Origin of the sequence: Sphingorhabdus sp., assembly GCF_041737645.1 — a bacterium.
GTDB lineage: Bacteria > Pseudomonadota > Alphaproteobacteria > Sphingomonadales > Sphingomonadaceae > Sphingorhabdus_B.
Map to the genome: position 1 here is coordinate 1 of NZ_JBGSRI010000064.1, position 56,253 is coordinate 56,253.

The window sequence follows — 56,253 nt, forward strand, 5'->3', positions numbered from 1 at the left end:
GCGCGTGAAAAACATTCTTTGCGATATCAAGACCAATGGTAGTAAGTTGTGACACGGACGCCTCCTTTAGATGGTGTTCAACACCTCCATCATGGCACATAAATGCCGCCGGGGGGCGTCCACCCCATCACAACATTCCGGACGTTCCCGAAAACTGCTCGGCTTACCAAAAGCGGCCGTTTGTTCAGCCGCCTCCTTTTTCCCTTTTTCCCCTTCTTTCTTCTAACGAAAAAACGGGCACAACCTATCCACCATGCGCACGGCAATTTTGGAAATCAGGGAAACAGCCCCTTATCTTCATGCCTTCACGTCTTCGTGCGAACCAATATTCCTACCCGACCCACGCGCTGATCTGTCCGGCCACATCGTTGGCGGCGGCGTTGAGGGCGCGGCCGGCTTCGCGGGCGTTGATGACGGTGACCGGTTTTCGCGATTCAAAGCGTTTCTTTTCAACCGTCTGCCCACGGTTGATCTTGACCGCATCATAGACCACCACGGCTTCGGAGGATGCTTCATCAAGGCCGAACTCCAGCAAGCTTCCAGACAGATAAAGCTGTGCCCTTCCACCGGCATCGGTTTCGTTGAGCACCAGCCGGTTGCTCTTGGCCGCGATATTTTCCATCAAAAGCATCTGCATCAGACGCGAAGGTTTGTCGGCCCAGACCGCATCCTTTATATAGGCGATATTGCTGTCGTCGACTTGCACCGGAACGCGGTTCGAGTCGAGTTTGCGTGGGGTTTCGGGCAACAGGACGATCAACGCTTCGCCCGACGCACCACTTTTGCTCGTTCCGCCCGCAACGCTGCTATCCGAGGTCAGCACCAACATCGAAGGCGGGGCCTTGCCGCCGAAACTGACGCAGGCGGACAAGGCAAAAGCGGCGGTGGCGATACAAAGGGTGTTTCGCAAAATCTTGGTCATGGTCATCTCAATTCCGTTTCCGGCTGTCTGGCTTATAGTCCGGCAGGGCGGGCGCGCTGACGACGCCGCCAAGGCCGTTCTGGTCAACCCGCTCGGTCACGGATTTCAGCGAGACCGACAGTTCGCGCAAGTCACGGGCGAGTTGCGTGACCTCCGGCAAGGTTTGTGTATTCAGCGTTTCTATCGCTGGATTGGCGTTGTTCAGCGTTGTTTCCAAAGCAGCAAGGCTGCCATTGGCGGCGCGCAATGTCTTGCGTAATTCCGCCATTATCGGCTTGCCATCGCCGTCGAGCAACTGGTTGGCAGAACCTGCCACCTTGGCCAATTCGTCCGCCGCCAGGCCGGCCTTTTGCAAGGTCAAGCGTGATTCCTGCACCGCCGCGCGCAAGTCAGGTGCCTGCGTTGCCAGCGATCCCGACAGGCTTTCGACATTGTCGAGAATTTGTTCAATCGACTGCTGGTTCTTGTCCGACAGGATATTGGTCAGCCGTTCGGTCAATGTCGACAACCGCTCCAACAAAAGCGGTGCATTGTTGAGCAATTCACCCAGCGCACCCGGCTTCGTTGGGATCACAGGTACACCAGTTGGACAGGCGGATTTTGGGTTTTCTTTGGGACATAAAAGGGCAGGTGCGCCTTTGACGGCTCCATCAAGTTGTATTTCAGAAACCCCGGTAAAACCGACGCCATTGATGGTCGCGACCGTGCCCAGTAAAATCGGCACTTCATCCCTAATCGTTATGCGAACCCGGACGAATTCGGGGTCGGGTTCCCAAAGCTCGATGCTTTCGATTTCACCTACAGGAACGCCGGAAAAGGACACACCCGATCCCTTGGCCAAGCCATTGACGGATTGCTGGAAGAAAATGTCATATTCTTTCTTGCTACCTTCGCCCGCACGCGAAAGCCATACGGTGAACCCGGCGAGCAGCGCGAGCAGCAGCAAAGTGACTGCACCGACAATTACATAATTGGATTTTGTTTCCATCGCCCCGTCTTATGGCCTTCCTAGCAACCGATTGTCCACGACCTATTTGTCGACCCGCTTTGCATGTCCCCTTCGTGCAGCACGCCCGCGTGGGCCGCTGAAATATTCCTTGATCCATGGATGATCGGTCGCCAGCAAATCCTCGATTGGGCCGATCCCGATCACTTTGTGGTCGGCCAGGACCGCAACGCGGTCGCATATTGCATACAGCGTATCAAGATCATGGGTAATCAGGAACACCGTTAGGCCAAGCGTCTCTTTGAGGCTGCGCGTCAGATTGTCAAAATTGGCCGCGCCGATCGGGTCAAGACCAGCCGTTGGTTCATCAAGAAAAAGTAATTCTGGGTCCATCGCCAATGCACGGGCCAATCCCGCCCGCTTCCGCATCCCGCCCGATAGCTCGGATGGATATTTATGTGCCGATTCCGGCGGCAAGCCGCTCAAGTGAATTTTGTAACGGGCTATCTCTTCCAATAGATCGGCACTGAAATCAGGATAAAATTCGCGCAGCGGCACCTGCACATTTTCGGCCACCGTCAACGTCGAAAACAGCGCGCCGCCTTGAAACAATACGCCCCAGCGTCGGCGGACGTCGGTCGCTTCATCCTCTTCCTTGCCGATCATCTCTTCGCCGAACACATGGATATCGCCTGCGGTCGGCTCCTGCAGCCCGATGATCGCGCGCATCAGCACAGACTTGCCGGTGCCCGATCCTCCGACCACGCCCAAAATTTCGCCCTGCCGGACATCAAGGTCGAGGTCCTTATGGATGATCTGGTCGCCAAAGCTGTTGCAGAGCCCTTGCACCGAAATGATGTTGCCGTCCGCCATCGCTTAGTCCCAGCCGATTTCGCTGAAGAACACCGCGAAGAAAGCGTCGAGCACAATGACGAGGAAAATGGCCTGCACCACAGCGGCGGTGGTTTTCAAGCCGACCTGTTCGCTGTTGCCTTCCACCTGCATCCCCTGGAAACAGCCAGCCATTGCGATGATCGCCCCGAACACTGGCGCCTTGATCATGCCGATCCAGAAATCGGTCATCGGCGTCACTTCGCGCAACCGGATGATGAAGGTGGCAGGCGGTATTTCCAGAACAATCCAGCACAGCAGCCCGCCGCCGATGATCGCCATCAGCGACGCATAAATGCCCAGCAACGGCATCATGATTACCGCCGCGATAACGCGCGGCACTACCAGCGCTTCGGCCGGAACGACGCCGATGGTTCGCATCGCGTCAATCTCTTCGGTGATTTTCATCGTCCCGATCTGCGCCGCAAAGGCAGATCCGGAACGGCCGGCGACCATGATCGCGGTCATCAATATACCGAGCTCGCGGAAAGTCAGCCGTCCGATCAGGTTAATCGTAAACACTTCGGCCCCGAACTGCCGCAACTGTACCGCGCCTTGTTGCGCGATGACGATTCCGATCAGGAAGCTCATCAACCCGATAATGCCGAGCGCGCGCACCCCGACCATGTCGAAATGCTGCACAACCGAATGCCAACGGAAACGGCCCGGATGTAGTATCAGGATCGCGGAGGCTTTGACGACCTGTCCCACAAAGCCGAGAAAATGCAAAAGGGTTGAAAAGGCGACGACCACGCCCTCACCAATTTCGCCGAGAAAATGCGCGAGCGTTGATCTGCGCGCTGGCGTAACAGGTTCTGACTGGTCAACGCCACTGACCGCCTCGATCAGACGGGCCGCATCCTTATGCGCGTTGACAATTTGTGCCCCGCTTTGTTTTGCGGTGCGGTATACCAGCCATGCGCCAACGGTATCGATATGAATGACATCGCCCATATCAATCTGTCTGACAGAATCGGAAAGGGCATGCAGACGACTATCCAGATCGCCAATCGATGCGATAGCGAGATTTCCCGAAAAGCGGATGATCGCGCCGCCATCGGGTAGAGTTTCCTGTATAAAGTCTCCAGCGTCAGCCATGCCCCCTTAACTGGCGCATAATCCGAACTATCACAAGCCTGTAGACATTTGCCTGCGGATTGTGCCTGTAGGCGCGGCATGACGACTCCTGCCAAAACCCTGCTCGCCATTTATGACATGGATAAAACGGTCACTCGCCGTGCGACCTATAATGGCTTCCTTTTGCATATGGCATTGAACAAGTCGCCATGGCGATTGGTCCTCGCCCCGCTGCTTCCTCTCGGCCTGGCACTCTATGCGCTGAAGATCTGGAATCGCGCACGGTTGAAGCAGTTCGCGCAGATGTTGTTGATCGGACACCGCGTGCCGGTGGAAAAATTCGCCCGCTATCTGGAAAGCCATGCCGATCTGGTGGTCGGCAGGAATGTCTATCCGCAATTGCGCGAACGCGTCGCGGCGGAAAAGGCGGCCGGATACCGCCATATCATGGCGACCGCATCCTACCGGCTTTATGTCGACGCGATCGCCCATAGGCTAGGCTTTGACGATGTGATCGCCACCAACCTTGCCACCAACAGCAGCGGCCATGTGCTCGCGCGGATCGACGGGCATAATTGCTACGACGCGGCGAAGCTCGACCGCGTCAAGGCGTGGATGCAGACGCAGGGCATAAAGCGCGAAGACTGTCATATCCGCGCCTATTCCGACCATGTCTCCGACGCGCCGCTGCTCAGCTTCGCCGACGAACCTTTCGCCACCAACCCGCACGGCCCGCTTACCAAGATGGCCGAGGCCAACGGGTGGACGATATTGGACTGGCGTTAAACCAGCGCCAGCGCCTGATCGAAATCGGCGATCAAATCATCGGGGTCTTCAATCCCGATCGAAATCCGCACCAGATTGTCGGTGATGCCTAGCGCGTCCTTGCGCTCCTGCGGTACGGACAGATGCGTCATTGCTGCCGGATGGCTGGCGAGCGTCTCGGTACCGCCCAAGCTGACCGCAAGCTTCGCGATTTTCAGCGCGTCCAAGAAGCGGAAGCTCTCCGTCTCACCACCACGGATGAACAGAGAGAAGGTGGAGCCTGCACCGCTGCAATGTCGGTTGTAGATATCCTGCTGCCGCGGATCGTCGATCATGCCGAGATAGCCCAGCCCTTCGACCTTCGGGTGCGCCTTCAGAAAGGCGCAGACCTTCGCGGCATTCTCGCCCGCGCGGGTCATCCGCAATTCCAACGTTTCCAGACTTCGCAACAACATCCATGCGGTGTTGGGGTCACATATAGTGCCGATAACATTTCGCATCGGACGTAGGATGTTGATTAGTGCCTGATTGCCCGAAACACCGCCAGCTACCAGATCGGAATGCCCGCCCGCATATTTCGTCAGGCTATAGACAACCAGCTCGGCGCCCTGCTTGATCGGTTGCTGCCACAAAGGGCCCAAAAAGGTGTTGTCGATGGCAATGGCGGGTTTCTGGTCGCCCGGAAAAGCCGCGTCACGCGACGCACGCACCGCCTCGACATCGACCAGCGCATTAGTCGGGTTGGCGGGGCTTTCCAGATAGACGAGTGCCACCTTGCCGCCCTTTTCCGCTGCCAATGCCTTGGCCCGGTCCATCATGACATCGATCGCCTCACGGGTCGCGCCTGCGGGAAAGTCGAGGAACGACACGCCAAAGCGCGAAAGGATGCGGGCAATCAGCGTTTCGGTCGCCGCATAGAGAGGACCTGAATGGACGATCACGTCATTTTGCCCGACCAGCGCCAACAGCATCGTCGCGATAGCGGACATGCCGCTGGAGAAAACCAGACTGTCGTCCGCCTCGTCCCAGACCGCTAGCCGGTCTTCCAATATTTCCTGATTGGGGCCATTGAAGCGGGAATAAACGAGGCCTTCAGCAGGGCCTTCGCGCTTGCCGGTGATATGCTCAAAAAACCTCTTTCCCGCCGCCGCGCTTTCAAAGGCGAAGGTGGAAGTGAGGAAAATCGGCGGCTTTAGCGAACCTTCCGATAAAGTAGGATCATATCCATGACCCATCATTAATGTCGCAGGCTTTAGCTTGCGCCCACCTATGGTCTCGATATCTGCCTTTGGCTTGCGGCGCGAGGCCGGGGCGGCGATGGGGGGTGAATTGCTGTCTGTCACGTGAATCTCCTGTCACCCTTGTAATAACATTATTCGTTACAATTGAAACTAAATTACGTGAACTTCCGGTCGCTAGTTTCGGCAATTGCGCTTTTGGCCGGTGGTGGATGATCTTGCATAAAGTGGCGCCGTAGAGTGCTGGTTTTTCAAAAGCCTGATTGCGCCGCAAGGCCGGTCGCGCTAGCAATAATGTTCAGGTCGAGTTCCAATAAGGACTGACCTGCATAGTCCAAGGAGAGAATTGTGGCTGCCGAGCAATTTGATGATTTTGACAGCTTCCCCAATCTGGTGTCGATGTTTCTGGCGCGCGCGCGTTTTCGTGGCGACGCACCTTTTCTTTGGAGCAAAAAGGACGGTGCCTGGGAATCGTTAAGCTGGAAGCAAACCGCTCAGCAAGTCGCCGCCTTCGCCAAATCCCTAAGACAAATGGGTTTACAAAAGGGTGATCGGGTCATGCTGGTTTCGGAAAACCGGCCGGAATGGTGCATCGCCGATTTGGGTATCATGGCGGCCGGGTGCATTACAGTTCCCACATATATCACCAATACCGAACGCGATCATCAACATATATTGGACAATAGCGCGTCAAGGGCCGTTATTGTCTCCACGGCCAAGCTTGCAAAAACACTGATGCCGGCCGCGACAAGATCATCCGTAGCGGAATTCATAATTGCGATGGAGCCTTTGCCATCAACCCAGCAAGGTCAATTGTCGATCCACAATTGGGCTGACATGGTAAAGGGCACAGATGCCGACGTCCGCACCACTGAAGCGGCGATGGCCTCTGTTACGCGCGACGATCTAGCCTGCATTATTTATACCAGTGGTACCGGAGGTGCACCGCGCGGCGTGATGCAACAGCATGGCGCTATATTGCACAACGCAGATGGCGCAGCGGCAGTATTGCGCGAAGATTTCGGGTTGGACGAAGAAGAAGTGTTTCTCTCATTCCTTCCGCTAAGCCACGCATATGAACATTCCGGCGGACAGTTTCTACCGATAGGCGTGGGCGCGCAGATTTATTACGCCGAAGGCCTGGAAAAGCTGGCCTCTAATATCGAAGAAACGCGCCCGACGCTCATGGTCGTTGTTCCCCGGCTATTTGAAGTTCTGCGCCAGCGGATGATTAAGGCGGTCGAAAAGCAGGGCAAGTTCCCTAACTATCTTCTCGACAAGGCGCTGACCATTGGGGAGCGCGATTATAAGGGCAAGAAGCGGCTGCGCGATGCGCCCATGCGCGTGCTGTTGTCGCGGACGATCAAGCCCAAAATCAAGGCCCGCTTTGGTGGCCGGATGAAGGCGATGGTATCTGGCGGCGCACCGCTGAACCCCGATATCGGGGTGTTCTTCCAGTCGTTGGGCATCACCTTGCTGCAGGGATATGGCCAGACCGAATCGGGTCCGGTCATTAGCTGCAACCGGCCCAAGGTAGGTTTGAAAATGGATACCGTCGGGCCGCCACTGAAGAATACCGAAGTCAAAATTGCCGAAGATGGCGAAATCCTCGTGCGCGGCCCTCTGGTCATGCGCGGATACTGGCGGAACAAGACCGAGACGGATCGCGTCATTATCGACGGCTGGCTGCACACGGGAGATATCGGTCATATTGATGAGAAGGGCCGGATTGCGATTACCGACCGCAAGAAAGACCTGATCGTCAACGACAAGGGCGATAATATCGCGCCGCAAAAGGTCGAAGGGATGTTGACGCTGCAACCCGAAATCCTGCAGGCGATGGTTTCAGGGGACAAGCGGCCTTATATCGTCGGCCTTATCGTTCCCGATCCCGAATGGACGCTCGAATATTGCCGGGATCAGGACATCAAATGCGATTTTGCCGAACTGAACGACAGCCCACAATTTCGCACCGCGATGCGCGCGGCCGTTGACCGCGTAAATGCGGATTTGTCAGTCACCGAAAAAGTGCGCCAATTCGAATTCACCGATGAACCATTTTCTATCGAAAATGGCGAAATGACGCCGAGCATGAAAATCCGGCGCCATGTCATTCGGGAACGCTATGCCGCGCGGATTAAGGGCATGTATAAGGACTGAACTCGGGGCGCTGAGTTATCCACCTCCTCTCTCCTTTAGGGGAGAGGTACGCAGTCTTTCGGCTTTAGCCGTTAGACGAAGTGGAGAGGGGGAGTTGGCACACACACCTCGCCGTCGAGCCCCTCTCCAACTGCGCCTAGGCCTGTCGGCCAAGGCTTCGTATCCTCTCCCCTGAAGGGGAGAGGTATGGTTTCACGCAAAGACGAAAAGATAAAGGGACTGTCCCCAAATATTCAATCACTGCCCGGCTTTTTGGTCCAGCCATGCCGAAGTTTCGTTCCGGATCCGTGGTTGCGACTTGATGCGTGTCTGGATCGCTGCGATCGCCTGGTCGACAGGTTTGCGTGAATCAGCGGACAGAAATGCCTTGGCGTAGCCATCCAACTTATCAATCATCGCCGGATCGTTTGACCCATAACCGAGCCCTGGAATAAACTCCGACTTTGATGACGTATCGACCAAAGCTTCAACCGCTTCACGATTGGCGAGTGCAAAATCGACGGCGAGGTCCGGATGGTCACCTGAAACGCCGTTAATGATGCTTGCACTCAAGGTTGGGCCGGGTTCCTTTGTCAAAGCAAGGGCAAGCGCCTGTTTCGCCAAGGCCGGGTCGCGGGCAGCACCTAACAGGCGGTACATGGTCGATTTGACCAATTGGCTTTCGGCACTCTGACCAAGTTTGCGTAGTTTATCCCAAGCCTGCTGGTCGGCATTTTGCGCGATAACGCCCAACCATGTGGTGCGAAGCGGACCGTCCAATGCCGCGGGATTTGTATCCAGTTCGTCAAAAAGCCGCTTCGCTTCTGCTACCACGACCGGATCACCCATATAACCCAGCGTGCTGATAAGCGAACTACGCAAATTGGAATCCAGCATCGCGTCCGAAGGAATCGTTTTCATACCGAGCTTGGCAAGTGCGGGACCGAAAAGAGCGCTGGAGAGTTTCGACAACTGGGCCTGACGCGGCGCATCCTTTTCGAAAAGACCATAAAGAAAGCCATAAGTGGACACATTGTCCTCAATGATCCGCTGGCTTGCACTCGCTGGTACCGCATCCACCAGATTCAGCGCCGTCCGCACCGGCTGATATTCGTTAAAGGCAAGACTTTGGCCGTCGTTCAGCAAACCCAGCTGATCGATTGCTGGCAGCTTGGCGAAATCTGTCTGTAGCGCCGCCATCATATCGGGTTGATACAATACGCGGTAATAGCCGCTTTGTCCGGCGTTGACGATTACTGTACCACAGCCTTCAACGACCAACGAACCGGCGCCGTTTGACACGACGGTCTTACCAGGCTTTTGACCGATAACTTGTGCAATAACCGGAACATTCCAGCGCTGGGGCTTGGCCGATGTTTCCGCTTTGCGATCACGCGAAAATTCGCTTTGCGATAACGTCAATTGCGTCGAGCCATTTACGCATTTTGCAGACGCGACCTCGATCAACGGAACGCCGGGTTGCTTGGTGAAGTCGTGCGCGATTTGTACCAGACCCTTTGCGCCTGCCGCTTCGACCGCGTTCCACAAATCATCGGTGCGGGTGTTCGCATAAGCGTGCTTCTTCATGTACGCCCGCAATCCATCGCGCCAGACGTTTTCGCCGGCGAAAGCTTCCAGCATGGTGATGACAGCCTCACCCTTTTGGTAGGCGATCGCATCGAATGCCTGGCTTGTCTGTTCGACCGTTGAGATTTTCTGGATGACGGGATGGGTTGTCACATAAGCATCGAGGCCCATCGCCCCTTCGCGGCCGTTTACGCGGCCCAGTTCGCTCTGCCAGTCAGGATTGAAATGTGCCGTCGCCTTGCTCTCCATCCAGCTGGCGAAACCTTCATTTAGCCAAAGATCATCCCACCATTCCATCGTGACAAGATTGCCGAACCATTGGTGGGCAATTTCATGCGCGTCGGTGGAGAAAATCCCCTGCCGTGTGCGGGCGCTGGTAATTTTGGGGTCATTCAACAACACCCGTTCAAAAGTGAAAATCGCGCCCCAATTTTCCATCGCGCTGAAAAACTGGCTTTGTCCAGGTCCGGCGACATTGTCCAATTTGGGAAGCGGATAGGGGGTGTCGAAATAATCGTTATAATAGGCCACCAGCTTTGCCGATGCGTCGAGGGCGTATTCGCCTTTGGGGCCGTTTCCTTTACCAACAATAACGCCGACTTCGGTTGGCCCGACCTGTTTTGTGATACGGTCAAATTCGCCAAGCCCGAAAAACAACAGATAGGTGGACATTTTTGGTGACGTGCCGAAGCGGACTTCGGCTAGCCCGTTACCAAGATCGCGACGTGCGGCGACCGGCATATTGCTAACCGCCATTTGCTCGGCAGGGACGGTCGCGGTCAAATCAAAGGTTGCTTTGTAATTTGGTTCATCCCAGCTGGGCACGAAACGGCGGGCGTCTGGTGCTTCGAACTGGGTGAAAAGCGCGCGCTTTTCGATTCCTTCAGGGTTTTTGTAATCCAGTGCGAACAGGCCGTTCGCCTGTTGCAGGATTTTTCCGGAATAATCGATATTTAGCGAATAGCGACCTGCAGCCAGCTTGCGACCAAAGCCAATAGTGGCGGTCTGTGCTGCGGCATCGATGGACGAAGTGGCCACCATCGCAGCAGCGCGGCCCTTGGCGACAGTTACCTTGCGGATTGCGATATCGGCGGCGTTTAGCGTTATGCTGTCGCTGTCTTCGTTCAAGACAAATTCGATCAGCACATTTCCATCGAAGCTAAGCTTTTCTGCGTTCGGTGTAACGGTGATGCTGTAATGCAAAGGGGCTGCGTTGCGCGGCAGTTGCGACGGCACCTCGGACTTTACCATTTTTGCCGGGGCTGCGATACTTTGGCTGACCGGTGCCAAGGCTAGTAAAGCAACGGATGCTGCGAATGCGCGACGTTTTTTCATTTCATGCTCCCCGGAAAATTACAGGCGTCAGCACTTCTGCGCCCAGATTAGAAATTCGACATTGCCTTGCGGCCCTGTGATCGGGCTGGTGGTCAGGCCACAAATAGTCCAGTTTTTTTCGACCAACCACGCTTTCACTTCGTCACAAACGCGGTGATGAACGGCTTCGTCGCGCACGACGCCACCTTTCCCAACTTCGCCGCGTCCCGCTTCGAACTGGGGTTTGATTAAAGCGACCAATTGCGCGCCTGTTCGGGCAAAGCGTAAAGGCGTTTCGAGAACTTTGGCCAGACTGATAAAACTTGCGTCGCACACGATGATATCGATAGCTTCAGGAATATGGGTTTCGGTCAAAATCCGCGCACTGGTCTGTTCATGCACAATGACGCGCTCGTCCTGACGCAGTTTCCAGGCCAGTTGGTTGGTTCCGCTGTCAACCGCATATACCCTGGCCGCGCCGTTGGCCAAAAGAACATCTGTAAATCCGCCAGTAGAGGATCCGACATCCATCGCCACGGCATCCGCCACGGAAATGGAAAATTCATCAAGGGCGTGCGCCAATTTGATGCCGCCACGCGATACCCAGGGGTGATCGCTCCCCTTGACGGTCAATTCCGTGTTTTCGGCGACTTGCTGTCCGGGCTTTTGCACTTTCATGTCGCCAATAAAAACATGCCCAGCCATGACGAGTGCCTGTGCACGCGTCTTGCTCTCCGCCAGATTGCGGTCCACGATAAGCTGGTCCAAGCGTATTTTTTTAATCGCCATGCCTCAGGGCGCTAGCGGAATGGAGTGGTTTTGGCCATAAGCTGTGGCCATGAAGTTGCATTACGCCCTATTTGCTGGTCTGCTCGCATTGTCCGCTTGTGCGCCACCCCCGCCACCTGCTGCCCCAGCACCCGCGCCGGTGTCGCTGCCTAAGCCAGTTGTTCCTGCTGCACAGCCGACTCGCCCCGCGGGCGACTGGCCCGATTGGCCGCTTGCTGCGGGGGATTGGGTCTATCGGCGCGATGACCGCGGATCGCTGGCGCTGTTCGGGCCTGCGGGGCAGAATGCGACAGTTACCCTGCGCTGTGATACTACCCGACGCCGGATCTTTCTGGCGCGTGCTGGCGCGGGTCCTGCTGGTCGCATCGTCGTTCGCTCGAGTTCAACCATGAAAGAATTCGCAGGCAGCCCGACCGGCGCAACACCGCCTTATCTGGCGACTGAAATACTGCCAACAGATCCAATATTGGATGCCATGGCGTTCAGCCGTGGCCGCATTGCACTTGAGGTCGATGGGCAGCCATCCATAGCCATACCATCATGGGCTGAAATAACACGAATTGTCGAGGATTGCCGCGGTTGATCGTTTTTGAGCGGAACCCCGATATTTGCCGGAAAAAAAATAAAATACAAGTCTTGTTTCCAAACTTTGTTTGATTCACTTATCGAGTCGCGGAGGGCAGAAAAATGTTTGATGCAAGCAATTTCCATTCAACGAAAGGAGGTGATCCGATGTCTCATGGTTCAGTTAAGAGGTCGGGCATTCCGTTCGGGAGATCGGCCGCTGATTAAATCAGCGATGCCGGTCACGGCATGAAAGCAACTTCCGGCAGCGGCACATCCGACCGCTGACCCATGTTTAAGGGCCGCTGGAGTTTCTCCGGCGGCCCTTTTCTGTAAATCCGTAGCTGTTGGTCGAATGAGCGCTTTAAATTGTAAGCTTAACGCCTACATGCGTGGAGTATATCAAAGGGTAATTTATGACTTTTTTGCGGATCAGCTGGAAATTGATTGTAGGCCTCAAGGACCTGCTGGTTTTAATGTTATTATTGCTGTTTTTCGCAGCGCTGTTCGCGGTACTGAGCGCCAGCCCGAACCCTGCTATGGTAAGGGAAGGGGCGCTTTGGTTGAAGTTCGACGGAGTAGTATCTGAACAACCGGCCGAAATTGATCCGCTAACTGCGCTTACGTCAACATCTGTTCCCGTGGGAGAAATCAGGCAGCGCGATATCATCCGGTCACTAAAAATCGCCGAAACGGACAAGCGTATCAAGGCAGTTGTGCTTGATATGGACCGTTTCCTGGGCGGCGGGCAGGCAAGCCTTTCGGCCATCGGTGACAGTCTGGAGCGCGTCAAAAAAGCAGGCAAGCCGGTTTATGCGTTTGCAACGGCTTATTCGGATGACAGCTATCTATTGGCGGCGCACGCAACGCAAATCTGGATGGATCCATTGGGGGGAGCAATGCTGACCGGCCCCGGCGGGACGCAACCTTATTATAAGGGCTTGCTCGACCAATTGGGCATCAAGGCCAATATCTACCGCGTGGGAACATATAAAAGCGCGGTTGAGCCTTACATGCGGTCCGACCAATCACCGGAATCGAAGGTCGCGATTAAAGCGGTCTATGATGAAATCTGGGGCCAATGGAAAACCGACGTGGCCAAGGCGCGACCGCAGGCCCAATTTGCCGGAATGCTAGCCGATCCGGCGGGTTCAGTGGAAAATGCCAAAGGCAACATGTCGCAATTGGCGATAGCTAACAAGCTGGTCGACAAATTGGGAGATCGCGTTGCCTTTGGCAAATTTATCGCGACGAAGGTCGGCGCCGATGACAATAAATCCACTGGGGGATTTGCGGCAACACCAATGGATGCCTTGTTGGCAAGTTATGGCCCGCCTAGTGCGGGAGAAGCTATCGGCGTCGTAACCATAGCTGGAACCATCGTCGACGGAGAAGCCGGGCCAGGAACCGCTGCCGGCGACACGATTAGCGGCCTGATTTACGATGCGCTGGACAACAAAGATTTGAAAGCGTTGGTCGTCCGGGTGGATTCGCCGGGCGGATCTGTGACAGCATCCGAGAAAATCCGGCTTGCGATAGAAGCGGTCAAGGCGAAGAAAATACCCATAATTGTGTCGATGGCCAATTTGGCCGCAAGCGGCGGTTATTGGGTTTCGCTGCCAGCCGATGTGATCTTTGCCGAACCGTCTACGATTACAGGTTCGATTGGCATTTTTGGCGTTATTCCCAGTGCTAAAGCGGGTCTTGCGAAAATTGGGGTGACTGCTGACGGTGTAAAAACCACGGCATTATCGGGTGAACCCGACGTGCTGGGCGGATTCAGCTCAGAATTTGACCGCGTTGCACAAAGCGCGATTGAAAACGGCTATCGTGATTTTATAAGCCGCGTTGCAACGGCGCGTAAAAAAACCCCGGAACAGGTCGACGCCATTGGCCAAGGCCGTGTTTGGGCAGGCGGAACGGCGCGGCAGCTTGGCTTGGTGGATCGCTTTGGTGGAATGGATGAGGCACTGGCAGAAGCGGCGAAAAAAGCAGGGCTGGAAACCGGTGGATGGCATGCCTTATATATCGAACCGCAAACCAGCTTTGCCGGGGCATTGTTGGGCGGATTAATGCCGAAACGGGCCGGTGTGTCCGCACCTGTCGACATATTCGCACACGCCGCATGGCAGCAACACATGTTCTTGCAGCGGGTCGCGGCTGATCTTGAAATGCTGGTGGGTGTAAAGGGTGTGCAGGCCCATTGTCTGGAATGCGCTGATTTCGCGCCGCCGCGTGCAGCCAAAGCGGATGCAGGGTGGCTGGCGAGCCTGGCCAGACTTTTTAGCTAGGTCCTGACCCTAAGCTTTAACGGCACAAATTAAACCGGACGAGCTGACGACGCCCAAAATTTCAGGGTCCTGCAACGAACGCGTCCGTTTAAGAAATTCGTCCACCGATAGCTTGCGAACATCCTTATCGCGCAATTTCTTCAAGCCCGATAGCTTGTTAAGCTGAATAAGCGAGAGCCGGTCCACCATTCTATCGGCCATGCAGGATGCAATTGGCTTTGATAGCCCTGCGTCCATCAATGCTGTCCGAACACGCGTTTCAGGCGTGGCACACGCAGACAGCATCATGACCACCAAAATCGGACCGGCCCATCGCATCATTTTTTATTGTCCTGTTCGCGTTGGATAGCTTCCAGCAGAACACGGCGCGCTTCATCTGCGTCGCCCCATTTACCGACACGGACCCATTTTTCAGGTTCGAGATCCTTGTAATGCGTGAAGAAATGCTCGATCTGTTGCATCACGATTTCAGGCAGATCATCGCTTTCGGTAATGTTGCGATAATATGGGAATGTCGCATCAATCGGAACGCACAGCAATTTTTCATCACCGCCATGTTCATCTTCCAGATTCAAAACAGCGATGGGACGGCAGCGCACAACACAACCCGGCATAAACGGCGATCGGGCGATGACTAGGGCATCCAACGCGTCGCCATCAGGTGAAAGGGTATGCGGTATGAAACCATAATTTGCAGGATAGCGCATAGGTGTATGCAGGATGCGGTCGACAAACAAAGCACCGGAAGCCTTGTCGAATTCATACTTCACCGGCTCACCGCCGATTGGAACTTCGATGACAACGTTGATATTTTCGGGCGGGTTTTCGCCGGTAGGGATCATATCGATACGCATGGGAGAATGCTTTCCTAGATTATTTATTGGTCCTCCGCGGAGCCAGCAAACGATCTATCGCCGTTTCACCTTTGCCCACAGATTCGAGGTGCGGATAGCGTAAACCGCCGGAATAGGCGATGTCTATTTGCTCAAATCTTTTGCTGCGCTCAACGATGAGCCTGATTGGCGTCTTTCCGTCCTTCGCCAAGGTGACCGCTTCGGTCAGGCGATCTTTCGAAAAAGCGAGTCCACCCACGGACAGGATTTTTGCGCCATTTACAATGTCCGCCTTAAACGCCGGCCCATTCCACATGACAAAATTTACCTTGCCTTCTTTATCAATTGTCAGGCCGAGCGAGTGTGTCAAATCGGTGCCGCCGCCCTCTTTCATCCGCTCTTTGTCAAAAATATTTGGCTCTTCTTTCCAGACAAGCCGATATCCGCCCTTTTCAAAGCCGGTAAGCGGCGCAGGCTGACCGGCTTTACGAATTTTTGAATCGAGAAACGCTGCCCAGTCGTAAGGCTGAACCGCATTTAGCGTGCGGACGACTTCGTCAAAGTCATATGTCAGAACGCCCCAATCCGCATCGCGCACGCCAAAAAAGGCTTTGGCAAAATCATCGAGCGACTTGGTATTTTTGGAGAGCTCCCGGATAGTCATGTCAGCGGCCAGCCAGACCAAGGAGCCTTCATTATAATAATCCTCGCCGCGTGCCTGACTGGAAAATGGCTTGGATTTACGGGCACCAAATATGGGATCATGCGTTGTATCTTCGACTGAACGCCAGTCGCGACCGGGTTGCTCGGCATAGAATCCAGCATATTTCGCCCATTCGGCAAGTACCATTTCCTTGGACTGCAATCCCGATCGAGCCGCAAGAACAAGGTCCCAATAGCTCGTCTGGCCTTCATATACCCAGAGCAGATTGTCGCGCATCGGGGTGGAATAATTGGGTGTCCACATTTCGGCCGGACGGCGGAATTTACCGTTCCAGCTATGGGTCAGTTCATGCGGCAACAAACCGCGTTCGGAACCATTGTCGGCCCAGCCCTCAAAATAATCGGTCTCGCGGCTGTTTTCCGAACTGCGATGATGCTCCAGCCCGATACCGCCCAATTCCTCGGTCAGCGCCAGAAGAAATTCGTAGCGGTCGAAATGCTTGGAGCCGAACAGAATGAGCGCCTCATCCACCATCGCCTTATGTGCTGCAATATGCTCGGGCTTGGCGTCCAGGAATTTGGCTTCATCAGCCCACACATTCAAAGTCACCTTATTGCCCAAATCCCATTTGCGATAATGGGGTCCGGCGAACATCGGGCTGTCGACCAGGGTTTCATAGCTTGTCGTGGCATAATCGATGCGGTTGCCCGTCACCTTGCCGCCGTCCAATGCCGCAACGCCGGTCCAGCCGGACGGAAGGGTGATCGACGGTTTTACCTCGATCGCCCGCGTAAAGTGACCGGCGGGGTAGAGCGAAACCTGTTCCCATTGCACATTCATCATAGCGGGCGTCACCACGATGCGCCCTTCGCTCTCGCGCACGGGCGAGGTGAATTGGAATTCGACCTCGACCGACTTTGTTCCTGTGGGCGTGTCGACATGGAATGCGTAAACCTCGACGGGATCACGCGTCCAGTTGAGGAGCTTTCCACCGGCGCGGACCTTCAGGCCCGTCATTTCGGCCAAAGCACCTCGCGGACCATGCTTGCCCGGCAACCATTGGGGATAAAGCAGGATGAGCGGCTTGCCCGATTCCAACGGAATGGTCTGCTTTACCCTGAAAATGGCCCGCGCGACATCGGTCGCATCCACTTCCAACACCATGGGGGCGGGCAGGGGACGGTCTTCGGGTTCAGGGACCCGGTCAATAATTGGTACGGGCTGCGGCGCGCTTTTCTGGGCAAAGGCCGCAGAAACAAAACTTGAGGAAAGGGCGAGTGCGGCAAGTGCGCGCGTCAATGTGCGTGAATTCATGGACGGGTTTTGGCGGATGTGATTGCGCGCGTCCAGTGGAATGTGAGAAGGATTATGACGATGCTGTTGGGTATAAGCCGCTTCTAGCGTCCGAAATGTAGCTTTGGGGAATACAGCGCTTCTTCTCGAAAATTTAGGCAGCGGAATAAAAAAATTTGGCCCGTCCGTCAAAAAACAACTGGGGAGCTGCGACGGACGGGCCTTGGGACCGTCATTGGCAATAACCAAATGGGAAGTTCTGCTGTGACGATACCAATCTGAAAATTTTTCTTCATGCTCCTTTGGCGATGAATTCTGCGGCGCGTGATGCAATCATTGCGATTGCGGCATTGGGGTGACCGCGAACAAGTTGCGGCATTACCGAAGCATCTGCGATCCATAAGCGATCCAGACCATGCACTTTTAGTCGTGGCGAAACGACGCCGTCACCAGCGCTGCCGATGCGGCAAGTTCCAGCCGGATGATAGACGGTCTGAAGGTTCCGGCAGATTTCGGCAAACAGCGCGTCATAATCTTTGATGTCGATGCCCGGTGACTGTTCCACAGACACATGATCGCTGAACGAAGATTGTGCGGCAATTTTCCGCGCAAGCAAGACCGCGGCGATCATAGCCTTGCGATCCAGCCCGTCTTTGTCGGAAAAGAACCCAAAATCGATTTTTGGCGGCACTTGAATATGCCGCGTGGTCAGTGAAACTGAGCCGCGCGAATGCGGTGCGACAATCGCCGCGCCGATGGAAAAGCCGTGAATTGCGGGTGGCTGCAATGCTTGTTCGCGCCATTCAAATGGTGCGAAAATCAATTCAATATCAGGCGCTGACAATTTGTCAGAAGAACGCGCAAAGGCAATTGCTTCGGCCGCATTGGAGGCCAGTGGGCCTGATTTTTTGAAAATATATCGCAGCAGATTGGCGGGCGATTCTGCCGATTTATAGGTATCGGAATGCGTCGTCTGGAAAACCGTGACCATCATCGGATGATCTTGCAAATGCTGCCCCACATGCGGCGAGTCGCGATATGTCTCGATACCCAATGCCTGCAGGCTTGCCGCGCCACCAATACCGGACCGAAAGAGCAAAGCTGGGGTTTCAATTGCACCCGCCGCTAACACCACGCCAGCCTTGGCGCGCGCAGCGTTTCGTCCTTGAGGCCCGTCCATCATCACACCGACGGCTGACCCGTTTTCGGTAATCAAATTGCTTACGGTCATGCCAGTCAATGTAACCAGATTACGTCGCCGCATCGCGGGTTTCAGATGGCTGTCGTAGACGCTGTATCTTTTGCCGTTCCGCACATTGCAATGCGATATCCACGCGCCTTCGTATCCGCCGCCATTATAGGAATCGCCCGAATTCCCGATGACCGACCTGGCGGCGTCGACGAAATCGCGCGCAGCGGCATGGGCATGACTGTTAGGTGCACACTCCATCCTTTCGTCCATTTTTGCGAAAATGGGGGATACGCTGTCCCATCCCCAGCCGGTTGCTCCGGATGCGGCCCATGCGGCGAAATCATCGGGATGACCCCATTGATGGATCATCGCATTCATATTCGCGCTGCCGCCGAGCATTTTACCCCGTGGGATGTAAATTTGACGCTTTGATGGCCCACACCCGGGCGCGCTCTCATAATTCCAGTCACAACCGCTTTTGAAAAGCTTAGCAAAACCTGCGGGGATTTTGATGAAAGGACTACGCGGCTTGCTACCTGCTTCCACAAGTAGAACCTGATTCCTGCCATTGGCAGACAGCTTGTCCGCCAGCACACAGCCAGCGGTCCCTGCACCGACAATGATATAGTCAACAATCACCAACAAGCTCCGGCTGGATGAAAAATTGCGAATGCTGCAACAACAACTCGCCGCAGATCTAACGCTCACCCAGGAGCGCGTATTACATAGTAATACTATCTTTGTAAATATGATTCACTGGGACTTGGGCTTAATGGAGGGCAATCCATTGTTCCAAAATTGCTTTGACTGTATCTATAATATCATCTTCGACAACAAATGGGTCCTTGCGGGCCAGTGCGAAGCAGGATTCATTCAGCAATCCAAGCAACGTGAGGGCCGTTGCCCGTAAACGGGATTGTGACACCGGAGTGTTGCCGACCAGTAACTGCAACGCAGGTTCAATTGATTGGATAGCAATACCTGTATCGATTTCCTTCCATTGCAAATGCCCCAATATGCCAGGAGCGTCGATCAGGACGATTCGTAAGTATTCCGGTTGCTGCGATAGTCGAAGCGACGCCCGTGCGCCGGCTAGGAAGCGCTGCATTCCATCAGTTTCGACAATAGCAGTTTTGAAGACTTCGCTGTCGAATTCAATTTGTAGTTGCTGCACCACCTCGGCAAACAGTTCCTGCTTGCCTTTGAAATGATGAAAAAATGCCCCCTCGGTAACACTTGCATAGCGCGCAATTTCGTTCGTTGTAGAATGCGCGTAGCCTTTTTCTGCGAAAAGCACGCGTGCCGCCCTGACAATATTCCCCCGAGTGATGGCTGCATCAGCGGCGCTTCGCTTCATAGCCAACCTCCTCCTCTCTCCAAGGATAACATTTTCATAGTAATGCTATGTAGTCAATCAAAGTTTTTGCCAAAATGGAGTGAATTCTTCAAGTATAATAATAATGAATTTTGACGTTGGCTGCGTATCGCTTCCCCTAGAATCCCAACATTTTTCGGTGTTTCCGGGGTCTGGTCATGTAAAATGGTCCGCTGCGCTCATAAGAAAGGGCCAAGTTACACTTGACCGCAATGCAACACTATTATTAAAGGCAGTCATGGGGAAGAAAAGCGCTGCGGAAGCTGCAAAAACTAGAAAATTGATTGTATCTACAGCGCGGGCATTGTTTGCCGAGCTTGGATTCGCCGGGGCGACAACAAGTCGAATCGCGAAAACAGCAGGGTTGACCGAAGGCGCGTTTTTTCATCACTTCAAAGATAAAAAGGCGTTGTTCGCCGAAGTGGTAAAAAACCTGCAGCGTGAGTTCGCGTATGAAGTCGTCTTGCGCGGTAGAGAGGGAACTAACGCCCTTGAAAGATTCATGATTGGCACCCGCGCATCCATCGAGCTTTCGCAAAAGCCCGAATATTTGCGACTCGTATTGATCGAGGCACCAACTGTCCTGGGCGGGAGTAACTGGCGCGAGATTGATGCCATCACCTCACTTTCGGTCATCGAACCCGCGCTTGCCGCCATCGCCGGGCGTGAGGATATCGAAATCCGTCAAATCCGGCCGATGGCGCTGCTGACATTGGGGCTGCTCACCGAAACCGCCTTTGCCCTCGTCCGAAGCGATGGCACCATTACGGTCGATGACGTGATTGAGGTATTGGAAATGTCAATTAGCAACTGGCTGAAACGCGTACAGCCGAAATCAGAAGCCAAATAAAACAGCGCGCAAGTCTATCCATTGCGAATGAAAGCATAGTTCGCAAAATAATTGGAATAAATTAACGTTCCTGACGGTCGGCTATTACAAGAATACTGCAAAGCGAGCGCGAGCTCGATTTTGTCTGAACGCCTTTTTTTAAGATCTATCGATATTTGCATTACGCTTTCGGTAAGGATAGGAAATCACTACCCAAAAATTTCTGGTAAGGAATAATTTCGGATATTGTTGCAGTCAGGCTTTCATAACCTCAACGTACCTAAGCGTGTTTTATTACTTGGCGCGACCGGCACAATTGGCCTTGCCACAGCTAATGCCTTAGCAAACCGGGGTCATGAAGTTATTTGCCTGGTCCGTAACCAGTCCGGCAATAAATTGCCTCATAGTTCGCTCCGGCAACTTTCAAAGTTGGACGGCATTCAGATCAGATTTGGAGATGTAACCGACCTGAAATCTATAACTGAAAATGGATTTTGCGGTGAAAAATTTGATGCTGTTGTTTCATGTCTGGCTTCCAGAACCGGCGCGGCGAAAGATGCGTGGGCAATTGATTATCAGGCACATTCCAACATTTTAGCGACTGCAAAGGCCACCGGTGTGCAGCAATTTATTTTGCTGTCGGCTTTATGTGTACAAAATCCGAAATTGGCGTTTCAATTTGCCAAGTTAGCCTTTGAAAAGGAACTGATGGAATCGGGTATCACTTATTCGATAATCCGGCCGACCGCCTTTTTCAAATCTCTATCAGGGCAGGTGGAGAGGTTAAAAAAAGGGAAGCCATTTTTGCTATTTGGCGATGGCACAATGACGGCTTGCAAACCGATAAGTGATCACGATCTCGCGGCGTATCTTGTCGATTGCATAAGTGGTGAACATTGCCACAATCGTATCCTGCCGATCGGTGGCCCCGGTGCTCCAATAACGCCCAGACAGCAGGCGGAAGTTCTATTTGAACTGCTTGGCAAACCCTTGCGCGTCCAAAGCGTTCCTATCCGGTTGCTTGATGTGCTTGTTGTTGGCTTTGAAATGCTAGGACGCGGCATTCCATATTTTAGGCAAAAGGCCGAACTTGCAAGAATTGGCCGTTATTATGCCACTGAGTCCATGTTGGTTTTAAATCCGGAAACCAATTCTTATGACGCACAATTGACGCCTTCGACCGGACGCGAGAGCTTGCGGGAGCATTACCAACGAATAATAAATGGCGAGGCGTCTATCGATCTTGGCGAGCATTCAGTTTTTTAGGCAATTCTTGTCCTGACCCTAGACTTTAGGCTCGTTATATCGGATAGTTTTGTATGTCCTTTACAGAACATCCCTTGCGCCGATGGGCAGTTGACGAAATGCGTTTACGGCGCTTTGCGCCGGTCAGCCAACATTGCGACATTTATCAAGTGGTCCGCCTGATCAACCAAGGCGAACGGCCCGACGAAGATGGATGGTTGATTACAAACAGGCCTGAATTTGACGAATGGACTTTGGCATCCCGGCACGGTTCAGGTCATACAAATTCGGGCATACATTTTCTTTGGGAACGGCACACCGAAGCCAGTACGTTGACACTTATCCTGCCCGTCGATTGCCCTAATGATTTACGAATGCGTTATATCCAATGGCTTGAACAGTGGCCAGGCGGTGTCATTCGGGCGACGCAGATATTGGTTATTCCCGACACCAGCCAGATTGAAGCCGATCTTGAACGCATCGGCATTTCCACACTTGAAATGGTATGTTGCGACATCAATTCAGGTCTACGTATCTGGTCGGATTTCAGCATACATAGCGATGGCTACGGGCGGCTTCTCGTTTCCGCAGGTGACGTAGAAGATGGCGAGCGCGGCCGGATTATTCAGCGCGTCCAAGAGCTTGGTAATTACCGGAACCTTGCGCTGCTCGGCTTTCCTATTGTCCAGGAGCATGGCCCGCAGTTGGATCTTCTCGAACAGAAATTGTCTGAACACGCCAAGCGGGTCGCAGTCGCGGATCAGGATGATGAAGCTCTGCTCGATCAACTTGCCGCAATTTCTTCCGAGCTGGAGGTTATTCGTTCAGCCACCAGTTTCAGGTTGAGCGCTACAGCAGCTTATGCGGAGGTTGCCGCTGATCGACTGGCCGCTCTTAATGTCCAGTCGGTGGCAAATTATCAAAGCTTGACCGATTTTACCGAACGTCGGCTTGTTCCGGCATCGCGGACGTGCTCGGTATTCCGGCAGAGACTGAGTCATATCGCCGAACGTATTTCCGGCGTGATGCACACACTGGATGTGCGTATTGATAGCCGAATCAAAGCCCAGAATCTTAGCCTGATGCAATCAATGGAGCGATCAACGCAACTACAGTTCCGCTTGCAAACCTTGGTTGAAGGACTGTCAGTGATTGCAGCGGCTTATTATTTGGTGGGATTGATTGCTTATGTCGCCAAGGGCGTCGCAGCGTTTCCCAACGGACCATCTTACGAGCTGTTCGTTGGGGCGATAACATTTCCCGTTGTCCTTATAATATATGCTTTTGTGCAATATTTGCGAAATAAAGTTCTGAAAGAGACGGGGAAGTGAAATGCCCGTATTTTGGTGCAATGAAGCGCCAAACATATTGTCTTTTCAACGCGCTTTATGTGGGATAAGTGTTGTTATGGGTTGGATACGTAAATATTGACTATACTGTCAATTGACACGGGATAGGAGAGAATATGGTCAAGAAACATACATTAGCTGCGGTCGTCGCATTGTCAGCGTTTGTCGCAGCTTGTTCTGGTGGTTCGGAATCGAGCGAAACGGAAAAAACTGCTGAAGCACCCGCCCCTGCGGCTGCACCCGCTGCAGCGCCAGCTGCACCGGCAGCCGCACCCGCCGTAGCGGCTGGAACGCCCGCTATTGATGATGTGTCGACGTTGGACGGTACCACTTTAGCAAGCTTTACAGGTGACGCAGCCGCCGGAAAATTGGTCTTCGCGCAATGCCGTACCTGTCATGTGACCGATGCTGGTGTTAACAAAACCGGTCCTTCACTTGCCGGCATTATTGGCCGCAAGTCAGGCAGCGTTGCTGGCTTCAATTATTCGCCAGCCAACGCAGCTAGTGGTGTAACCTGGACCAAAGAAAAATTGTTCCAATATTTGGAGAAGCCACAGCGGGTGATTCCAAAGACCAAGATGATTTTCGCCGGATTGCCGGACGCGCAAAAGCGGGCCAACGTGATCGCTTATCTCGAAAACCCAAGCTAAATTCTGCGTATATGAATATGAAAAAGGCCGGGTCATCGCCCGGCCTTTTTTTTCGTTACAACGGAACTTTGTTAAGCGGCCAGTGCGCGTCTGGCCAGCGCACATTGCGACCAGATTTCGCTCAATGCACATAGCAGCTTTTCGATATCATCGTCGCTATGGACAGGCGACGGAGTGATTCTAAGCCGTTCAGTTCCGCGCGGGACCGTTGGATAGTTTATTGGCTGAACATAGATGCCGTGATTGTCCATCAGCCAGTCGCTGATGAATTTGCATTTATGGGGATCGCCGACCATCACCGGGATGATATGGCTTGGGTTCGGAATATGCGGAATACCCATGCGGTCAAGCGCGCTGCGTACTTTGGCTACGCGCGCCTGATGTTGTTCGCGCTCGGTTGTGCTTTGTTTCAAATGCTTGATACTGGCACAGGCGCCCGCCGCGACCGCTGGCGGGATAGCCGTTGAAAATATGAACCCACTCGCAAAAGTCCGGACAAAATCGCACAAGTCCCGAGAAGCGGCAATGTATCCGCCCATGACGCCGAATGCCTTGCCCAATGTGCCTTCGATAACTGTGATGCGATCCATCAAACCTTCTTGTTCGGCAACGCCACCACCGCGAGGTCCATACAGGCCGACGGCATGGACTTCGTCAATATAACTCATTGCGTTATGCTGTTCGCAAACATCGAGAATCTCGGCAATAGGGGAGATATCCCCATCCATCGAATAGACGCTTTCAAAGGCAACCAATTTGGGACGCTGCGGGTCCAGATCGGCCAGCTTGCGGTTCAGATCTTCGGGCGAATTATGTTCAAATACCCGTCGCTCTGCACGGCTGTGCCTTATTCCTTCGATCATCGATGCGTGGTTCAACGCATCCGACAAAACAATGCAATCAGGGATTTTCGCTGCCAGAGTCCCAAGTGCGGCCCAGTTCGAAACATAACCCGATGTGAATAGCAAGGCATCTTCCTTGTGATGCAAATCAGCCAGTTCGGCCTCAAGTAAGACATGGTGGTGATTGGTGCCGGAAATGTTGCGTGTGCCGCCTGCGCCTGCGCCGCATTCGTCAATCACACGATGCATGGCATCGAGAACTTTGGGATGCTGGCCCATGCCTAGATAGTCGTTGGAACACCAAACCGTGACATCCGTGGTGCCGCCGTCAACATAGCGTTTTGCATAAGGGAAAGAGCCTGCTTTTCTCTCTATTTCGGCGAAAACGCGATAGCGCCCTTCTTCGCGGACGGCGGCAAGTTCATCGCTAAAAAATGCCTCGTAATTCATGGTTGTACTCCCTCTCCCAAATTTGTTTTTTCTTTTGCTGCCAATGCCCAACGCCACAATTCAGAATCGCGGAATGGAATGGCGAGAAACAGATGCTCAAGTGCACCGAGCAGGCACAAGCAGCACAACAGCCCGGCCTGAACTGCCATATCTGATTGGCTCGTGGTAATTGCGCCGAACAGAAACCAGATTGCAAGCGCCAAAATTAATGCTGTCGAAAGCACCAACCCCGGGTGCAATTGCTTCGGACCAAAATAGCTTTTCAAATAGCCAAGATGTGCAGGCAACAATTCGTCGCTCATACTGGGAACGCCTTGGTAAATATTCAACTTTGACGAAAGTCGGAACAACAAAAGCAGCGCAAATGTGTAAGCACCCGTTGTGTTCGACGTTACCGAAGCCAATGACAGCAACAACGCTGCCGTCATTGCAAGTGCGATTTCGTGATGGATCAACGCCATTGTTGCAAGACTGAACCGCTGCCATCCGCGGGCTTCGGGTGGACATGGATCACGATGCGAGCCCGAAACGGCGCCCGTCAAAAAGCTGATTTCATGCCAACTCCAGACCAACAAACCGCCTACAAATGACATGTAAATTGCCCATTCTGAAGTAGAATGCGTAGATAGCAAAATTAGTCCAAGACCCGACATTGCACACATAGTTGCGATAGCCAGCGCACGCCCAGACGTTGTTCGTAACCTGTGATTTAACATCGCGACAAGGCCGGTGCTGACGAACCAAAGCACGACCACGACCGCAAAAGGCGCAATGAACTTCAAGGATTCTACCATGCGGGTTGCAATCTGGTCCGGCTCGGCAATTCATTCACCTGCGGCTTCATAAAATACATCCGGGCGAATGCGAGACCGGCCTTTAGCGTAAAGCGAACCTGATTTAACTTGCCGCTCAGACCGCCACTCGCCTTTGCATTTTCGATACCGATAGATGCTTGAAGAAGGTCATCCATTGATGCGCGAAAGCGGGGGGCGTTTGTATCGAGTTCTACGGGGAAAACTTGCCGGCTGATCGCGGTGCAAATGGAGAAAACTTCATAGCCATAATCGGCTGGATCCACGCCCAAAGCCTTATGGAAGACAGGGCGGTTGTGATCCCTTACATACATTGTTGCGTAAACCGATAGCAGGAAAAAACGGATCCAGTATTTGTTCAGGCCCGTCAGCAATTGCGGGTCAGCCCGCATAAGCAAAGCAAATGCCTCGCCATGACGGAACTCGTCGTTGCACCAATCTTCGAACCAGTCGAATATCGGATGAAACCGGTTCTCTGGATTACGCTGCAAGTGCCGGAAAATCGTTATGTAACGGGCATAGCCAATCTTTTCAGATAGATAGACGGCATAGAAAATAAACTTTGGTTTGAAATAAGTGTATTTTTTGGACTTGGTCAGAAAAGAAAGATCGATGCCAATGCCCGATCCCTTCAACGTTTCATTTATGAAACCGGCATGACGGCTTTCATCGCGGGCAAGCAGTTTGAACAGCCGCTTCATATCCGGATTTTTGGTTTGCTTCGCGATTTCTGCATAGAGAATACAGCCCGAAAATTCCGAAGTAAGCGAACTGGCCAGGAAGTCGATAAATTCAGCTTGAAGTTCAGGTTCCAACCCTTCGATAACGCCGTCGAAAGCTGCCGTCTTGCGAAAGTGCCGCTTGTTGCGGTCGTCTTCCATCTCGGTCATCAATTCTTCCCATTCGGCCCGGACAGGGTCGACATTCAGGCCATCCATCGCCTTGAAATCCGTGGTGTAAAAGCGGGGCGTCAGGACAGTGTCTTGTCGTGCAATCGCCAATGTGTCGTGCTTTGCAGACAGTGGTTTCGCGAATTTCGTGTGCGCGTTCATCATAACCTCCCGGGAGTGAAGCTGACCTCATACAATTCGGTCAGTTCGAATTGGCCGGCGAATTTTGTCCATGCCTGACGCAAAATTCCGGCACGGTGAATTGTTGCATTGCGATGCAGAATGACATTTTCACCAAAGGCCACGACGATGGGCGCGCCATGTACGTGAACCCTGTCGCCTGGATGAATTTCCAAATCGCCGTCCAGATCTACGTGCGCGTGAAAATGATCTGCATTTTGCTGCACTTCGATACGACAAGAGGTGTCAAATTTTTCAGATGAAAAGAGCCGTGTCATGCAGCCGGATCCTTCAGCATATCGGCGAAAATCTTGCTATGGTCTGAGCCAAATCCGTGAATCTCTACTTCGCGACCCGTTTCAGGGTCCTTTAATGAAAGAGCGCCATTTTCCCAAAGGGTCAGCTCAAAAGCAGGTTCAGCACCAATGTTCGATGCTTTGCGTGTCTTGGCTAGGCGGCGCATGGTGGCGCGCAAAAAGCCACCCTGGCCAAATTCGATGACTTTGACGACATCGCCACTAGCCGCGTCGCTAACCACCACCGCGCCATCCGCACGATCAACAAAGCGAAGCATACGGGTTTGTTCCGGCTTTACATTGGCTGCTACGCGGGATGCTGTTGGGTCGGCTGATTGAGGAATGAAGCCCAAGCTGACTGCGCCGGTAACTGCCATTGTAAATAGCAGCACCGTTGCTGCCCCAATCAAGGCACCGCGCGGTACAGTCGGATCATGGTGCACGGTTTGGTTCATGCGGGCACTCCCTGAAACGGAACGTCTTGGCTATTAGAGCGGCGCGCTTCAACCGGCGCTACTGCCTGTACTTTTTGTGTTGTTTTGAACAAAAGTTGCGCGAATGCGCGCGCGTCGGGAACAGCGCGCAGCATGGGCTGCGGGCTGATAAAACGAAGCGATCGCGCGTGCGGCCACAGCATGAAATAGCCAAGGCGCGGGGCACCCTTTAGCGAAAGAACGATGCTTCCGTGGTCGCCAGCCAGCATTTTCAAATTTGCAGATTCGATTTCGGATAGCGGTAAGTTGATGCATTTGTTCAATGCAACGCCAACGCGCAAAATGATCCGCTTGTTGGTCAATGTATATACAGTTGTTCGGCTGACGCCCCAGGCAAATGCAACAAACATGGCAATGACAATCGCGCCAAGAAGCGAGACTGCAATAGCCGTGTTCATGTCACTACGAGATATCGCCCACAATATGATTATTCCAAAATAAGCGGCGGAGAGGCGAATATGCAAAGCAGCTTTGGCCAGAGCTTTCCAGTCGGGCGAAGATTGCCACACAATATGTTCGTCCGCCGGAAGATGCCCGGGCAAGCCTCTGGTTGGTTCATGGTCATATTCGCTCATATCAACGGCTCCTGACGTGCGCGGTTGGCGTAGAGATAGCCGCCGCCAAAATAAGCGACTATGCGCTCTTCTTCATAAAATGTGATTTGGCCTGCAGTTTCAGGTGTGGGTACACCAGCAAAATCGGCGGCATTAATCGCATCGATTTCGACTTGGCCCAGTCTTCCTTTAATCTTTGACATTGCCATTGGGGCCAAAATCTTTTTGCCGCCCGTATCGATTTCAAGATACCGGATGACATGCTCGGCACGATCAACCCAAAGGTCGGTTACAGTTCCCGCTATTGCACCATCTGCAGCTATTACTGACATCCCCCGCGGGTCATGGTCACGCGCATGAACTGAGATATGATCGGCAGCGCCAATGGGCACAATGCGATTACGGCCTTCGCCATCCAGATCGGTATGTTTCGCGCGATCAGCCCATGCCGCCGGTCCTATGCCGTCAACCAGCGGGTTGCCCGTGGGGTAATAAGGCGCGCCGGGTGAACGAAATGTGCGTGCACCGGCAACATCAACTTTTTCACGTCCTTTTGTTGGGGTCGTAATTGAATCGCGACCGAAGGGCATATGGAATGTTTTGGGCATTGCGGTTGAAAGAACGCCCCCCGGCGTATCAACGCGACCTGTCACTTCATCTTCCAGCGGGTAGCCTTCGCGCCTGTCTTCGCGTCGCAAATACACCATCAGACCGAGAAAAAACAACACGAAGGCCAAAAACACCAACTCGGTCACGTCGAAAGTGCCCACAATCTTAAAGTCGTCCATCTTAATTTCTCCTCATACTTCCGCTCAGGTTGGAAACTCGATCAACCCGAAACTTTCGTTTGTATTTTTCCTGTTTTCGAGATGCAGCCCGATCACGGGACCCAGCACTACAAGCGTAACCAGCAATAGCACGATTTCCAGCGCGTAGACTGTGCCATATCCTGTGGCCCGGTCAGCAAGGGTGGCGCCCATGGCGTCCTGCAGGGCAATGTAGGCCATCGCATCGCGTAATAGTCCGCCCAGCGCCACACCAATGCCTGCACAACTTGCCTGCACGGCACCCCATGCACCTAACGCCAGACCGGCCGAATCCTTTTGAGCCAGCCCCATGGCGGCGATCATTGTGCCGACAGAAAACATACCGGTTCCAAAGCCGATCACGGTGGCACCTGCATAAAGCAAAGGCACAGATCCTAATGGCGCAGCGAAGAGTGTCATAAGAAATGCTCCGATGCCTGCAACGGCACCCATTCCCGCCAGACGCAGCGGATCCGATCCTGAGGACAGACGGCGTCCGCTGAATGCGAAGGCGATCAGTGCGCCGATGGCCCATGTTCCGGTCAGTGAAGTGGTCGATCCCACCGACAGGCCCAATATCTCGCCGCCATAAGGCTCCAGCAATGCGTCCTGCATGGCAAAGGCCATCGCTCCCATACCTATTGCCAATAAAAGACGTTTCGCATTGGGCTGTGCGGTAAATGATGCCCAAAGTTCGGCAAATCGCGGGTTAGCTTTCGTGGAGGTCGTCAATGCGCGGTTGCGTGCTTCCTGTTTCCATAAGGCTACAATGTTCAGCACCATTGTTAGGACCGCAGCGCCTTGGATGACCTGCACCAATTTGGTTGCGGTGAAATCGATCAGAAGATTGCCAATCGTAAACGCTGCCAGCATCATTCCGACAAGCAGCATCACGTAAAGAAGAGCAACGACGCGGGGGCGCTTGTCATCGGGCGCGATATCGGTTGCCAGCGCCAGCCCTGCGGTCTGGGTCACATGCATGCCCGCGCCGGTCAGCAGGAAGGACAGGCATGCCGCGCAGACTCCGAGGACGAAGGTGTCGGGCCGCGTCACCAGAATAAGCGCGAAAGGCATGATTGCGAGGCCACCAAACTGGCCCAGGGTCCCGAACCAGATGTAAGGCACCCGCCGCCAGCCGAGCACGGAGCGATGTGTGTCCGAACGATGACCTATGAGCGCGCGAAACGGTGCGACAAGCAACGGGATCGCAATCATCAGTGCAACGATCCAGGTCGGCGTATCAAGTTCGACGATCAGCACGCGGTTCAGGGTACCGTTCAGCAAAACCGTCGCGATGCCGACACTTACCTGAAACAGAGCAAGTCGCAGCAGGCGGGCAAGCGGGAGTTCGAGGCTGGCCGCATCAGCAAATGGCAAGAACCGTGTTCCCACGGCTCGCCAGAACGTTACTGCTGATGGCCTTTCGATCATAGGCGGCTTAGTCCCATCGCCTGCGACTTGTAAAAGCCGCTCGAAACACGCTGGGTGAAATCGATCGCCCATTCGGGAAGCGCTTCGCCTATGTCGCGGGAGAGCTTTGCTTCCGATACCGGGAGGATGGCAGGCGAGCGGTCGCTGCGCGGAAATGCCTTTCCGACAAATTGCATCATGTGAAGCAATGGGGTGCCGGGTGCGAAAGTAAAGGCAACCTGGTTCGCCCTTTGGCTCCAGGCTTTCAGAACACCGATGATGTCGGCTTCGTCATAATGGATGAGCGAGTCCATCGCGACCACATGATCAAAAATGCCAAGGCTGTGGTTCCGCATGTCGCCAACGCGCCAGTCAATGGAAAGATGGCCGGGAGCGCGCTCCTTAGCGATATCAATCAAGCCGCCGGAAACATCGATCGCCACCACATCCGCCCCGCGCTGTGCCGCCGCAATAGCAAGGGCACCGGTGCCGCAACCGGCATCGAGCAGGCGCATTCCGTGCATGTCAGTCGGCAGAGTAGACAGGAGAAGTTCCCGCATTTCGTTGCGGCCGGCACGGACCGTCGCGCGGATCCCGCTGACGGGCACGTCAGAGGTCAGATCTTCCCATGCTTTACGGGCGGTCTTGTCGAAATAGGTTTCGAGACGACTGCGGCTTTGCTGGTAGCGGTTCGAGGTAAGGCTTGTTTCGATCATTATTCAAATCCTAGAAAGTCGAAAATGTCGCGGTCTTTCATCGGACTGGCTGCCTGATAATCGACGCCGTCCCAAAGCTTCTTGGCCAGGTTCATATATTCCTGACACGCTGCATCGATCTCGGGCGTGCTGTCCATTTCGAACAAGGTACATTTTTTCAGGCGCGACCGGCGGATCGCGTCCAGATCGGCAAAATGTGCCAGACGCTTCATGCCGATCGCTTCGCTGAACCGGTCGATCTCGTCGGTAGCTGCAGAGCGGTTGGCGACGACACCGGCAAGTCGAACATTGTAGTTCTTCGCCTTTGCATTGATAGCCGCGACAATCCGGTTCATTGCAAAGATGCTATCGAAGTCATTGGCAGCAACGACAATCGCGGCGTCGGCATGTTGTAAAGGAGCTGCAAACCCGCCGCAGACTACATCGCCTAGCACATCGAAAATGACGACATCGCGGTCTTCGAGCAGATGGTGCTGCTTCAGCAGCTTGACGGTCTGGCCAACGACATAACCGCCACAGCCTGTTCCAGCAGGAGGCCCACCGGCTTCGACACACATCACGCCGTTGTAGCCTTCGAACATGTAATCTTCGGGGCGAAGTTCTTCGCTGTGGAAGTCGACTGTCTCTAAAACGTCGATGACGGTCGGCATCATCTTTTTGGTAAGAGTGAAGGTCGAGTCATGCTTGGGATCACAGCCGATCTGAAGGACGCGGTGACCGAGTTTGGAAAAAGCCGCCGACAGGTTGGACGAAGTTGTCGATTTGCCGATGCCGCCTTTGCCATAAACTGCAAAAACCTTTGCCCCCTTGATCTTGTCATTGGGATCAAGTGCGACCTGAACACTGCCTTCGCCATCAGGAGGAGAGGTATCCAAGAGATTCAATGTCATCTTTATTCTCCTGTCATTCTGCGGGGACCAGGCCTTCGAGCCGGTCCTCCAAGTCGTTACTGGCGGCACGCAAGCCAGCGAGCGTTTCTGCGTCGGGTGTCCACAATTGCCGCTCGCAGGCTTCAAGCAAGCGATCGGCAACCTTGGCGGATGATTTAGGATTAAGGTCTGCCAGCCGTGCGCGCATCTCAGGGTCGAGCACGAAAGTTTCGCTGATTTTCTGATAAACCCATGGGGAGACTTTCCCGGTCGTTGCCGACCAGCCTACCGTGTTGGTGACGTGGAGTTCCAGATATCGGACACCTTCAAAACCATGCTTCAACATGCCCTCATACCATTTGGGGTTGAGCATCCGAGTGTGCGTTTCCAGATCAATCTGTTCGCCGAGCGTGCGGACCTTGGTGTCGCCTTGGGTTGCATCGACGATGTAAACGGGCGCAGCAGCGCCGCGGGCTTTTTCGACTGCTCTGCTCATCCCGCCAAGACCATCGACATAATGATCAACGTCAGTGACGCCAACTTCGACGGATTCGAGATTCTGATAAGTCAGTTCTACCCCTGCCAATTCGCTTTCGAACAGCTTGCGTTGCTCTACGGGGACACCATTGCGGCCATAGGCGAAGCCCTTTTTCTTTTCGAACATGTTTGCCAGCTCTTCGGGATCGTCCCAGGTGCCGCCATCGATCATAAGGTTCACATTTGCGCCGTAGGCACCATCAGCGTTGGAAAAGACCCTTAACGCGGCAGTTTCGAGGTCGCAGCCATGCTGCACCTGATGCGCTAGGCTGTGCTTGCGGACGAAATTCTGGTCGGGCGTTTCGTCCACTATCGTTGCGAGATAGCAGGCGTCGGCAATCATCTTTGTTTGCAGCGGCAGCAGATCGCGGAAAATTCCCGACATCGTTACAACGACATCAATGCGCGGACGGCCAAGCTCTGCAAGCGGAATTAGCTCAGCACCGGCAAGGCGACCATAATCATCGAAGCGAGGTTGCGCGCCGATCAGGGCCATTGCCTGTGCAATCTGCGAGCCTTCGCTTTTCAGATTATCGGTACCCCAAAGTACCATCGCAATGCTTTCCGGAAGTTTTCCACCATCGGCCATATGCCGAGCAATCAGTTGGTCTGCCTGAACCCGACCCTGGATACAGGCGAATTTGCTTGGGATACGGAACGGGTCAAAGCCATGGATATTACGACCGGTGGGCAGTACTTCCGGGGTTTTGAGCAAATCGCCACCCGGAGCGGGAGGTACATAGGTCCCGTCGAGTGCGCGAACCAGTGCGCCCATTTCGTCATTGGCGTCAATCCGCGCTTCGATATCGGCACGGGCTACATCGGGCGATGCCGCGACCATAGCGTCAAGAAGTCCATTCTTTTCGTCATCGGTCATTGTGCCGCCAAAGACATGCAGACCCTGCGGGATAAGTTCCCGCTCCAATTCATAAAGACGGCCCGGCAGATCGTCGAGGTTACCTGCCTCGATGCCGAGTTCCTGGCAGTGGTCCCTGATCAGCTCTTCCAGATCGTGGAGTTCACTATGGTCGCCTGTTGTCGTGCGATAGCGTTCAAGCAAGGCCTTTAGATCGACAAAGCCCTTGTAAAGGCCGGCTTCGGCCAGCGGCGGTGTAATATAGCTTATCAGAGTCGCGCCCGAACGGCGCTTGGCGATGATGCCTTCTGACGGATTGTTCGAAGCATACAGATAGAAATTAGGCAGATTACCGATCAGCCGGTCGGGCCAGCAATCGCCGCTCATCCCCGCCTGTTTGCCGGGCATGAATTCGAGTGCGCCGTGCGTACCGAAATGCAATGCAGCATGTGCACCGAAATCTTCACGGATATAGCGGTAAAATGCGGAGAAGGCGTGCGTTGGCGTAAAAGTGCCTTCGAACAGCAAACGCATTGGGTCGCCTTCATAACCAAATGTAGGCTGCACGCCGACAAACACATTGCCGAAATGCGCGCCAAGGATCTGGATCGACTGACCATCGCTCAGCTGACGACCCGGGGCCGGGCCCCATTGCGCCTCGATCTGCTTCAGATGTTTTTCGCGGCGCACATGGTCGTCGGCGCTGATCCGCGCTGCGACATTGGCATCTGCTCCATATTGCTCGGCATTTCCGTAGAGGATTGCATTGCGCACTTCGTCAACGGTTTCAGGTGCTTCTACAGAATAGCCTTCCTGGCTAAGGCGTTGCAACGTAGCGTGGAGTGATTCAAATACCGCGAGATAAGCAGCGGTCCCTGTGGCTCCCGAATTAGGTGGGAAGTTGAACAGCACAACCGCAAGCTTGCGCTTCGCTCTTTCGGACCGCCGCAACTTGATAAGTGAAGCAACCTTGCCCGCCAATGAAGCGGCGCGTTCGGAACACACTTGCATCGCGCGGACATTGTCGGTGATCGTGAACTTGCAATTGCGATGACACCCAGTGCAACCTTCGGGCGAGCCGTCCGACCGGCCGCCAAAAACGCTGGGAACAATCGCGCCATCCAGCTCCGGAATAGCGAGCATAATCGTTGTTTCAAGCGGCAAAAGTCCCGCCTTGCCGGCACCCCATTGTTCCAGCGACTGAAATTCGATCGGATGCGCTGCAATATAGGGTACATCGAGCTTGGTCAGTGTTTCGACCGCCGCATCGACATCATTATACGCGGGACCGCCGACTAGCGAGAAACCTGTCAGGTTGACGACTGCATCAACAACCGCAGCGCCGTCCTTCACAAAATATTTGTCGATAGCCGGACGCGCATCGAGGCCACTGGCAAAGGCGGGAATGACCTTGAGGCCTTGCGCCTCCAGCATTTCGATCATGCCATCATAATGGCCCGCATCTTTGCCGAGCAGATAGGATCGCAGCATCAGTACGCCCACGGTACCCGCGGGATTTTTCACCGATGGAAGCTTGTTAGCGTCTTCAGTCAGACGCTCCTTCATGTCGGGATGATAAACACCCAATTCGGGATAAGCGCGAGGCGGCTGCGCGGGCATATTACCCTTCAGTCCTTCGCGCTCACCGCTGGCATAACGGTCGATCAGGCCGCGCACCATGTCGACGACATTGTCATCCGAACCAGCGAGCCAATATTGAAGCGTCAGGAAATATTGTCTTACATCCTGCGCCGGACCCGGAATGAAACGAAGGATTTTTGGCAAGCGACGCAGCATGTTCATCTGACCTGCACCCGAGCTGCCACCCGGCTTGTTCGATCCACGCAGTTTTTTAAGCAGCGCCATCAAGCCCTTGGCAGGCTTATCCATGCTATAACTGCCAAGCCTGGTGAGCTTCACGATATCCGACGTCGACATCATCCCGACGATTGCATCGCATTCATCGCGGCGTGCCATCAGGGCGGGGTGAATGGCACGGACCTGATCGTCGATAAAAAGCATCGTTGCGATAATGATGTTTGCCCGTGCGATGTCCGCTTTAGCACGTTCTAGCACGCTTGGATCGCGGTCCCAGTCAGACGCTGCGTAAAGGCCGATGCTTATGTTATCGCGTGCCATCTCATGATTGGCGCGTTCGACGGCTCCGGAAAGATGATTGTCGAGGGTGACGATTACCACCCGGACCGCTGGCTTGCTGTTACCGCGCATAATGTGCCTTCTCCTCATAAAGTGTGGCGAGTTCGATGGTCGATACGCCCTGTTCTGCTGCAAACATTTCGGTGTTGCGCCGTGCCTTGCCTCGCACAAAGAATGGGATTTTTTTCAGCTCACGTGCTGCTTCGTCTGTCCAGACGGCTTCAGTATCATTGGCGGGTTCGACGATTTCTGGCTGCTTTGCAGGAGCCGAATGGCCCGGACCAAGGTGCGATGCACCGGCTCCATCGTTGAATTCAAAATCGTCGCGGAACATTGTGAGCAGATGTTCTTCAAGTCCCATCACCAGCGGATGGACCCAGCTGTCGAAAATGACATTCGCGCCCTCGAAGCCCATTTGCGGACTAAAACGCGCCGGAAAATCCTGCACATGCACCGGCGAAGAGATGACGGTGCACGGGATCGAAAAACGCTTGGCGATATGCCGTTCCATCTGCGTGCCGAGCACCAGTTCGGGTTGTGCTTCCTGAATGGCGGTTTCGACCTCTAGATGATCGTCGGTAATCAGAGGTTCCAAGCCATAAAGCTTCGCCGCTGCCCTTACTTCACGAGCATATTCCCGGTTGTAACAGCCGAGACCTACAACCTTGAAGCCCAGTTCTTCGCTGGCAATCCGCGCAGCAGCCACAGCATGGGTACCGTCCCCGAAAATGAATACGCGTTTACCGGTCAGATAGTTGGAATCGATGGAACGACTCCACCATGACAGTCGCGAAAGGCCCTCTTGAAGCATCGGTTCCGGATCAACCCCTGCGAGAGCGGAAACCTCACGGACAAAATCCTGTGTTGCACCGACTCCGATCGGAACGGTCCTGACAGCAGGTTGGCCAAATTCACGCTTCAGATAATCCGCAGCGAGATCGCCGGTTTCGGGATAGAGGACAATGTTAAAGTCTGCTTCCCCCAATTTAGCGATATCAGCGACATTTGCACCCAATGGCGCGACAACATTGATGTCGATGCCGAGCTTGCCCAGCAGGCTGCTGATTTCAACGACATCATCTCGATGCCGGAAACCGAGTGCGGTAGGTCCGAGCAGATTGACGAGAGGGCGACGATTTTCCTTGGCTGACGGACGGCGGTCCTTGTCGGCAAGATGGCGCACAATCTGGTAAAATGTTTCCGCAGCGCCCCAATGCTCTTTCCGCTGATAGCTTGGAAGTTCCAGCGGAATGACCGGGATCGGAAGGCCCATATTCTCGATAAGGCCGGCCGGGTCATCCTGAATAAGTTCGGCGGTGCACGACGCTCCCACGATCATGGCGTCGGGCTTGAACCGCTCCACGATATCCAGCGCAGCGGTCTGGAAAAGCTGGGATGTATCCTTGCCGAGGTCACGAGCCTGGAATGTTGTATATGTAACAGGAGGGCGTTTGCTTCGGCGTTCGATCATCGTGAACAGAAGGTCCGCATAAGTATCACCCTGCGGTGAGTGTAGCAGATAATGTACGCCTTCCATTGCCGTGGCGACACGCATTGCGCCTACATGTGGCGGGCCTTCATATGTCCAGACGGAAAGTTGCATCGTCTATACCCTCAGTACATCGCGGCGGCGCAATGGCCGGGCAAAAAGTTCAGCCAGATCACCAGCCTGATCGAAACCGTGGATCGGCGAAAAAACGAGCTCGATTGCCCATTTGGTCGAAAATCCTTCGGCCTCCAGAGGGTTGGCGAGACCGAGGCCGCATACTGTCAGATCGGGATTTGACGAACGCACACGGTCGAGCTGCTTATCGACATCCTGACCTTCGCTGAGCATTACGCCCGCGGGCAAAGCGGCGAGCTCCTGCGCCAGATGGCGGCGGTGGAGATAAGGCGTACCGACTTCAATCAAGTGCATGCCAAGTTCGTTGGCGAGGAAACGCGCCAGCGGCACTTCAAGTTGCGAATCGGGCATGAATAAAATCGACCGGCCTTCAAGGCGCGCGCGTTGATGGGCCAGCGCGGTCGTTGCGCGGTCCTGATAAGGACGGAGCGCCATGTCGAAATGGCTTTCGGTAACGCCGAATTCGCTCGCAGCGGCATGAAGCCAGTTGGTTGTTCCTTCGACACCGAATGGGAACAGTGCGTCGAGCCTGACGGCACCGCGTTCTTCAAGCGCTTGGGCTGTGTCACCAAGAAAAGGTTGAGCCAGAAGGAACCGCGTATTGGCGCCGACGCCGGGCAAATCGGCAACGGCGCGTTCGGGCAGGCTGGCAACGTTGTTGATGCCTAACTCGGCAAGCAACCGCCTGAATTGGTCTTCGACAATATCGGGAAGCGAGCCGACGATAATCAGGTTCTTTGGCGCATTGTCTGCCAGTGCGGGCATCACGGGAACCAGTGAGGCGAGGCAGGCATCTTCGCCCTCGGTGAACGTGGTCTCGATGCCGCTTCCCGAATAATTGAGGATGCGTACATGCGGGGCGTGCTTTGCACCCAGGCGTTGAGCCGCCTTGGAAAGGTCGAGCTTGATAACTTCGGACGGGCAACTGCCTACCAGAAACAGCGATTTGATTTCCGGGCGACGCGCCAGCAGCTGATCGACAATCCGGTCCAGTTCAACATTCGCATCGGCGAGGCCGGCCAGATCACGTTCTTCCATGATCGCGGTGGCAAAGCGCGGTTCTGCAAAAATCATAACACCAGCCGCGGACTGCAATAAATGGGCACAGGTTCGTGAACCAACCACCAGAAAAAATGCATCCTGCATTTTGCGATGCAGCCAAATGATACCTGTTAGCCCGCAAAATACTTCGCGTTGGCCGCGTTCTTTCAAAACCGGAGAGCAATCCGCCGCTTGCACGGTTGCGATTGGCGCCGGGGCGTTCATGGTTTTTTCGCCGATGGCGGTAACGCACCGAGGCGCGCCAAACGCAATTTGTAAAGGAACTGGCCTGCATTGATGATGTACGCCGCATAGCCTGCCAGCGCGATATACATCTGCAGCTGCGGCGAACCCCAGTTATTGAACAACATCACCAGGTAAGTTGTATGCAGCGCCAGCACCACCATGCTGAACACATCTTCCCAGAAAAACGCTTTGGCGAAGAGCCATTCATCAAAGACGACCTTTTCCCAAATCGAACCTGTAATCATGATGGTGTACAACGCGCCTGTTTTGATCAGGATGGATAGCTCGGCCGACGCCTCGCCCGATCCGGTGACCAGAAAGCGAATCACCAGGAACAGGCTTATGCCAAAAATTACGAACTGGACCGGAGCCAAAACGCCCTGAACCACTGTCCAGCGCGACTCGTCACGGCGCTTTCTTTGAGCGTCGGTATAAAGAGCAACAGGCGCGACAGCAGCCTGTTGGCCTAGCAAAATCGTGAAGTCTTCTCCCGATTCAAAATGTCTGCTTATGGACAGAACACATGCTCCTTCTCTCGAATGTCTCGAATAGAAGTCAGAATCGATAAAGTGTCAAGTTTTTTAGACGTCAATAAAATTTGACACAAAGTTGTTTGCTTAGGTGTCGAAGTTGATATACGCTTCGAGTCGCATGAGGTGGCAGAGTCATCCATGAGGCCGACGTAATGCCACGCCGACCAGGCTTTGGGAGAGTCTGCACTATGGCCACTATGTTTGGAATTTCGGGATTAAAATCCAAGATTGATGACTGGCGTGGATTCCGAAAAACCCCGCGGCCGACGAACGTATCCAGCAACGATATCGGGCAAGATATTGGCAAGGTTCCGGATCGTGACGACACTGGATATGATCTGTCCATTCTTTTGGAAAATCTGGTCATTCCAAAGCTGATCGCCGATCAGGGCAAGAATGATAATTGGTTACATTTGCCTAGTTTGTCGCCCGTAGGCGATACAGTTCGCAAGCGCGCGATCACTGAAAATGACGTGGAAGCATTCACCCGTTTGTCGATCAGCGGCGAAGCCCATGCCCTGCTTGATTTTGTTGACCAGCGCCTTGAAACCGGAAGCTCGGTCGAAACGATTTATGTTGATTTGCTGGCACCTGCTGCCCGGCGTCTTGGCGAATTTTGGGAAGAGGATGGCGAAGATTTTGTGGGTGTCACAATGGGTCTGTGGCGCATTCAGGAAATATTGCGCGAACTGACTGTGCGTATTCCGCCGGTATCGCGGCCGGGATATGGAAAACGCTCTGCGTTGTTTTCTCCGATGCCTGGTTCACAGCATAGTTTTGGGACGTTGATGGTCGCAGAATGTTTTCAGCGGGCCGGCTGGGATGTTGATGTGTTGATTCAACCCACGCAGTCGGAACTGACCGGAAAATTTGCCAATCGCCATTACGATCTGATTGGATTGACCGTTAGTATTGACTGCACTAAGGGCACGCTGTCAGGTTTGGTCAACACGTTCAGATCTGTCTCGTCTAATCCGCATATCAAAGTTTTGATCGGCGGACCGGTCATTAATGAGCAACCCGATCTGGTTGAACAATGTGGGGCAGATGCGACCGCGATTGATGCGGTATCGGCTGTTGCATTGGGTGATCGATTGGTTCCGATTAATTTCGAATGTTTCGAAAACCTGATATAAGGAACTGGTTCTTCTAATGAACCTTGAATCAACAAACGGTGATCAAATACCTTTTAGCGACCCTGAGGCCATGTTCGAAGGGTTCAGCAAAGCTGATATTTTGAATCTGGCTTATTGCGCCGGCGATTTTATGCTCGCCATCGATGAAAATAAAATCGTGCGCGATATTTCGGTAAATGTTCGTGACCACGCCTTTGCAAGTCAGTGGATAGGCCAAAAATGGGCCGACACCGTAACCGTCGATAGCAAGGCAAAAATCGAACAATTGTTAAATGGAGATCAACCATCGTCCAACAATTGGCGACAGGTAAATCATTCCCACGACGGCGATGATATTCCCGTTAATTACAAAGTTATAAAACCCGAAAATAGCCATTGGCATATAGCTATTGGCCGTGATCTTCGATCAATTTCCGTTCTTCAACAGCGTCTGCTTAAGACGCAGCAGTCCATGGAGCGTGATTATCTGCATTTGCGTCAAACTGAAACCCGATACCGGCTTTTGTTTGATAATATTTCCTATCCGGTGCTGATTGCGGACGCTGAAGGTCATGTAATTCAACAGGCCAACCGGGCATGCCATGCCTTGATGGGGGTTGCGCCCGGTGCATTGGATGGCAAGGCTTTTTCGAGCCTGGTCGATATTGAATATCGCGATGCCCTATTATCTTATATTGCCTCAGTTGCCGTCAACAGCGCGATTAGCCCGCTTAGCGTCCGTCTTGCCGGGCGTTCCGGGCTTGTCAAATTGGCCGCGTCCACCTTCCGCCAATCCGGCAAGCAATATTGGCTGGTCAATATTGACGACGGCTTGCACGAAGTCCCCGGAAAACAGTCGGACAAATATGTGCTCGACGTTGTCGAAAAAATGCCGGACGCCTTTGTCCTGACCGACGAAAAGCAATCAATTATCGTCGCCAACCGCGCTTTTGCGGAATTGGTGCAGGCGGGTTCTGTCGAACAGCTTTTGGGTGTTTCGCTTAACCGCTTCATCGGTCGTCCCGACGTTGATCTGGGCCTGTTGAAAAAGCAACTTAAAGATCATCAAAATGTTCGCAATTTCAGTTCGGTCGTGAACGATTTGAATGGTGGTGAAGAACCCGTAGAAATATCCGCCATCCTGATCGAGCGTGAGCAGCCATTGTTTGGCTATTCGGTTCGCGGCATTGGCCGGCGTGAGCGGGATCTTCCACAATCGACAGGAAATTATCCGCGTTCGGTGGAACAGTTAACCGAGCTTGTTGGCCGAAAACCGCTGAAAGAAATTGTGCGTGAAAGTACTGACCTGATCGAAAGAATGTGCATCGAAGCGGCGTTGGTCCATACTTCGGACAATAGGGCATCGGCCGCCGAAATTTTGGGCCTTAGCCGTCAAAGCCTGTATTCGAAATTGCACCGCCACGGGCTTGGAAATTTACTCGGCAAAGATTAGCCGCGCCGGTTTTTTATCAAAAAAAATGGACAAATATTATGTCCAATTTATTTGACAGCCAAGAGTATCTGACATAGTTTTTGCCAATGGCAGATTCTACAATTCCCAATCAATTTGAACGCGTACCTGCGGCGCGGGATGTGCTGGAATTGACAAAGCCGATCACCTGGTTTCCCCCGATGTGGGCGTTCATGTGCGGGGTGGTATCTTCCGGGGTTTCGATTTCCGAAAATTGGATGTTTCTGGTCGCCGGAATACTGCTGACCGGCCCGCTCGTGTGTGGGACAAGCCAAGTCATAAACGATTATTGCGACCGTCATGTCGATGCCATCAATGAACCTGACCGGCCTATTCCGTCGGGGCGGGTGTCGGGTCGTTGGCCAGTCTGGATTGCGTTAGCCGGAGCGGCTATCTCGCTGGCTTTTGCATTCGCTTTGGGACCATGGGTACTTTTGGCCACATGCATCGCTCTCTTTTCGGGCTGGGCCTATAGTTCGGCCCCTTTGCGCCTGAAGCGTAATGGATGGGCCGGGCCATTGGTTTGCGCCTTGAGCTACGAAGGCCTGTCCTGGTTTACAGGTGCCAGCGTCATGATGGGCGGGATACCTTCATCTATCAACCTGTTGATTTTACTTTTTTATAGCCTTGGGGCGCATGGCATTATGACCATGAATGATTTCAAGGCCATAGAAGGTGACAGGGACACAGGACTTCGTTCTTTGCCGGTCACGATGGGCGTTCGCGGGGCTGCGCTGTTTGCATGCGCGGTCATGGCATTTGCCCAATTCGCGGTCATCGGCATTTTGTTTCAGCACGGATTGTTTTCGTCCGCCATTATTGTCGGCGTGTTCACATCCATCCAAATTGGATTGATGGCACGCTGGGTTCGCGACCCTGCAAAGCATGCTCCCTGGTACAATGCCACAGGCGTGTCGCTTTATGTGTTTGGAATGCTCGCCGCTGCGCTGGGTATTGGAGGCTATTTATGATTCAAGTCAGTCCGATTTCACACGGCATAGGTTGGTTTGGTATCGTCCGGCTGGGGACCGTCCAAGCGGCAATTGGCGCGATAGTCATGTTGGCGACATCATTGTTAAACCGCGTGATGGTCGTTGAATATGCAATTGCTGCCGCTGTTCCGGCCGGATTGGTTGCCTGGCATTATGCCGTGCAGCTTTCACGACCATTTTGGGGTCATAATTCGGATCAATCAGAACACCGTAGCTCGTGGATCATAGCCGGTTTGGGCATATTGGCGCTGGGCACTTTGCTCAGTGTGGACGCGACCATTATGATGTCTGGGCAAGGTATTTTCCCGATAATTCTGGCGGTTGTCGGCTTTGCATTGATCGGCCTCGGCGTGGGAATGTCGGGCACGGCATTACTTGCGTTATTGGCATCACGTGTATCGTTGGAGCGCAAGCCAGCCGCCGCGGCGATCAGCTGGACCATGATGGTTGCCGGTATTGTTGTCGCGGCCGGTGTTTCGGGTGCGTATCTTGATCCCTTTAGCGAGGCGCGTCTGGCAATTGTTGCAAGCGTCGTTGTTCTCACGGCATTTTGCCTTGCAATGGTAGCACTGCGGGGGCTGGAAAAAAATAGCCAGCCTGTCGCCCATCGAAAACTGTCTGTAAAAAACGCGAGCTTCAATGATGTCTTGTCCGATATCTGGCACGACAAACAAGCCCGCCGGTTCACTTATTTTGTGTTCATTTCGATGTTGGCTTACAGTATGCAAGACCTCATTCTTGAACCGTTTGCCGGATTTGTTTTCCAAATGACTCCGGGACAATCAACACAACTGGCAGGGGTTCAGCACAGCGGAATTTTGCTTGGTATGCTGATCGCTGGTTTAGGCGGTAGTGTTTATACAAAGCGGTTTGGTGAAAACCACAAGCTTTGGATTGTGGTTGGCTGTATTGGGTCTGCGCTGATGCTGGCCGGATTATCAGTGGCGGCTTCGATGGGGCAGGCATGGCCGTTAAACGCCAATGTCTTTGGCCTTGGATTGGCCAATGGTGTGTTTGCTGTCGCTGCGGTCGGGGCGATGCTCGGGCTTGCCAGCGACGGACAAAATTCGGGCGAAGGTGCGCGGATGGGCGTTTGGGGTGCGTCTCAGGCAATTGCATTTGGGGCCGGCGGATTGTTGGGCGCAGTCATTGTCGACCAGCTCCGCAATATTATGGGACGAGACAACATTGCGTTTCAAACCGTATTCGCAATCGAAGCGGCGATGTTTCTAATGGCGGCGCTCGTTGCGACCGGCACAGCGATGCATCGTCAAAAACCAATTGGAAAGGCGGTGCAATTGTGATGTTTCAACCGGATTATGATGTCATTGTGGTGGGCGGCGGGCCTTCAGGCGCGACCGCTGCACATGATTTGGCCAGCAACGGCTATAGCGTAATGCTGCTCGACAGGGCGGGGCGGGTCAAGCCGTGCGGTGGTGCGGTACCACCCAGGCTACTCAAGGATTTTGATATCCCGCAAACCCTTTTGGTGGCCCACGCGAAATCGGCGCGCATTATTTCGCCGTCCAACAAAAAAGTGGTGATGCCGGTAGGCGATGGCTTCGTCGGTATGGTCGACCGCGACAGTTTCGACGAATGGCTTCGCGACAGGGCGGCGACAGCAGGCGCGACACGCCGTACCGGGATTTGCGAAACGGTTGATGACAGCGCTGAATTCGTCACATTATCTTACCGTGCCGACCGTAATGCAATATTACAAAATGTCACGGCGCGTGCCGTCATTGGTGCAGACGGCGCACGGTCCAACGTCGCGCGTCAGTGCATAAAAAATGCGAGCCATGTGCCGTTTGTTTTCGCTTACCATGAAGTGGTCGAAGTGCCGGACGAAGTCACCGAAGATTACGATGCCACCCGGTGCGACGTTTATTATCAGGGGCATTTGTCGCCCGATTTCTATGCATGGATTTTCCCGCACGGCAAAACGGCGAGCATCGGACTTGGCAGCGCGGACAAGGGCTTTCCGTTGCGCGAAACAACCAGACTGATGCGCGAGCAAACCGGGCTGTCGCACTGGAAAACAATCAGAAAAGAAGGCGCGCCAATTCCGCTAAAGCCGCTGAAGCGCTGGGATAATGGCAAGAATGTCGTTGTCACCGGTGACGCAGCCGGGGTCGTTGCGCCATCGTCGGGCGAAGGAATTTATTACGCCATGACTGCCGGGCGAATGGGGGCGGATGCGGTTTCGGCATTCCTTAAAAGTGGCGATGCGCGTGCGCTGCGATTGGCGCGAAAATCCTTTATGAAAGCGCATGGCCGGGTTTTCTGGATATTGGGTATCATGCAATATTTCTGGTACAAAAACGACAAGCGCCGTGAACGCTTCGTCAAGATGTGCGAGGACCCGGATGTGCAGCGCTTGACATGGGAAGCTTACATGAACAAACAACTTGTAAGGCGCGATCCGATGGCGCATTTCCGGATCTTCTTCAAGGATTTGGGCCATTTGTTGGGATTGAAGACCGTAGAAAGGTAATGCTGATCCATGACCAGAGCCGGGTTTTTCCCCCTTGTTATCGCGGGTTCATTGGCATTGGTCACCTCAATCGTGGGTGGGACAATAACGGTACTGGATAGCTGGTATTATTCACTGGAGCAGCCGGGGTGGGCGCCGCCTGATTATATGTTCGGCGTGATCTGGACCGCAATATTCGCGATGATTGCCGTTTCTGGCGTGCTGGCCTGGGAAAAGGCCCCGACACGCCGCGAGACTGAAATCAGCCTGGGCCTTTTTGCGCTGAATGGATTTTTGAATCTCGGTTGGAGTTTCATCTTCTTTCGTATGCAGCGTCCGGACATTGCGCTTTATGAACTGGTCGCGCTTTGGCTTTCGGTTTTGGTGCTGATCGTTTTTTGTGGCCGCTTTTCCCGATGGTCAGCGCTGCTTCTGGTGCCGTATCTCATTTGGGTAACCATAGCAGGCGTGTTGAATTATCAGTTGGTGCAACTAAACGGCCCCTTTGGCTGATGGATCAATTTTTCGCCAGTGGCCGCGCAGTGGACGTCGTGCTGATCGTCCTGTTGGCTGAAGCGATCTGGCTTAAGAAAAAAGGTAACGGATTGGTCGCCATCTTTTCGGCGTTAATGCCGGCCGTTCTTATGATGATAGCGTTGCGGGCGGCTTTGACCGGCATGGATTGGCCATATATCTCGATACCGTTGGCGCTCGCTTTTCCGGTGCATCTTTACGATCTGCATCTGCGCCGCATGGGCACATAAAAAACCCGGCCACAGGTTGGGGCCGGGTTTTTCTTGATGCGCTTATTTTACTGTATCAATATTCAGGGGCGTATCCATGCTCGATGGCCCACAGGTACCAATTGTCGACCACGGTACCGGTCAGCAATATACCAATGCCGCCCGTGAGTGGACAAAGCACTGCAAACCACCAGGCCCAACGGTGGATAGATTCCATCGTTGCATTGAAGCCCATCGTCCATCTCCAGAACAGCGCCGCACGTTCCGAGGCGGTACCCCGGTCGGTAATTTGTTCCAATTCGCGCTCACCGCCGTAACGGCCCACCGCAAGTATGGTCGCGCCGTGCATCGCAAATAACAAGGCCGAACCATATAGGAACACAATCGAAAGTGCGTGGAATGGATTGTAAAACAGATTGCCATATTGCAGCGAGAAATTGTTGGTCCATTCCAGATGCGAGAAGATACCGAAGGGGACTGCTTCTGACCATTGACCCATGAAAAAGGGACGGATGAAGCCGAGAACCAGATAAAGCCAGATTGCGGCGGCAAATGCCCAGGATACATGCGTTCCCATTCCCAATGCCCGTGCGCGGCGATATCCGCGAACCCACCATAAAATGATGGAAAGGGTCAGGAAGAACCCTGCCAATATCCACCAGCCACCTTCTTTAAGGGGCACGAAGGGCGAAAAACCATGCTCTGGGCCTGGAGGGTTCAGGGTCAACCAGAAGAACTGGCGGACAAATTCAACAGGATCCCAGTTTACGGACGCTGCCATGTTAAACCCGATAATTTCAATCGCAAAAAATCCGAAGAGCAAAGAAGCAAGACCAAGCCAGCCAAGATAGATCGGACCGATCTGCGCCTGTCCGAATTTCCCCATCCAATAGCTTGCACCGGTCATGGCGATGCGGGGTTCATCCCTGGCTGGCAAAGGCATTCCCATTTCAGGGGAGTGCACCAGTTGCACCTGGGTAAATATGTTTTGATAACGTGCCATTTCTTTACCCTCTCACTTAAGACCAGATCGGTATGTTGCGCCACCATTCCCACCATTCGGGCCAACCGCCCGCATAGAGAGGTCCGGCGATAATGATGCAAACCGCGCTCCAGAAACCGGCATTGAGTGCGAGGAACAATCCCAACCGGTGGATGCCGATTGTCCCGACGGAATAGCCGATAAAATCCCGGAAAAACGTATCTTCATATTCCGGCGTTTTGACATTTTCGCCCTTCATGGGGTTCACTGCGGAAAGTATCAGTGCGCCGTGCAGGGCCAGTGCAAAGCAGGTCGTAAAGAAGAACGACACCGCAATCATATGCGCCGGATTATAATGGAAATTCACATATTGATATCCGGTGTTTGATACCCAGTCGAGGTGGCTGAAAATTCCGTAAGGAAAGCCATAGCCCCACGCACCAAGCAGAAACGGACGGAAAACGACCAAAGTTACATAGGCCAAAATAGCAAAGCCGAAGGCGATGGGGACATGGTAACCCATGCCCAGCTTTCGGCATATTTCCACTTCCCGTAATGCCCAGGATACGAAGGCACCGATCGCGCACATTGTAATAATTTGCCAAAACCCGCCTTCTTTCAAAGGGGCAAGTCCAAGGCCATATTTGACGTCGGGCGGATTGATAGAGATGAGCCACGGGTTCCACGTGGGCCCTAAAGAAGCGGCGTAAAAGATCAACGCCGTCCCCAATATCGCACATATCGCCGAAATTACCCCGAAAAATCCGACATAGAAAGGTCCGATCCAAAAATCGAACAGGTCCCCGCCGATTAGGGTACCTCCGCGAACACGGTATTTTCTTTCAAAACTCAACAGCGACATAGCACATCCCCTACTGCCCACCCGGCAGACTCATGTGTCGAACCAATGTGACGGCAGACAACCCGATTTAGATACTTCAGTCCCGCGAGGCTCGCGACGCATTCGCGTCACGAGCCTATTGGGGCTTAAGGTTCAGGTCAGTTAGCCGGAGCTGCAGCCGCCGGAGCAGGTGCAGGTGCCGCAGCCGGTGCAGCCGCAACGGCGGCAACAGCCGGTCCTTCAATCCAGTTGAAGCGATCAGTGCTCAACAGAATGAAGTGGATCAGCAGCGCTAAAACAAACAAGAATGTTGCTAATGCAACAAGCGTCCTGCGCGGATCGAAGATTAACCAGAGTCTCCACATGGGACCGCCTCCTTATGCTAAAAATGTTGTTATTGTTGCGCTTGCAAGCTGCATGGTATCTTCCAGCATGGCATAGCCATTGACGCTGGGGAACCACGGCCGCCACATCCACACCAATATATGCGCGACAATCGCGATAATGGTGAAAATGATGAAGCTGCTCACAAAGATTTTGTGAAATTCCTTGGCTTCTTCCGGGGTAAGATATGCCCCCGGGCCAAAGCGTTCGTTATCGCTCATATTCCCTTCTCCATATTAGCCCCAATCGAGCTGCACCACGCACCTCTCCCGGGCGGTTTCCTTGCAGCACCTGACGCTGCCAAGGTTTCGGACATCCGGTCTGGACCGGACGAATTAGTGGAGCGGATCATACGCCGACTCCTTCAAGCATAGCCGCCGCAAGCCGGTCGGCGGAAACATGGCTTTCGCCTGCATGGCGTGCGCCGCGTTCGGCGGCGTCGCGCAAATTCTTTGCAGCGGAAATACGCACAAGGACAGGTTGGGCTTCGACGATTGCATCCAGTTTTTCTTTCGCGTCGCGATCCCAACGCAACGCGGCCTCACGGCGGGCAGGGGTAGCTGCGCCGGCATCCATCTGGGTGGACAGCGGCAGGATATGAAACAGCGCGTCAAACAACGCATTGCATACTTCCTGGATCAAATAGGTCGCGCCGGAATACCCCATATAGGGTGTTCCTGTATGGCGACGGATCGCCGCGCCGGGGAAAGACGCCGGAATAAAAATGCCCCGCGCACCACATTCGGCCATATACATGCGTTCGTTATAGCTGCCGAAAACAACAAGCGGCGGATTGTCTGCAATCGCATCGCGCACCGCGTGATTGTCGGTTTTGATACCGGCTTTGCGGCCAAAGGCGAAATGGCAGGGCAGGCCCATATCCTCTTCGAGGAATTTACGGATGCCTCTGGCATAAGTCTCGTTGGCAACGATGCCGAAGCTGGCGGTACCGAAGAAATCCTGAGTCACCGACCGCCACAAATCCCAAAGAGGTTTGATGGTCGTATGCTTTTCTTTTTCGATAAAGGGTTCAGGATCAAGCCCTGTCATTTCCCCTAATTGCCGCAGAAACTTGGTCGTGGAATCGAGGCCAATCGGAGCCTGCAGATAAGGACGTTCCAACAGTTCGCACAAATTGCGACCGAATTCGCGGTACATGCAAATATTGACGGAGGCATGCGCCAGCTTGTGGATATCGGCCAAGTGGGTTCCCATCGGGAACACCATATTCACCTCGGCACCGATGCCTTCTATCAACCGGCGTATCTCGGCCAGATCGGATGGCATGTTGAACATGCCATAGGACGGTCCGATGATGTTGACCTTGGGCTTTTCGCCTTCTTTCAAAACCGAAGGGGCGTGGACCTTTTTAGGGCCAAATTCGGTCCAGAGCCACGACAAAGCCCGATCTTCCGACTGCCATTGATCTTCGTCAATGGTCCGGGGCAGGAAACGTTTGATGTTCGTGCCTTCAGGCGTCACGCCGCCGCCGATCATTTCGGCAATCGAACCTGTCACCACGACCGCAGGCAGGTCAGGATCAAGTGACCGCCAGGCGCGGCGCATCGCGCCTTCTGTGCCCGTCTTGCCGAGCTCCTCTTCGCCCAGGCCGGTTACAACAATAGGCAATTCGTGCGGGGGAAGGCCGTCGGTATAATGCAACACCGATGTCACCGGCAAATTCTCACAGCCCACCGGGCCGTCGATGATGACTTGCAGTCCTTTGACGGCGGTAAAAGCATAGACCGCCCCCCAATATCCGCCTGCGCGATCATGATCGAGGATCAGGGTCATGAACCGATCGCTTCCGCCGCTTTGGCGGCCAGTGCGTTTTGTGCGGCATATTTAGCTTTGAACTTCGGCCGGTCGGTGGGGGTATCTTCCCAGATACCGCTGGCATAGCCTTCGCCCACACCTTCGAAAAATTCCTGCATTTTGTCGAAACGCGCCTTGTTGCCAATGGCCATGTTCACGACCTGCGCCAAACTGCCGGCCCCTGCCGGCCCCATAAGCGGACGTGCGGAAATCAGGTTGGTGAAATACAGCGCCGGAATGGCTTTGGCCTTGGCATGTTGAACAACCGGTGTGGTGCCAATGGCAAGATCGGGGCCGAATTCCTCGACAGCCGCAATATCCTGTTCCAGACTGGCGCGGTATTTGACGCGGACACCTTTGGCCTCCAGCCATTCGCGGTCGGGTTCGGACCATTTAGTTTGGGGACAGGCTGTTCCCACATAAGGCACATCCGCACCGCTTTCGATCAACAATCGTGCGACCAGCAATTCCGAACCTTCATATCCCGAAACCGTAATGCGGCCCTTTATCGGCTTGGCTGCGAGCGCACCCTGGATCGCCGGCAGGATGGCATTTTGTGCAGCCGCGATTTGCGCGGCGCTTGCGCCTGTCGCTTCGCCGATTGATTTCAGCCACGCCGCCGTTCCATCGCGCCCGACGGGTGCGGAACCAACGACTTTGCGACCCGCAGCTTCAAATTCACGGACACTTGCGGTGTAGAATGGATGGATGGCGGCGATCACGGCGCCATCGAGCGCTGCATAAAGTTCGCGCCATTCGCGGGTTGGTACGACCGGCCCTGCTGCCAGGCCCAATGGTTCCAGCATATGCGCGATGCCCATGGGGTCGGCCGGGAACATTTCGCCCAGCAAGGTCACCGACGGGCGGTCGGGCAATGCCGAGGGCGCGGCGACCGGACCTTGTTCCGCTTCTTCACGCGCATATTTCAACATTGCGCCAGCCAGGACATCTTTGGCTTCGGCATGGGTTGGAATGCCGAAGCCCGGCACATCGATGCCGATCACGCGGACACCATTGATGGAATCGGGCAACAACCTTAATGGCACGCCGCTCGCGGTCGGCACGCACAGATTGGTGACGACGATGGTGTCATATTTTTCAGGGTCGGCCATCTGTTCGACAGCCTCTTTAATATCCTCGAACAGTTTGCCGGTAACCAGTGTTTCCGAACTGAACGGTACATAACCGACGCTCCGGCGTGCGCCGTAAAAGTGCGACGTAAAGGTAAGGCCATAAACGCAGCAGGCTGATCCCGACAGGATTGTTGCCGTGCGCCGCATCCGCAGCCCGACGCGCAATGACCCGAAAGCAGGGCACATGGATTGCGGCTGGTCATGGGGGCCCAGCGGATAATCCTTGGCATATTGGTCAAGAATTTCGCTCTTGCCCGCTTTTTTGGCGGCCTCGATCATGGTGTCCTTACCACCATGACATCCTGCACCCGTCGCCGGCGCGGCAGAAAGATCAATACGATCCGGCGCACGCACTTTTTCGGTAGGGGTGGTCAGTTCAGTCACGCATCAAACCTCGTCATAAATCACTTCGAGTGATGGTTTCTGTTCATAGGTACCCCCGCGCATATCGGCCTGCGTCGCCGGGACAAGCCGCACGCCGCCGCCGACTTCGTCCGGTGAAAAGAGGCCAAGAAGCCCGTCTTGTTCCAGCGGCTTGGGTTGCTGCGGCGGGGCGATGGCGACGTTTTCGGCAAGCTGTGCGAACAGGCTGCCCCACTCGCTTTCGGGCGTTCCGATAATCTGGTAATTGGCCGATTTGCGGCGAATATCCTCATTGGCAGGAATTGAAATCAAAACGGGGATATCGACCGCATTGGCGAACGCTTGTGCTTCGCCGGTGCCGTCATCCTTGTTGATGATCATGCCTGCAACACCGACATTGCCGCCCATCTTGCGGAAATACTCCACCGCCTTGCAGACATTGTTGGCGACATAGAGCGACTGCAGGTCATTGGAGCCGACAACGATTACCTTCTGGCACATGTCGCGTGCGATAGGCAGGCCGAAGCCGCCGCACACAACATCGCCCAAGAAATCGAGCAAGACATAATCAAAACCCCAATCGTGGAAACCGAGTTTTTCGAGCAGTTCGAAACCGTGGATAATCCCGCGACCGCCGCATCCGCGGCCTACTTCGGGTCCGCCAAGTTCCATGGCGAACACACCGTCGCGTTGAAAGCAGACATCTTCGATGCCGACTTCTTCGCCGGCCAGTTTCTTGGCGCTTGATGTCTCGATAATAGTAGGGCAGCTTTTCCCGCCGAACAACAGCGAGGTCGTATCGGATTTCGGGTCACATCCGATAAGCAGAACGCGCTTGCCCTGCTGCGCCATCATGTAGCTGAGGTTGGACAGTGCAAAGCTTTTGCCCGAACCACCCTTGCCATAGATCGCTATGATCTGCGTTTCCTTCTTTACCTCGCCCTGGTGGACAGGATCGGGTTCGATGGCGGCCTCCTGACGCAGGGCATTTATGTCGAGCATCGTCATTCGCATTCTCTCCAATCGAGTACCATTTTCAGGCAGTCGGGGTTTTCAAAGGCTTCGGGGTAAGCAGCGCGCGCGTTTGAAGCGGGCGAAATATTGGTGATTAGACCGGCGAGATCCAACGCACCTGTTTCGATGAGCGCGTGGACGGACGTTAGATCTTCTGGTTGCCATTCGGCAGCGACGCGCAGCCGGGCCTCTTTTTGAAACGCCAACGGAAAGGCAAAGCTGATGGGCTGGCTGTAGAAACCGGCCAGTACCAATTCGCCACCCTTTGCCAATCGGCCCATGAAAGCGTTGATCGACGAGGCATCGCCGCTCACATCGTAAATGTGGTGATAGTCGCGGCGATCATCCGAATCTGGATGGATCACGCTATAGCCCTGCGCGCCGTTTTGACGCGCTGAATTGGTGTCCCAGACAACAGGTGCGGGCGCGCCGGCGGCAAGAGTGAGCCGCGCCAAAAGGCGGCCCAATATGCCATGGCCTATTATCAGTTGCGGCAATTCACCGTGGCAGATCGCATGAAGAGCGGTCGCCGCCAGTGCGTATAATATGCCCTTTTCCGCCAAGTCTTCCTTGATGGGCATGGCGCGGGCAGAAGCCACGATCAACGTACGGGCTGCGCCACCAAAAAGACCGCGGGCGTCGCGGTAACAACTCGCGCCGGGAACGAAAACCCATTCGCCTATCCGGTTCTGGTGATTGGGTCCGGCGTCCACGATACGCCCGACAGATTCATATCCGGGAACCAGGGGATAACCCATGCCGGGGAAGCTGGGCATCTGGCCGGTCCATAATAGCTTTTCGGTGCCGGTGCTGATCCCGCTGTAATGGATTTCAACAAGCACATCATCGCAACCCATGGCGGTCAGCGCGGTTTTGCGCATTTCCAGACTGCCCGGTGCATCAAAAATGATGGCTAAACTATCCAAAACTACCTGATCCTCCTCCGGTCTCTACTCCCCACTCTGGTGGATAGAGACTCTGTTGAGTGTCAAGTTATCGCAACATAAATAATTGTCAAATAATTTGGACAGTTCGATGTCATTTAATCGCGACAAGCGCGCCCGTTATGATGGGAAGCGCGGTTTTGACAGCTTTTATATGTCTGAAGCCTGCGTTGCGGAGCATCGCTTTTGTCTCTGCGGCTGAGCGCGGACGACCCGAACCCATTGCCCACAAATACATGCCAAAATAGGCTTCCCCCATAGGCTGGGCGGTGTGGGTATCGGCCATCGGCTCGACAATCAAAAGCCGTCCTCCGTCAGGCAAAGCCGCATGAATCTTGGACAAAAGCGCAATGCACACCGAATCATCATGGTCATGGAGTATCCGGACAAGCGTCATCAAATCATAGCCATGGGGAAGCGGCGTGTCCTTGAAGCTACCGGGGTGCAGCGTGAAGCGTGTCGATGACGTGTCGCTTGCGAGTCGTTTTTCCGCCTCAGCGATTACGTCCGTTAAATCGAACAGGCCGATTTCCAGTTGCCGCGCCGTCACGGCAACGGCCGAAGAAAAGGCGCCCGATCCACCACCTATATCCAGCATATGGCGATGTTGGGCAAAGTCATAAACATCTAGAATCTGCTGGGAAACCATAGGTTGTGTGGCGGCCATCAACGCGGAATAGCCGGTGGCGCCAGCGTCGCTTTGATCTTTCGACGCATAGGTCCAATAGGCCGACAATGCTGTCTCGGTCCGCCGCCCCTGGGCCAATAGAGCCAATGGTTTTGCAAGATCGGCATATAATAAATGATGGTGCCGGATCATCGCAAGCGCGCCTTCATTCGCCGACAGCGGCGCGCCGGCTTCCCCCAAAGTCCATATACCGGCTTGGGGCGACTCGCATATCTTAAGGGACTGCCCGGCCTTTAATAGCCGAACCGTCGCATCTTCCTCTAACCCTGTAAATTGGACGATCGCTTCCACTGTCCGCAATCCGCCCTGCAGAAAGGGTATCAGCCCCACTTCGACAAAGACGGTCAGGATTTGCGTATAAACAAAACCGGCAATCATATCGAACTGTGCCGCTGCCCGCCGTCGCGCGATCATACGGATGATTGGCGTGCGCGAGGCCCAGCGTTGGAACACAAGACTCCCCAAAATAGCATTGCGGCGCAATACCCATCGGGACTTCCATGTAAGATTGTCGATTATTTCAGACATAAATATTTGTCTAAATGATTGGACTTCTGTTAGCCTGCGGTCAAACGGAACTTTCAAAGGGGAGCAGTAACATCGTTCATGGCAGCCCAACCGTCATTATTGGCGCAGGCATTGGCGGCCTGGTCAGTGCGGTTTTGCTCGCGGCGCGCGGCCTGCAAGTTACCGTCCTTGAAAAGGAATCCCGGCCGGGCGGCAAGGTACGCCAAGTGGATGTAGATGGTGCACCTATCGACGCCGGGCCGACAGTTTTTACGATGCGGTCTGTCATTGATGCCATATTCGAGTCGGCCGGAGAACGGAGTGAGGATCATATCCGTCTTCACAAGGCCGACCGGCTTGCACGCCATGCGTGGGGGCCAGAGGCGAGACTGGACCTCTATGCCGACGCCGACCGCAGCGCTGAAGCAATCGGCGATTTTGCAGGAGCCAAGGCAGCTGCCGGCTTTCGAAGCTTTACCAAAGAGGCTGGCCGCATTTTCGAGATATTGGACAAGCCCTTTCTGCGCGATTCCAAAACCTATCCGCCCGGTTTGATGTGGCGGATCGGACTTTGGCGGGTGAAAGCCTTGATCGATATCCGCCCGTATGAAAGCCTTTGGAAAGTGCTCAAGGAGCATTTTGACGACCCGCGCCTCCTACAGCTTTTTGGGCGCTATACGACCTATTGCGGATCTTCGCCCTTTCAAACACCCGCCACATTGATGCTGATCGCCCATGTCGAATCGCAGGGTGTATGGGCCATCGAAGGCGGGATGAGCGCATTGGCAACAGCGCTCGAAAAACTTGCCAAATCGCAAGGCGTGACTTTCCGCTATAATGCGCCTGTGGCGCGGATTGATGTACGGCACCGGTCTGTTACGGCGGTTGAACTGGTGAGTGGCGAACGATTTGCGACCGAGAAAGTCATCTTCAATGGTGACCCAGCCGCATTGGCGAGCGGTCTATTGGGTGATGCCGTCACGCCTGCCGTGCGAAAGGTTCCGGTTCAGGCGCGATCCCTATCGGCGATGGTCTGGCTTGCCAATTGCAAGAGCGGCGGTTTTCCACTCGACCATCATAATGTTTTTTTCTCACCCGATTATCCAAGGGAATTTCGGGAGATAAAGGCAGGCAGCCCACCCGGTGCGCCAACCGCCTATGTTTGCGCGCTAGACCGGGGCGCCGGGCAAACTGCGCCGCAGGGCCGCGAACGGATGCAAATCATTGTCAATGCACCCGCCAATGGCGACCGCCACACTTATTCGACCGAGGAGAGAGAGACATGCACATCGAACATGCTGACACGCTTGAGCGCTTGCGGGTTGGAGTTGGAGAATCCGTTACCGCACCGGTTGGTGACGCCGTCGGAGTTCGCGACATTATTCCCGGCGACGGGTGGAGCCCTTTATGGACGGGCCTCGCACGGGTGGGCGGCCTCCTTCCTCCGGCCCGGCAGCCGGACAGCGATCCGTGGGCTTTATTGCGCGGGCGGCGCGACCCATCCCGGCGCGGGGGTCCCCAT

The 56,253-nt window shown here is 54.2% G+C and carries 51 protein-coding genes; 16 read left to right on the top strand and 35 right to left on the bottom strand.

The genetic code is table 11. The annotated features are described in order from the left end of the window. Window positions 1-331: 331 nt before the first annotated feature. The 4 genes from ACEW72_RS12115 to ACEW72_RS12130 are packed head-to-tail and all read right to left on the bottom strand — an operon-like array spanning window position 332 to window position 3,857. Window positions 332-928, bottom strand: a complete 597-nt coding sequence (locus ACEW72_RS12115; RefSeq protein ID WP_373476645.1) for an ABC-type transport auxiliary lipoprotein family protein — start codon at window positions 926-928, stop codon at window positions 332-334. 1 nt (window position 929) lies between these two features. Next, window positions 930-1,910, bottom strand: a complete 981-nt coding sequence (locus tag ACEW72_RS12120) for an MlaD family protein (protein WP_373476646.1) — start codon at window positions 1,908-1,910, stop codon at window positions 930-932. 42 nt (window positions 1,911-1,952) lie between these two features. Next, on the bottom strand, window positions 1,953-2,741 hold the full coding sequence (locus ACEW72_RS12125; protein ID WP_373476647.1) for an ABC transporter ATP-binding protein: 789 nt from the start codon (window positions 2,739-2,741) through the stop codon (window positions 1,953-1,955). Window positions 2,742-2,744: 3 nt separating this feature from the next. Beyond that, window positions 2,745-3,857, bottom strand: coding sequence for an MlaE family lipid ABC transporter permease subunit (locus ACEW72_RS12130; protein ID WP_373476648.1), 1,113 nt, complete (start codon window positions 3,855-3,857; stop codon window positions 2,745-2,747). Window positions 3,858-3,935: 78 nt separating this feature from the next. Here ACEW72_RS12130 and ACEW72_RS12135 point away from each other — a divergent pair, with 78 nt between their 5' ends. Continuing rightward, window positions 3,936-4,622: an HAD family hydrolase gene (locus tag ACEW72_RS12135; RefSeq protein ID WP_373476649.1), complete on the top strand. Its 687-nt coding sequence runs from the start codon at window positions 3,936-3,938 to the stop codon at window positions 4,620-4,622. Here ACEW72_RS12135 and ACEW72_RS12140 read toward each other — a convergent pair. Further along, window positions 4,619-5,920, bottom strand: a complete 1,302-nt coding sequence (locus ACEW72_RS12140; protein ID WP_373476689.1) for a cystathionine gamma-synthase family protein — start codon at window positions 5,918-5,920, stop codon at window positions 4,619-4,621. The two genes, ACEW72_RS12135 and ACEW72_RS12140, sit on opposite strands and share 4 nt — an antisense overlap. A gap of 318 nt (window positions 5,921-6,238) precedes the next feature. Between ACEW72_RS12140 and ACEW72_RS12145 the strand changes: the two genes are divergently transcribed. Continuing rightward, entirely contained in the window at window positions 6,239-7,999 is a 1,761-nt protein-coding gene (locus tag ACEW72_RS12145; RefSeq protein WP_373476690.1) for a long-chain fatty acid--CoA ligase, read from the top strand. Window positions 8,000-8,236: 237 nt separating this feature from the next. Here ACEW72_RS12145 and ACEW72_RS12150 read toward each other — a convergent pair whose 3' ends face one another. Together ACEW72_RS12150 and ACEW72_RS12155 are read right to left on the bottom strand one after the other, a co-directional pair. Next, window positions 8,237-10,900: a M1 family metallopeptidase gene (locus tag ACEW72_RS12150; protein WP_373476650.1), complete on the bottom strand. Its 2,664-nt coding sequence runs from the start codon at window positions 10,898-10,900 to the stop codon at window positions 8,237-8,239. Window positions 10,901-10,927: 27 nt separating this feature from the next. Continuing rightward, window positions 10,928-11,662, bottom strand: coding sequence for a TlyA family RNA methyltransferase (locus ACEW72_RS12155; protein ID WP_373476691.1), 735 nt, complete (start codon window positions 11,660-11,662; stop codon window positions 10,928-10,930). A gap of 55 nt (window positions 11,663-11,717) precedes the next feature. Between ACEW72_RS12155 and ACEW72_RS12160 the strand changes: the two genes are divergently transcribed. Both ACEW72_RS12160 and sppA read left to right on the top strand, forming a co-directional pair. Beyond that, a complete protein-coding gene (locus tag ACEW72_RS12160; protein ID WP_373476651.1) occupies window positions 11,718-12,251 on the top strand; it encodes a hypothetical protein in 534 nt (177 codons plus the stop codon). 397 nt (window positions 12,252-12,648) lie between these two features. Beyond that, window positions 12,649-14,523: a signal peptide peptidase SppA gene (sppA, locus tag ACEW72_RS12165; RefSeq protein ID WP_373476652.1), complete on the top strand. Its 1,875-nt coding sequence runs from the start codon at window positions 12,649-12,651 to the stop codon at window positions 14,521-14,523. Between the two features lie 9 nt (window positions 14,524-14,532). On the opposite strand, the gene ACEW72_RS12170 is transcribed toward sppA, so the two are convergent. From ACEW72_RS12170 to ACEW72_RS12190, 5 genes are all read right to left on the bottom strand, one after another. Continuing rightward, window positions 14,533-14,844: a hypothetical protein gene (locus tag ACEW72_RS12170; protein WP_373476653.1), complete on the bottom strand. Its 312-nt coding sequence runs from the start codon at window positions 14,842-14,844 to the stop codon at window positions 14,533-14,535. Further along, window positions 14,841-15,377, bottom strand: a complete 537-nt coding sequence (gene ppa / locus ACEW72_RS12175; RefSeq protein ID WP_373476654.1) for an inorganic diphosphatase — start codon at window positions 15,375-15,377, stop codon at window positions 14,841-14,843. Before ppa ends, ACEW72_RS12170 begins: the two co-directional genes overlap by 4 nt. Before the next feature lie 19 nt (window positions 15,378-15,396). Next, complete coding sequence (locus tag ACEW72_RS12180) at window positions 15,397-17,334, bottom strand: M61 family metallopeptidase (protein ID WP_373476655.1); 1,938 nt, start codon at window positions 17,332-17,334, stop codon at window positions 15,397-15,399. A gap of 271 nt (window positions 17,335-17,605) precedes the next feature. Further along, entirely contained in the window at window positions 17,606-19,144 is a 1,539-nt protein-coding gene (locus ACEW72_RS12185; protein ID WP_373476656.1) for a GMC family oxidoreductase, read from the bottom strand. 130 nt (window positions 19,145-19,274) lie between these two features. Beyond that, window positions 19,275-19,862: a TetR/AcrR family transcriptional regulator gene (locus ACEW72_RS12190; protein WP_373476657.1), complete on the bottom strand. Its 588-nt coding sequence runs from the start codon at window positions 19,860-19,862 to the stop codon at window positions 19,275-19,277. Window positions 19,863-19,965: 103 nt separating this feature from the next. On the opposite strand from ACEW72_RS12190, the gene ACEW72_RS12195 reads away from it, so the two are divergent. From ACEW72_RS12195 to ACEW72_RS12210, 4 genes are all read left to right on the top strand, one after another. Further along, window positions 19,966-20,730, top strand: a complete 765-nt coding sequence (locus ACEW72_RS12195; RefSeq protein ID WP_373476658.1) for a TetR/AcrR family transcriptional regulator — start codon at window positions 19,966-19,968, stop codon at window positions 20,728-20,730. 225 nt (window positions 20,731-20,955) lie between these two features. After that, window positions 20,956-21,975 (top strand): NAD(P)H-binding protein, encoded by a 1,020-nt coding sequence (locus ACEW72_RS12200; RefSeq protein WP_373476659.1) that lies wholly within the window; start codon window positions 20,956-20,958, stop codon window positions 21,973-21,975. Between the two features lie 53 nt (window positions 21,976-22,028). Then, complete coding sequence (locus tag ACEW72_RS12205) at window positions 22,029-23,285, top strand: DUF3422 family protein (protein ID WP_373476660.1); 1,257 nt, start codon at window positions 22,029-22,031, stop codon at window positions 23,283-23,285. A gap of 134 nt (window positions 23,286-23,419) precedes the next feature. After that, a complete protein-coding gene (locus tag ACEW72_RS12210) occupies window positions 23,420-23,953 on the top strand; it encodes a cytochrome c family protein (RefSeq protein WP_373476661.1) in 534 nt (177 codons plus the stop codon). A gap of 71 nt (window positions 23,954-24,024) precedes the next feature. Here the strand turns inward: ACEW72_RS12210 and hemA are convergent, their stop codons facing one another. From hemA to bchF, 14 genes are read right to left on the bottom strand one after another with little or no spacing between them, the layout of a single operon-like run. Further along, window positions 24,025-25,245 carry a 5-aminolevulinate synthase gene (gene hemA, locus ACEW72_RS12215; protein ID WP_373476662.1) on the bottom strand — a complete coding sequence of 407 codons (1,221 nt, stop codon included), beginning with the start codon at window positions 25,243-25,245 and terminating at the stop codon, window positions 24,025-24,027. Next, complete coding sequence (gene puhE, locus ACEW72_RS12220) at window positions 25,242-26,039, bottom strand: putative photosynthetic complex assembly protein PuhE (protein ID WP_373476663.1); 798 nt, start codon at window positions 26,037-26,039, stop codon at window positions 25,242-25,244. The genes hemA and puhE overlap by 4 nt, the downstream gene beginning before the upstream one ends. Next, a complete protein-coding gene (acsF, locus tag ACEW72_RS12225) occupies window positions 26,033-27,109 on the bottom strand; it encodes a magnesium-protoporphyrin IX monomethyl ester (oxidative) cyclase (RefSeq protein ID WP_373476692.1) in 1,077 nt (358 codons plus the stop codon). Before acsF ends, puhE begins: the two co-directional genes overlap by 7 nt. Then, entirely contained in the window at window positions 27,109-27,405 is a 297-nt protein-coding gene (locus ACEW72_RS12230) for a hypothetical protein (RefSeq protein ID WP_373476664.1), read from the bottom strand. Before ACEW72_RS12230 ends, acsF begins: the two co-directional genes overlap by 1 nt. Next, a complete protein-coding gene (puhC, locus tag ACEW72_RS12235) occupies window positions 27,402-27,878 on the bottom strand; it encodes a photosynthetic complex assembly protein PuhC (protein WP_373476665.1) in 477 nt (158 codons plus the stop codon). Before puhC ends, ACEW72_RS12230 begins: the two co-directional genes overlap by 4 nt. After that, complete coding sequence (puhB, locus tag ACEW72_RS12240; RefSeq protein WP_373476666.1) at window positions 27,875-28,492, bottom strand: photosynthetic complex putative assembly protein PuhB; 618 nt, start codon at window positions 28,490-28,492, stop codon at window positions 27,875-27,877. The genes puhC and puhB overlap by 4 nt, the downstream gene beginning before the upstream one ends. Beyond that, window positions 28,489-29,259 carry a photosynthetic reaction center subunit H gene (gene puhA / locus ACEW72_RS12245; protein ID WP_373476667.1) on the bottom strand — a complete coding sequence of 257 codons (771 nt, stop codon included), beginning with the start codon at window positions 29,257-29,259 and terminating at the stop codon, window positions 28,489-28,491. The genes puhB and puhA overlap by 4 nt, the downstream gene beginning before the upstream one ends. A 24-nt stretch (window positions 29,260-29,283) precedes the next feature. Then, window positions 29,284-30,669: a BCD family MFS transporter gene (locus ACEW72_RS12250; RefSeq protein ID WP_373476668.1), complete on the bottom strand. Its 1,386-nt coding sequence runs from the start codon at window positions 30,667-30,669 to the stop codon at window positions 29,284-29,286. A 35-nt stretch (window positions 30,670-30,704) separates the two neighbouring features. Then, window positions 30,705-31,403: a magnesium protoporphyrin IX methyltransferase gene (gene bchM, locus ACEW72_RS12255; RefSeq protein WP_373476669.1), complete on the bottom strand. Its 699-nt coding sequence runs from the start codon at window positions 31,401-31,403 to the stop codon at window positions 30,705-30,707. After that, window positions 31,403-32,287: a ferredoxin:protochlorophyllide reductase (ATP-dependent) iron-sulfur ATP-binding protein gene (bchL, locus tag ACEW72_RS12260; protein WP_373476693.1), complete on the bottom strand. Its 885-nt coding sequence runs from the start codon at window positions 32,285-32,287 to the stop codon at window positions 31,403-31,405. Before bchL ends, bchM begins: the two co-directional genes overlap by 1 nt. A gap of 19 nt (window positions 32,288-32,306) precedes the next feature. After that, on the bottom strand, window positions 32,307-35,894 hold the full coding sequence (locus ACEW72_RS12265) for a magnesium chelatase subunit H (protein WP_373476670.1): 3,588 nt from the start codon (window positions 35,892-35,894) through the stop codon (window positions 32,307-32,309). Continuing rightward, on the bottom strand, window positions 35,884-37,425 hold the full coding sequence (gene bchB / locus ACEW72_RS12270; protein WP_373476671.1) for a ferredoxin:protochlorophyllide reductase (ATP-dependent) subunit B: 1,542 nt from the start codon (window positions 37,423-37,425) through the stop codon (window positions 35,884-35,886). Before bchB ends, ACEW72_RS12265 begins: the two co-directional genes overlap by 11 nt. 3 nt (window positions 37,426-37,428) lie before the next feature. After that, the gene (locus tag ACEW72_RS12275; protein ID WP_373476672.1) at window positions 37,429-38,712 is read right to left on the bottom strand and encodes a ferredoxin:protochlorophyllide reductase (ATP-dependent) subunit N; all 1,284 of its coding nucleotides are present in this window, start codon (window positions 38,710-38,712) and stop codon (window positions 37,429-37,431) included. Continuing rightward, window positions 38,709-39,206, bottom strand: a complete 498-nt coding sequence (gene bchF, locus ACEW72_RS12280) for a 2-vinyl bacteriochlorophyllide hydratase (protein WP_373476673.1) — start codon at window positions 39,204-39,206, stop codon at window positions 38,709-38,711. The genes ACEW72_RS12275 and bchF overlap by 4 nt, the downstream gene beginning before the upstream one ends. A gap of 248 nt (window positions 39,207-39,454) precedes the next feature. On the opposite strand from bchF, the gene ACEW72_RS12285 reads away from it, so the two are divergent. From ACEW72_RS12285 to ACEW72_RS12315, 7 genes are all read left to right on the top strand, one after another. Continuing rightward, entirely contained in the window at window positions 39,455-40,402 is a 948-nt protein-coding gene (locus ACEW72_RS12285) for a B12-binding domain-containing protein (protein ID WP_373476674.1), read from the top strand. A 16-nt stretch (window positions 40,403-40,418) separates the two neighbouring features. Next, window positions 40,419-41,834, top strand: a complete 1,416-nt coding sequence (gene ppsR / locus ACEW72_RS12290) for a transcriptional regulator PpsR (RefSeq protein WP_373476675.1) — start codon at window positions 40,419-40,421, stop codon at window positions 41,832-41,834. A gap of 86 nt (window positions 41,835-41,920) precedes the next feature. Next, window positions 41,921-42,823, top strand: coding sequence for a chlorophyll synthase ChlG (gene chlG, locus ACEW72_RS12295; protein ID WP_373476676.1), 903 nt, complete (start codon window positions 41,921-41,923; stop codon window positions 42,821-42,823). Next, on the top strand, window positions 42,820-44,148 hold the full coding sequence (locus ACEW72_RS12300; RefSeq protein ID WP_373476677.1) for a BCD family MFS transporter: 1,329 nt from the start codon (window positions 42,820-42,822) through the stop codon (window positions 44,146-44,148). Before chlG ends, ACEW72_RS12300 begins: the two co-directional genes overlap by 4 nt. Then, window positions 44,148-45,338 (top strand): geranylgeranyl diphosphate reductase, encoded by a 1,191-nt coding sequence (locus ACEW72_RS12305; RefSeq protein ID WP_373476694.1) that lies wholly within the window; start codon window positions 44,148-44,150, stop codon window positions 45,336-45,338. The genes ACEW72_RS12300 and ACEW72_RS12305 overlap by 1 nt, the downstream gene beginning before the upstream one ends. A 9-nt stretch (window positions 45,339-45,347) precedes the next feature. Next, window positions 45,348-45,830, top strand: a complete 483-nt coding sequence (locus ACEW72_RS12310; RefSeq protein ID WP_373476678.1) for a TspO/MBR family protein — start codon at window positions 45,348-45,350, stop codon at window positions 45,828-45,830. Next, on the top strand, window positions 45,830-46,081 hold the full coding sequence (locus ACEW72_RS12315; protein ID WP_373476679.1) for a hypothetical protein: 252 nt from the start codon (window positions 45,830-45,832) through the stop codon (window positions 46,079-46,081). Before ACEW72_RS12310 ends, ACEW72_RS12315 begins: the two co-directional genes overlap by 1 nt. Before the next feature lie 55 nt (window positions 46,082-46,136). On the opposite strand, the gene pufM is transcribed toward ACEW72_RS12315, so the two are convergent. The 9 genes from pufM to ACEW72_RS12360 form a co-directional block, all read right to left on the bottom strand. Then, window positions 46,137-47,063, bottom strand: a complete 927-nt coding sequence (gene pufM / locus ACEW72_RS12320) for a photosynthetic reaction center subunit M (protein ID WP_373476680.1) — start codon at window positions 47,061-47,063, stop codon at window positions 46,137-46,139. Window positions 47,064-47,079: 16 nt separating this feature from the next. Beyond that, on the bottom strand, window positions 47,080-47,904 hold the full coding sequence (gene pufL / locus ACEW72_RS12325) for a photosynthetic reaction center subunit L (RefSeq protein ID WP_373476681.1): 825 nt from the start codon (window positions 47,902-47,904) through the stop codon (window positions 47,080-47,082). A 137-nt stretch (window positions 47,905-48,041) separates the two neighbouring features. Continuing rightward, window positions 48,042-48,248, bottom strand: a complete 207-nt coding sequence (gene pufA / locus ACEW72_RS12330; RefSeq protein ID WP_373476682.1) for a light-harvesting antenna LH1, alpha subunit — start codon at window positions 48,246-48,248, stop codon at window positions 48,042-48,044. 12 nt (window positions 48,249-48,260) lie between these two features. Beyond that, on the bottom strand, window positions 48,261-48,488 hold the full coding sequence (gene pufB / locus ACEW72_RS12335) for a light-harvesting antenna LH1, beta subunit (RefSeq protein ID WP_373476683.1): 228 nt from the start codon (window positions 48,486-48,488) through the stop codon (window positions 48,261-48,263). 127 nt (window positions 48,489-48,615) lie between these two features. After that, window positions 48,616-50,061 carry a chlorophyllide a reductase subunit Z gene (bchZ, locus tag ACEW72_RS12340; protein WP_373476684.1) on the bottom strand — a complete coding sequence of 482 codons (1,446 nt, stop codon included), beginning with the start codon at window positions 50,059-50,061 and terminating at the stop codon, window positions 48,616-48,618. Then, the gene (gene bchY / locus ACEW72_RS12345; protein ID WP_373476695.1) at window positions 50,058-51,494 is read right to left on the bottom strand and encodes a chlorophyllide a reductase subunit Y; all 1,437 of its coding nucleotides are present in this window, start codon (window positions 51,492-51,494) and stop codon (window positions 50,058-50,060) included. The genes bchZ and bchY overlap by 4 nt, the downstream gene beginning before the upstream one ends. Window positions 51,495-51,602: 108 nt before the next feature. Continuing rightward, window positions 51,603-52,586 (bottom strand): chlorophyllide a reductase iron protein subunit X, encoded by a 984-nt coding sequence (locus ACEW72_RS12350; protein ID WP_373476685.1) that lies wholly within the window; start codon window positions 52,584-52,586, stop codon window positions 51,603-51,605. Next, the gene (bchC, locus tag ACEW72_RS12355; RefSeq protein WP_373476686.1) at window positions 52,583-53,518 is read right to left on the bottom strand and encodes a chlorophyll synthesis pathway protein BchC; all 936 of its coding nucleotides are present in this window, start codon (window positions 53,516-53,518) and stop codon (window positions 52,583-52,585) included. The genes ACEW72_RS12350 and bchC overlap by 4 nt, the downstream gene beginning before the upstream one ends. 112 nt (window positions 53,519-53,630) lie before the next feature. Continuing rightward, window positions 53,631-54,752 (bottom strand): methyltransferase, encoded by a 1,122-nt coding sequence (locus tag ACEW72_RS12360; protein WP_373476687.1) that lies wholly within the window; start codon window positions 54,750-54,752, stop codon window positions 53,631-53,633. Between the two features lie 14 nt (window positions 54,753-54,766). Between ACEW72_RS12360 and crtD the strand changes: the two genes are divergently transcribed. Continuing rightward, window positions 54,767-56,253: 1-hydroxycarotenoid 3,4-desaturase CrtD (gene crtD / locus ACEW72_RS12365; RefSeq protein WP_373476688.1), on the top strand; the 1,487-nt coding region annotated here is incomplete at its 3' end.

What these genes read in the sequence shown, in the direction of transcription:
- ACEW72_RS12180 (WP_373476655.1), bottom strand. Translation starts at nt 17,334, where the DNA reads ATGAATTCACGCACATTGACGCGCGCACTTGCCGCACTCGCCCTTTCC.
- ppa (WP_373476654.1), bottom strand. Translation starts at nt 15,377, where the DNA reads ATGCGTATCGATATGATCCCTACCGGCGAAAACCCGCCCGAAAATATC.
- puhC (WP_373476665.1), bottom strand. Translation starts at nt 27,878, where the DNA reads ATGAACCAAACCGTGCACCATGATCCGACTGTACCGCGCGGTGCCTTG.
- ACEW72_RS12210 (WP_373476661.1), top strand. Translation starts at nt 23,420, where the DNA reads ATGGTCAAGAAACATACATTAGCTGCGGTCGTCGCATTGTCAGCGTTT.
- ACEW72_RS12360 (WP_373476687.1), bottom strand. Translation starts at nt 54,752, where the DNA reads ATGTCTGAAATAATCGACAATCTTACATGGAAGTCCCGATGGGTATTG.
- ACEW72_RS12160 (WP_373476651.1), top strand. Translation starts at nt 11,718, where the DNA reads ATGAAGTTGCATTACGCCCTATTTGCTGGTCTGCTCGCATTGTCCGCT.
- ACEW72_RS12230 (WP_373476664.1), bottom strand. Translation starts at nt 27,405, where the DNA reads ATGACACGGCTCTTTTCATCTGAAAAATTTGACACCTCTTGTCGTATC.
- ACEW72_RS12195 (WP_373476658.1), top strand. Translation starts at nt 19,966, where the DNA reads ATGAATTTTGACGTTGGCTGCGTATCGCTTCCCCTAGAATCCCAACAT.
- hemA (WP_373476662.1), bottom strand. Translation starts at nt 25,245, where the DNA reads ATGAATTACGAGGCATTTTTTAGCGATGAACTTGCCGCCGTCCGCGAA.
- ACEW72_RS12350 (WP_373476685.1), bottom strand. Translation starts at nt 52,586, where the DNA reads ATGACGATGCTCGACATAAATGCCCTGCGTCAGGAGGCCGCCATCGAA.
- ACEW72_RS12265 (WP_373476670.1), bottom strand. Translation starts at nt 35,894, where the DNA reads ATGCGCGGTAACAGCAAGCCAGCGGTCCGGGTGGTAATCGTCACCCTC.
- ACEW72_RS12170 (WP_373476653.1), bottom strand. Translation starts at nt 14,844, where the DNA reads ATGATGCGATGGGCCGGTCCGATTTTGGTGGTCATGATGCTGTCTGCG.
- pufM (WP_373476680.1), bottom strand. Translation starts at nt 47,063, where the DNA reads ATGGCACGTTATCAAAACATATTTACCCAGGTGCAACTGGTGCACTCC.
- ACEW72_RS12125 (WP_373476647.1), bottom strand. Translation starts at nt 2,741, where the DNA reads ATGGCGGACGGCAACATCATTTCGGTGCAAGGGCTCTGCAACAGCTTT.
- puhB (WP_373476666.1), bottom strand. Translation starts at nt 28,492, where the DNA reads ATGAGCGAATATGACCATGAACCAACCAGAGGCTTGCCCGGGCATCTT.
- ACEW72_RS12115 (WP_373476645.1), bottom strand. Translation starts at nt 928, where the DNA reads ATGACCATGACCAAGATTTTGCGAAACACCCTTTGTATCGCCACCGCC.
- acsF (WP_373476692.1), bottom strand. Translation starts at nt 27,109, where the DNA reads ATGAACGCGCACACGAAATTCGCGAAACCACTGTCTGCAAAGCACGAC.
- ACEW72_RS12315 (WP_373476679.1), top strand. Translation starts at nt 45,830, where the DNA reads ATGGATCAATTTTTCGCCAGTGGCCGCGCAGTGGACGTCGTGCTGATC.
- pufB (WP_373476683.1), bottom strand. Translation starts at nt 48,488, where the DNA reads ATGAGCGATAACGAACGCTTTGGCCCGGGGGCATATCTTACCCCGGAA.
- pufA (WP_373476682.1), bottom strand. Translation starts at nt 48,248, where the DNA reads ATGTGGAGACTCTGGTTAATCTTCGATCCGCGCAGGACGCTTGTTGCA.
- pufL (WP_373476681.1), bottom strand. Translation starts at nt 47,904, where the DNA reads ATGTCGCTGTTGAGTTTTGAAAGAAAATACCGTGTTCGCGGAGGTACC.
- ppsR (WP_373476675.1), top strand. Translation starts at nt 40,419, where the DNA reads ATGAACCTTGAATCAACAAACGGTGATCAAATACCTTTTAGCGACCCT.
- ACEW72_RS12285 (WP_373476674.1), top strand. Translation starts at nt 39,455, where the DNA reads ATGGCCACTATGTTTGGAATTTCGGGATTAAAATCCAAGATTGATGAC.
- bchY (WP_373476695.1), bottom strand. Translation starts at nt 51,494, where the DNA reads ATGATCGAGGCCGCCAAAAAAGCGGGCAAGAGCGAAATTCTTGACCAA.
- puhE (WP_373476663.1), bottom strand. Translation starts at nt 26,039, where the DNA reads ATGGTAGAATCCTTGAAGTTCATTGCGCCTTTTGCGGTCGTGGTCGTG.
- sppA (WP_373476652.1), top strand. Translation starts at nt 12,649, where the DNA reads ATGACTTTTTTGCGGATCAGCTGGAAATTGATTGTAGGCCTCAAGGAC.
- ACEW72_RS12190 (WP_373476657.1), bottom strand. Translation starts at nt 19,862, where the DNA reads ATGAAGCGAAGCGCCGCTGATGCAGCCATCACTCGGGGGAATATTGTC.
- bchB (WP_373476671.1), bottom strand. Translation starts at nt 37,425, where the DNA reads ATGCAACTTTCCGTCTGGACATATGAAGGCCCGCCACATGTAGGCGCA.
- ACEW72_RS12205 (WP_373476660.1), top strand. Translation starts at nt 22,029, where the DNA reads ATGTCCTTTACAGAACATCCCTTGCGCCGATGGGCAGTTGACGAAATG.
- ACEW72_RS12150 (WP_373476650.1), bottom strand. Translation starts at nt 10,900, where the DNA reads ATGAAAAAACGTCGCGCATTCGCAGCATCCGTTGCTTTACTAGCCTTG.
- ACEW72_RS12300 (WP_373476677.1), top strand. Translation starts at nt 42,820, where the DNA reads ATGATTCAAGTCAGTCCGATTTCACACGGCATAGGTTGGTTTGGTATC.
- ACEW72_RS12275 (WP_373476672.1), bottom strand. Translation starts at nt 38,712, where the DNA reads ATGAACGCCCCGGCGCCAATCGCAACCGTGCAAGCGGCGGATTGCTCT.
- ACEW72_RS12305 (WP_373476694.1), top strand. Translation starts at nt 44,148, where the DNA reads ATGTTTCAACCGGATTATGATGTCATTGTGGTGGGCGGCGGGCCTTCA.
- chlG (WP_373476676.1), top strand. Translation starts at nt 41,921, where the DNA reads ATGGCAGATTCTACAATTCCCAATCAATTTGAACGCGTACCTGCGGCG.
- bchM (WP_373476669.1), bottom strand. Translation starts at nt 31,403, where the DNA reads ATGATCGAAACAAGCCTTACCTCGAACCGCTACCAGCAAAGCCGCAGT.
- ACEW72_RS12145 (WP_373476690.1), top strand. Translation starts at nt 6,239, where the DNA reads ATGTTTCTGGCGCGCGCGCGTTTTCGTGGCGACGCACCTTTTCTTTGG.
- ACEW72_RS12135 (WP_373476649.1), top strand. Translation starts at nt 3,936, where the DNA reads ATGACGACTCCTGCCAAAACCCTGCTCGCCATTTATGACATGGATAAA.
- ACEW72_RS12120 (WP_373476646.1), bottom strand. Translation starts at nt 1,910, where the DNA reads ATGGAAACAAAATCCAATTATGTAATTGTCGGTGCAGTCACTTTGCTG.
- puhA (WP_373476667.1), bottom strand. Translation starts at nt 29,259, where the DNA reads ATGGACGACTTTAAGATTGTGGGCACTTTCGACGTGACCGAGTTGGTG.
- ACEW72_RS12310 (WP_373476678.1), top strand. Translation starts at nt 45,348, where the DNA reads ATGACCAGAGCCGGGTTTTTCCCCCTTGTTATCGCGGGTTCATTGGCA.
- ACEW72_RS12130 (WP_373476648.1), bottom strand. Translation starts at nt 3,857, where the DNA reads ATGGCTGACGCTGGAGACTTTATACAGGAAACTCTACCCGATGGCGGC.
- bchZ (WP_373476684.1), bottom strand. Translation starts at nt 50,061, where the DNA reads ATGACCCTGATCCTCGATCATGATCGCGCAGGCGGATATTGGGGGGCG.